This is a genomic window from Pseudomonas sp. FG98 (assembly GCF_057808595.1).
The window spans coordinates 1-49,458 of sequence record NZ_JBMDIJ010000049.1 but is presented as its reverse complement, the minus strand read 5'-3'; the positions used below and the strand labels follow the sequence as shown (position 1 = coordinate 49,458).

Annotated in this window: 45 protein-coding genes; 17 read left to right on the top strand and 28 right to left on the bottom strand. The window is 64.4% G+C overall.

Annotated features, from left to right (window positions below):
- Positions 1-129 precede the first annotated feature (129 nt).
- Entirely contained in the window at positions 130-2,355 is a 2,226-nt protein-coding gene (locus ACODSK_RS22965) for an NADP-dependent isocitrate dehydrogenase (RefSeq protein ID WP_489019382.1), read from the bottom strand.
- 415 nt (positions 2,356-2,770) lie between these two features.
- On the opposite strand from ACODSK_RS22965, the gene icd reads away from it, so the two are divergent.
- Complete coding sequence (icd, locus tag ACODSK_RS22960) at positions 2,771-4,027, top strand: NADP-dependent isocitrate dehydrogenase (protein WP_489019381.1); 1,257 nt, start codon at positions 2,771-2,773, stop codon at positions 4,025-4,027.
- Positions 4,028-4,087: 60 nt separating this feature from the next.
- Here the strand turns inward: icd and cspD are convergent, their stop codons facing one another.
- On the bottom strand, positions 4,088-4,345 hold the full coding sequence (gene cspD, locus ACODSK_RS22955) for a cold shock domain-containing protein CspD (protein ID WP_489019380.1): 258 nt from the start codon (positions 4,343-4,345) through the stop codon (positions 4,088-4,090).
- A 224-nt stretch (positions 4,346-4,569) separates the two neighbouring features.
- Here cspD and clpS point away from each other — a divergent pair, with 224 nt between their 5' ends.
- Positions 4,570-4,932: an ATP-dependent Clp protease adapter ClpS gene (gene clpS / locus ACODSK_RS22950; RefSeq protein ID WP_009400967.1), complete on the top strand. Its 363-nt coding sequence runs from the start codon at positions 4,570-4,572 to the stop codon at positions 4,930-4,932.
- A gap of 30 nt (positions 4,933-4,962) precedes the next feature.
- Positions 4,963-7,233: an ATP-dependent Clp protease ATP-binding subunit ClpA gene (gene clpA, locus ACODSK_RS22945; protein WP_489019379.1), complete on the top strand. Its 2,271-nt coding sequence runs from the start codon at positions 4,963-4,965 to the stop codon at positions 7,231-7,233.
- Positions 7,234-7,383: 150 nt separating this feature from the next.
- Here clpA and infA read toward each other — a convergent pair whose 3' ends face one another.
- The 3 genes from infA to aat form a co-directional block, all read right to left on the bottom strand.
- Positions 7,384-7,602 carry a translation initiation factor IF-1 gene (gene infA, locus ACODSK_RS22940; RefSeq protein ID WP_002553999.1) on the bottom strand — a complete coding sequence of 73 codons (219 nt, stop codon included), beginning with the start codon at positions 7,600-7,602 and terminating at the stop codon, positions 7,384-7,386.
- Positions 7,603-7,704: 102 nt separating this feature from the next.
- A complete protein-coding gene (locus tag ACODSK_RS22935; protein ID WP_489019378.1) occupies positions 7,705-8,412 on the bottom strand; it encodes an arginyltransferase in 708 nt (235 codons plus the stop codon).
- A gap of 54 nt (positions 8,413-8,466) precedes the next feature.
- The gene (aat, locus tag ACODSK_RS22930) at positions 8,467-9,162 is read right to left on the bottom strand and encodes a leucyl/phenylalanyl-tRNA--protein transferase (protein ID WP_489019377.1); all 696 of its coding nucleotides are present in this window, start codon (positions 9,160-9,162) and stop codon (positions 8,467-8,469) included.
- Between the two features lie 352 nt (positions 9,163-9,514).
- Here aat and ftsK point away from each other — a divergent pair, with 352 nt between their 5' ends.
- From ftsK to cysG, 6 genes are read left to right on the top strand one after another with little or no spacing between them, the layout of a single operon-like run.
- Positions 9,515-11,920 (top strand): DNA translocase FtsK, encoded by a 2,406-nt coding sequence (gene ftsK / locus ACODSK_RS22925; protein ID WP_489019376.1) that lies wholly within the window; start codon positions 9,515-9,517, stop codon positions 11,918-11,920.
- A gap of 54 nt (positions 11,921-11,974) precedes the next feature.
- Positions 11,975-12,598 carry an outer membrane lipoprotein periplasmic chaperone LolA gene (gene lolA / locus ACODSK_RS22920; RefSeq protein WP_489019375.1) on the top strand — a complete coding sequence of 208 codons (624 nt, stop codon included), beginning with the start codon at positions 11,975-11,977 and terminating at the stop codon, positions 12,596-12,598.
- Between the two features lie 18 nt (positions 12,599-12,616).
- Positions 12,617-13,942, top strand: a complete 1,326-nt coding sequence (locus ACODSK_RS22915; RefSeq protein WP_489019374.1) for a replication-associated recombination protein A — start codon at positions 12,617-12,619, stop codon at positions 13,940-13,942.
- Positions 13,939-14,313 (top strand): fluoride efflux transporter CrcB, encoded by a 375-nt coding sequence (gene crcB, locus ACODSK_RS22910; RefSeq protein ID WP_489019373.1) that lies wholly within the window; start codon positions 13,939-13,941, stop codon positions 14,311-14,313. The genes ACODSK_RS22915 and crcB overlap by 4 nt, the downstream gene beginning before the upstream one ends.
- Positions 14,314-14,342: 29 nt before the next feature.
- Positions 14,343-15,623, top strand: a complete 1,281-nt coding sequence (serS, locus tag ACODSK_RS22905; RefSeq protein ID WP_489019372.1) for a serine--tRNA ligase — start codon at positions 14,343-14,345, stop codon at positions 15,621-15,623.
- The gene (gene cysG, locus ACODSK_RS22900) at positions 15,624-17,009 is read left to right on the top strand and encodes a siroheme synthase CysG (RefSeq protein ID WP_489019371.1); all 1,386 of its coding nucleotides are present in this window, start codon (positions 15,624-15,626) and stop codon (positions 17,007-17,009) included.
- A 95-nt stretch (positions 17,010-17,104) separates the two neighbouring features.
- Here cysG and ACODSK_RS22895 read toward each other — a convergent pair whose 3' ends face one another.
- From ACODSK_RS22895 to soxR, 8 genes are all read right to left on the bottom strand, one after another.
- Positions 17,105-18,067, bottom strand: coding sequence for a glutathione S-transferase family protein (locus tag ACODSK_RS22895; RefSeq protein WP_489019370.1), 963 nt, complete (start codon positions 18,065-18,067; stop codon positions 17,105-17,107).
- A 114-nt stretch (positions 18,068-18,181) separates the two neighbouring features.
- Positions 18,182-19,177, bottom strand: a complete 996-nt coding sequence (locus ACODSK_RS22890) for a glycosyl transferase family protein (RefSeq protein ID WP_489019369.1) — start codon at positions 19,175-19,177, stop codon at positions 18,182-18,184.
- Positions 19,174-19,509 (bottom strand): TusE/DsrC/DsvC family sulfur relay protein, encoded by a 336-nt coding sequence (locus ACODSK_RS22885; RefSeq protein WP_489019368.1) that lies wholly within the window; start codon positions 19,507-19,509, stop codon positions 19,174-19,176. Before ACODSK_RS22885 ends, ACODSK_RS22890 begins: the two co-directional genes overlap by 4 nt.
- The gene (gene tusB / locus ACODSK_RS22880; RefSeq protein WP_489019367.1) at positions 19,506-19,796 is read right to left on the bottom strand and encodes a sulfurtransferase complex subunit TusB; all 291 of its coding nucleotides are present in this window, start codon (positions 19,794-19,796) and stop codon (positions 19,506-19,508) included. The genes ACODSK_RS22885 and tusB overlap by 4 nt, the downstream gene beginning before the upstream one ends.
- Positions 19,796-20,155, bottom strand: coding sequence for a sulfurtransferase complex subunit TusC (gene tusC / locus ACODSK_RS22875; RefSeq protein ID WP_489019366.1), 360 nt, complete (start codon positions 20,153-20,155; stop codon positions 19,796-19,798). The genes tusB and tusC overlap by 1 nt, the downstream gene beginning before the upstream one ends.
- A gap of 1 nt (position 20,156) precedes the next feature.
- Positions 20,157-20,549, bottom strand: a complete 393-nt coding sequence (gene tusD / locus ACODSK_RS22870; RefSeq protein ID WP_489019365.1) for a sulfurtransferase complex subunit TusD — start codon at positions 20,547-20,549, stop codon at positions 20,157-20,159.
- 85 nt (positions 20,550-20,634) lie between these two features.
- Complete coding sequence (locus tag ACODSK_RS22865) at positions 20,635-22,005, bottom strand: nucleobase:cation symporter-2 family protein (RefSeq protein ID WP_489019364.1); 1,371 nt, start codon at positions 22,003-22,005, stop codon at positions 20,635-20,637.
- Between the two features lie 190 nt (positions 22,006-22,195).
- Positions 22,196-22,666 (bottom strand): redox-sensitive transcriptional activator SoxR, encoded by a 471-nt coding sequence (gene soxR / locus ACODSK_RS22860; protein ID WP_489019363.1) that lies wholly within the window; start codon positions 22,664-22,666, stop codon positions 22,196-22,198.
- A 94-nt stretch (positions 22,667-22,760) separates the two neighbouring features.
- Here soxR and ACODSK_RS22855 point away from each other — a divergent pair, with 94 nt between their 5' ends.
- The 6 genes from ACODSK_RS22855 (at position 22,761) to ACODSK_RS22830 (ending at position 31,110) form a co-directional block, all read left to right on the top strand.
- On the top strand, positions 22,761-23,843 hold the full coding sequence (locus ACODSK_RS22855; protein WP_489019362.1) for an efflux RND transporter periplasmic adaptor subunit: 1,083 nt from the start codon (positions 22,761-22,763) through the stop codon (positions 23,841-23,843).
- Complete coding sequence (locus ACODSK_RS22850) at positions 23,840-26,920, top strand: MexW/MexI family multidrug efflux RND transporter permease subunit (protein ID WP_489019361.1); 3,081 nt, start codon at positions 23,840-23,842, stop codon at positions 26,918-26,920. The genes ACODSK_RS22855 and ACODSK_RS22850 overlap by 4 nt, the downstream gene beginning before the upstream one ends.
- Positions 26,921-26,929: 9 nt before the next feature.
- Positions 26,930-28,315 carry an efflux transporter outer membrane subunit gene (locus ACODSK_RS22845; RefSeq protein ID WP_489019360.1) on the top strand — a complete coding sequence of 462 codons (1,386 nt, stop codon included), beginning with the start codon at positions 26,930-26,932 and terminating at the stop codon, positions 28,313-28,315.
- A gap of 299 nt (positions 28,316-28,614) precedes the next feature.
- Positions 28,615-29,388: an ABC transporter ATP-binding protein gene (locus ACODSK_RS22840; RefSeq protein ID WP_489019359.1), complete on the top strand. Its 774-nt coding sequence runs from the start codon at positions 28,615-28,617 to the stop codon at positions 29,386-29,388.
- Positions 29,389-29,432: 44 nt separating this feature from the next.
- Complete coding sequence (locus ACODSK_RS22835) at positions 29,433-30,392, top strand: quinone oxidoreductase family protein (RefSeq protein WP_489019358.1); 960 nt, start codon at positions 29,433-29,435, stop codon at positions 30,390-30,392.
- A gap of 115 nt (positions 30,393-30,507) precedes the next feature.
- Positions 30,508-31,110, top strand: a complete 603-nt coding sequence (locus ACODSK_RS22830; protein WP_489019357.1) for a hypothetical protein — start codon at positions 30,508-30,510, stop codon at positions 31,108-31,110.
- On the opposite strand, the gene mrdA is transcribed toward ACODSK_RS22830, so the two are convergent.
- The 5 genes from mrdA to ACODSK_RS22805 form a co-directional block, all read right to left on the bottom strand.
- On the bottom strand, positions 31,107-32,981 hold the full coding sequence (gene mrdA / locus ACODSK_RS22825; RefSeq protein ID WP_489019356.1) for a penicillin-binding protein 2: 1,875 nt from the start codon (positions 32,979-32,981) through the stop codon (positions 31,107-31,109). The two genes, ACODSK_RS22830 and mrdA, sit on opposite strands and share 4 nt — an antisense overlap.
- A 167-nt stretch (positions 32,982-33,148) precedes the next feature.
- On the bottom strand, positions 33,149-34,429 hold the full coding sequence (locus tag ACODSK_RS22820; RefSeq protein ID WP_489019355.1) for a TRAP transporter large permease: 1,281 nt from the start codon (positions 34,427-34,429) through the stop codon (positions 33,149-33,151).
- A complete protein-coding gene (locus tag ACODSK_RS22815; protein ID WP_489019354.1) occupies positions 34,423-35,019 on the bottom strand; it encodes a TRAP transporter small permease subunit in 597 nt (198 codons plus the stop codon). Before ACODSK_RS22815 ends, ACODSK_RS22820 begins: the two co-directional genes overlap by 7 nt.
- Positions 35,020-35,044: 25 nt before the next feature.
- The gene (locus ACODSK_RS22810) at positions 35,045-36,085 is read right to left on the bottom strand and encodes a TRAP transporter substrate-binding protein (protein WP_489019353.1); all 1,041 of its coding nucleotides are present in this window, start codon (positions 36,083-36,085) and stop codon (positions 35,045-35,047) included.
- Positions 36,086-36,133: 48 nt separating this feature from the next.
- Positions 36,134-36,805, bottom strand: a complete 672-nt coding sequence (locus ACODSK_RS22805; RefSeq protein ID WP_489019352.1) for an RraA family protein — start codon at positions 36,803-36,805, stop codon at positions 36,134-36,136.
- 100 nt (positions 36,806-36,905) lie between these two features.
- On the opposite strand from ACODSK_RS22805, the gene ACODSK_RS22800 reads away from it, so the two are divergent.
- Together ACODSK_RS22800 and ACODSK_RS22795 are read left to right on the top strand one after the other, a co-directional pair.
- The gene (locus ACODSK_RS22800) at positions 36,906-37,805 is read left to right on the top strand and encodes a LysR family transcriptional regulator (RefSeq protein ID WP_489019351.1); all 900 of its coding nucleotides are present in this window, start codon (positions 36,906-36,908) and stop codon (positions 37,803-37,805) included.
- Between the two features lie 342 nt (positions 37,806-38,147).
- The gene (locus ACODSK_RS22795) at positions 38,148-38,705 is read left to right on the top strand and encodes a DUF4262 domain-containing protein (RefSeq protein ID WP_489019350.1); all 558 of its coding nucleotides are present in this window, start codon (positions 38,148-38,150) and stop codon (positions 38,703-38,705) included.
- Between the two features lie 350 nt (positions 38,706-39,055).
- Here ACODSK_RS22795 and ACODSK_RS22790 read toward each other — a convergent pair whose 3' ends face one another.
- From ACODSK_RS22790 to ACODSK_RS22745, 10 genes are all read right to left on the bottom strand, one after another.
- Positions 39,056-39,871 carry an HpcH/HpaI aldolase family protein gene (locus ACODSK_RS22790; RefSeq protein ID WP_489019349.1) on the bottom strand — a complete coding sequence of 272 codons (816 nt, stop codon included), beginning with the start codon at positions 39,869-39,871 and terminating at the stop codon, positions 39,056-39,058.
- Between the two features lie 18 nt (positions 39,872-39,889).
- A complete protein-coding gene (locus ACODSK_RS22785; RefSeq protein ID WP_489019348.1) occupies positions 39,890-40,693 on the bottom strand; it encodes a carbon-nitrogen hydrolase family protein in 804 nt (267 codons plus the stop codon).
- A gap of 51 nt (positions 40,694-40,744) precedes the next feature.
- Positions 40,745-41,740, bottom strand: a complete 996-nt coding sequence (locus ACODSK_RS22780; protein ID WP_489019347.1) for a TRAP transporter substrate-binding protein — start codon at positions 41,738-41,740, stop codon at positions 40,745-40,747.
- Positions 41,741-41,770: 30 nt separating this feature from the next.
- Positions 41,771-43,054, bottom strand: coding sequence for a TRAP transporter large permease subunit (locus ACODSK_RS22775; RefSeq protein ID WP_489019346.1), 1,284 nt, complete (start codon positions 43,052-43,054; stop codon positions 41,771-41,773).
- Positions 43,054-43,572 (bottom strand): TRAP transporter small permease, encoded by a 519-nt coding sequence (locus ACODSK_RS22770; RefSeq protein WP_489019345.1) that lies wholly within the window; start codon positions 43,570-43,572, stop codon positions 43,054-43,056. The genes ACODSK_RS22775 and ACODSK_RS22770 overlap by 1 nt, the downstream gene beginning before the upstream one ends.
- A 404-nt stretch (positions 43,573-43,976) precedes the next feature.
- Positions 43,977-45,278, bottom strand: coding sequence for a cytochrome c (locus tag ACODSK_RS22765; RefSeq protein ID WP_489019383.1), 1,302 nt, complete (start codon positions 45,276-45,278; stop codon positions 43,977-43,979).
- A 20-nt stretch (positions 45,279-45,298) separates the two neighbouring features.
- Positions 45,299-47,071 (bottom strand): GMC family oxidoreductase, encoded by a 1,773-nt coding sequence (locus ACODSK_RS22760; RefSeq protein WP_489019344.1) that lies wholly within the window; start codon positions 47,069-47,071, stop codon positions 45,299-45,301.
- 2 nt (positions 47,072-47,073) lie between these two features.
- Entirely contained in the window at positions 47,074-47,817 is a 744-nt protein-coding gene (locus ACODSK_RS22755; protein WP_489019343.1) for a gluconate 2-dehydrogenase subunit 3 family protein, read from the bottom strand.
- Positions 47,818-48,028: 211 nt separating this feature from the next.
- A complete protein-coding gene (locus ACODSK_RS22750; protein ID WP_489019342.1) occupies positions 48,029-48,697 on the bottom strand; it encodes a GntR family transcriptional regulator in 669 nt (222 codons plus the stop codon).
- A gap of 101 nt (positions 48,698-48,798) precedes the next feature.
- Positions 48,799-49,458 (bottom strand): NAD-binding protein (locus tag ACODSK_RS22745; RefSeq protein WP_489019341.1); only part of this gene is annotated, 660 nt, incomplete at its 5' end.

Below are 49,458 nucleotides of genomic sequence, written 5' to 3'. Positions count from 1 at the left end.
CTACCGCAATCGCGGCGGTCCGGCGTCCCGGTGAACCCGCTCCCACAGGGGGAGAATCTGTCGAGTCGCTTATATAGAAAAACCCCGGTGCGTGGCCGGGGTTTTCCTTATTGCTTCAAGCTGGCTTTCTTACAGTGCGGCGATCGCGCTGTTGAAGGTCTGGCTTGGGCGCATCACCTTGCTGGTCAGCTCGGCGTCGGTGAAGTAGTAGCCACCGATTTCGGCTGGTTTGCCCTGGACTGCGTTGAGCTCGGCGACGATGGTCGCTTCGTTCTCGGTCAGTGCCTTGGCCAGCGGGGCGAAGCGCGCTTGCAGGGCGGCGTCTTCGGTTTGTGCAGCCAGTGCCTGGGCCCAGTACAGGGTCAGGTAGAAGTGGCTGCCACGGTTGTCGATACCGCCGACCTTGCGCGCTGGGGACTTGTTGGTGTCCAGGAACTGGCCGGTGGCCTGGTCCAGGGTCGCAGCCAGTACCTTGGCTTTCGGGTTGGCGTAGGCGTTGCCCAGGTGCTCCAGGGAGGCGGCCAGGGCGAGGAACTCACCCAGGGAGTCCCAGCGCAGGAAGTTTTCCTCGACCAGTTGCTGCACGTGCTTCGGAGCCGAACCGCCGGCGCCGGTTTCGAACAGGCCGCCGTTGTTCATCAGCGGGACGATCGACAGCATCTTGGCGCTGGTGCCCAGTTCCATGATCGGGAACAGGTCGGTCAGGTAGTCGCGCAGCACGTTGCCGGTGACCGAGATGGTGTCCTGGCCGGCGCGGATGCGCTCCAGGGAAACCTTCATCGCCTCGACCGGGGCCAGGACGCGGATGTCCAGGCCGGCGGTGTCGTGGTCCTTCAGGTACTTCTGCACTTTCTCGATCAGCACGCCGTCGTGGGCGCGTTGCGGGTCGAGCCAGAAGATCGCCGGGGTGGCGCTTGCACGGGCGCGGTTGACGGCCAGCTTGACCCAGTCCTGGATCGGCGCGTCCTTGGTCTGGCACATGCGGAAGATGTCGCCCGCTTCCACTTCCTGTTGCAGCAGCAGGTTGCCCTTGCTGTCGAGGACGCGGATGGTGCCATCGGCCTTGGCCTGGAAGGTCTTGTCGTGAGAGCCGTACTCTTCGGCTTTCTGTGCCATCAGGCCGACGTTCGGTACGCTGCCCATGGTGGTCGGATCGAAGGCGCCGTGTTTCTTGCAGTCTTCGATGACGGCCTGGTAGATGGTCGCGTAGCAACGATCCGGGATCAGCGCCTTGGTGTCCTGCAGCTGGCCTTCGGCGTTCCACATCTTGCCCGAGTCACGGATCATCGCCGGCATCGAGGCGTCGACGATCACGTCGCTCGGCACGTGCAGGTTGGTGATGCCCTTGTCGGAGTTGACCATGGCCAGGGCCGGACGAACGGCGTAGACCGCCTTGACGTCGGCTTCGATCTGCGCCTGCTGCTCGGCTGGCAGGGTCTTGATGCGGGCGTACAGGTCACCAATGCCGTTGTTCAGGTTGAAGCCGATTTCTTCCAGGACCGCAGCGTGCTTGTTCAGCGCGTCGGCGTAGTACTCGGCAACGATCTGGCCGAACATGATCGGGTCGGAGACCTTCATCATGGTGGCTTTCAGGTGCGCCGACAGCAGCACGCCCTGGGCCTTGGCATCTTCGATCTCGGCAGCGACGAAGGCGCGCAGGGCCTTGGTGCTCATGACTGCGCAGTCGATGATTTCGCCGGCTTTTACCGAAGTCTTTTCTTTCAGGACGGTGGTAGCACCGTCCTTGCCCAGCAGTTCGATGCGCAGGCTGTCATCGGCTTCGATCAGGGCGGCTTTTTCGCTGCCGTAGAAGTCGCCGCTGCTCATGTGGGCAACGTGGGACTTGGAGTCGGCGGCCCAGGCGCCCATCTTGTGCGGGTGCTTGCGTGCGTAGTTCTTGACCGACAGCGGGGCGCGGCGGTCGGAGTTGCCTTCGCGCAGGACCGGGTTCACGGCACTGCCCTTGATGCGGTCGTAACGCGCCTTGGCTTCCTTCTCGGCGTCGTTGGTCGCGGTATCCGGGTAGTCCGGAACGTTGAAGCCCTTGCCTTGCAGCTCCTTGATCGCCGCCTTCAGCTGGGGAACCGAGGCACTGATGTTCGGCAGCTTGATGATGTTGGCTTCGGGAGTGGTCGCCAGTTGACCCAGTTCCGCCAGGTGGTCGGCCACTTGCTTGTCGGCGCCGAGCTGTTCTGGGAAGGCGGAGAGGATGCGGCCGGCGAGAGAGATGTCCCGGGTTTCTACCGAGATCTCGGCGGTAGCGGTGAAGGCTTCGACGATAGGCAGCAGGGAGAAGGTGGCGAGGGCAGGAGCTTCGTCGGTGAAGGTGTAGATGATCTTCGAACGGGTGGACATATTCGGGTTAACTCTCTGTTTTGCTGAGCGTGCTCGGAATCTCGGTGTGGCGCGCAGGGTAAGCGCTTCGCTCAGACACATCCATAAGCGGAAAGTCGAGGATTCCAGGCTGTGATGGTGGGTTGCATCAGTCGAGTGTCAAACGGCTGGGCTGCGGTAACAGCTCAGTCTTGTCGGGGCCGTGGGGCCTGTAGCGGACGTCTCGCCCCGAGTGACCCTTGAGTCACCGGCGCAGTATATCAATTCCTTGGTCCTAATCAGCAAGACGTACATGTCGGATGGCCATTTATAGACGAAAGATGTAGAGCATTTTTCGCCTTTGTGACGGTTTTTCCTCCAAGGTTTCCGTTCCCCGTCAACTGGGTTAGTCTCAGGGGATTGCATGACTTCAAACCAAGAAAAAGCGGAGTGCAGCATGGGATACCAGAAAATCGAGGTTCCGGCAGTCGGCGACAAAATCACCGTCAACGCAGACCATTCTCTCAATGTTCCAGACAATCCGATCATCCCGTTCATCGAAGGCGACGGCATCGGCATCGACGTCACCCCGGTGATGATCAAGGTGGTCGACGCTGCGGTCGAGAAGGCTTACGGCGGCAAGCGCAAGATTTCCTGGATGGAGGTCTATGCCGGCGAAAAAGCCACCCAGGTCTATGACCAGGACACCTGGCTGCCCCAGGAAACCCTCGATGCAGTGAAGGATTACGTGGTTTCCATCAAGGGCCCGCTGACCACCCCGGTCGGTGGTGGCATCCGTTCCCTCAACGTGGCCCTGCGCCAGCAACTCGACCTGTACGTCTGCCTGCGTCCGGTGGTGTGGTTCGATGGCGTGCCGAGCCCGGTGAAGAAGCCAGGCGATGTCGACATGGTGATCTTCCGCGAGAACTCCGAGGACATCTACGCCGGTATCGAGTGGAAGGCCGGTTCGCCCGAGGCCAACAAGGTCATCAAGTTCCTCAAGGAGGAAATGGGCGTCACCAAGATCCGCTTCGACCAGGATTGCGGCATTGGCGTCAAGCCGGTCTCGAAGGAGGGCACCCAGCGCCTGGTGCGCAAGGCGTTGCAGTATGTCGTGGACAACGATCGCAAGTCGCTGACCATCGTGCACAAGGGCAACATCATGAAATTCACCGAAGGTGCCTTCAAGGACTGGGGCTACGAGGTGGCGAAGAACGAATTCGGCGCCGAGCTGCTCGACGGCGGCCCGTGGATGAAGTTCAAGAACCCGCGGACCGGCCGCGAAGTCATCGTCAAGGATGCCATCGCCGACGCCATGCTCCAGCAGATCCTCCTGCGTCCGGCGGAATACGACGTGATCGCCACCCTCAACCTCAATGGTGACTACCTGTCCGACGCCCTGGCGGCCGAGGTCGGCGGTATCGGCATCGCACCGGGTGCCAACCTGTCCGACACCGTGGCCATGTTCGAGGCAACCCACGGTACCGCGCCGAAATACGCCGGCAAGGACCAGGTCAACCCGGGCTCGGTGATCCTTTCCGCCGAAATGATGCTGCGCCATCTGGGCTGGACCGAGGCGGCCGACCTGATCATCAAGGGCACCAATGGCGCCATTCGCGCCAAGACCGTGACCTATGACTTCGAGCGCCTCATGGACGGTGCGACCCTGGTCTCGTCTTCCGGCTTCGGCGAAGCGCTGATCAAGCACATGTAACAACCAAAGGCCCGCTTCATGTAAATGAGGCGGGCCTTTATTCGTAGTACATCAAACGGATCAGGCGTTCACGGTCAAGTTGGGCGTGGTCTTGGCCTCCGAAGTGACGGGCGCGGTCAGGATGTTGATCGCATGATTGCCCTTGGGGCCCTGGATGATGTCGAAGGTGACGGCCTGACCCGCTTTCAGGGTCCTGTAGCCATCCATCTGGATCGACGAGTAGTGTGCGAACAGGTCATCGGTCTTGCCGTCTTCATTGATGAAGCCGTAACCCTTCGCATTGTTGAACCACTTGACTTTACCGCTTGCCATCCTCATATCCCTCTGCAAAGGACTCCATCACTGGAGTATCATCCACTCCATCCGCATACGAACCTGCGAAATTTCTGGTTGACTGCGCGGATCTTTATTGACCACGGTGGGTTCTTATTGGTTGTAACACCGTTTTACCGATAGTCAAGGTCAGGCGACGGGCCGTATTCCGCGCCGGTTCCAGCGGCCAACCCACAACCTTAACCTGTCGAAATGATGAAATTCTTTCCATGCATGCACATAGCCAGATTCGACTAACATTCAATCAGGATCGCCCGCAATCGCATGAGGACGATGGCTCCGGATTGGCGGTACAAGAGGCCAAGCCGGCGCTGCAGGCGCCACCGATGTACAAGGTGGTTTTGTTCAACGATGACTACACGCCGATGGATTTCGTCGTCGAAGTGCTCGAAGTGTTCTTTAACCTGAACCGCGAGCTGGCGACCAAGGTCATGCTGGCCGTTCATACAGAAGGACGGGCAGTGTGCGGATTGTTTACCCGCGACATCGCCGAAACCAAGGCCATGCAGGTCAACCAATACGCCAGGGAAAGCCAGCATCCGCTACTCTGTGAAATCGAGAAGGACGGTTAATCGCCGACCACTTGGGTATGAGGTGAAGCTATGTTAAACCGCGAGCTCGAAGTCACCCTCAATCTGGCCTTCAAGGAGGCGCGCTCGAAGCGTCATGAGTTCATGACCGTCGAGCACCTCCTTCTGGCATTGCTGGACAACGAGGCCGCCGCCACGGTTCTGCGTGCGTGCGGGGCAAATCTCGACAAGCTCAAACACGATCTGCAGGAGTTCATCGACTCCACCACGCCACTGATCCCCGTTCATGACGAGGACCGCGAAACCCAGCCGACCCTGGGCTTCCAGCGGGTGCTGCAGCGTGCCGTCTTCCACGTACAGAGCTCCGGCAAGCGCGAAGTGACCGGCGCCAACGTACTGGTGGCCATTTTCAGCGAGCAGGAAAGCCAGGCCGTATTCCTGCTCAAGCAACAAAGCGTGGCTCGCATCGATGTGGTCAACTACATCGCCCACGGTATATCCAAGGTTCCAGGTCACGGTGAGCACCAGGATGGCGAGCAGGAGATGCAGGACGAAGAGGGTGGAGAAACCTCGTCGTCGGGCAATCCGCTGGACGCCTATGCCAGCAACCTCAATGAACTGGCTCGTCAGGGTCGGATCGATCCGCTCGTCGGTCGCGAAAGCGAAGTAGAGCGGGTCGCGCAGATCCTCGCCCGTCGTCGCAAGAACAACCCGCTGCTGGTGGGTGAGGCCGGTGTCGGCAAGACCGCGATCGCTGAAGGCCTGGCCAAGCGCATTGTCGATGGTCAGGTGCCTGACCTGCTGTCCCACAGCGTGGTCTACTCCCTGGACCTCGGTGCGCTGCTGGCGGGTACCAAGTACCGCGGCGATTTCGAGAAGCGCTTCAAGGCGCTGCTCGGCGAGTTGCGCAAACGCCCGCAGGCAATCCTGTTCATCGACGAAATCCACACCATCATCGGTGCCGGTGCAGCATCCGGCGGGGTGATGGACGCGTCCAACCTGCTCAAGCCGCTGCTGTCTTCGGGCGATATTCGCTGCATCGGCTCGACCACCTTCCAGGAATTCCGCGGCATCTTCGAGAAGGACCGGGCGCTGGCCCGTCGCTTCCAGAAGGTCGACGTCAGCGAGCCTTCGGTGGAAGACACCGTTGGCATCCTGCGCGGGCTCAAGGGGCGCTTCGAGTCGCACCACAGCATCGAATACAGCGACGAGGCCCTGCGTGCCGCAGCCGAACTGGCTGCCCGCTACATCAATGACCGGCACATGCCGGACAAGGCTATCGACGTGATCGACGAAGCAGGCGCCTACCAGCGTCTGCAGCCGGTGGAAGCCCGGGTCAAGCGCATCGAAGTGCCGCAGGTCGAGGACATTGTCGCCAAGATCGCGCGTATTCCGCCAAAACACGTCACCAGTTCCGACAAGGAGCTGTTGCGTAATCTGGAGCGCGACCTGAAGCTGACGGTATTCGGTCAGGACGCCGCCATCGACTCGCTGGCGACCGCGATCAAGCTGTCTCGCGCTGGCCTCAAGGCGCCCGACAAGCCGGTCGGTTCATTCCTGTTCTCCGGTCCGACCGGCGTGGGCAAGACCGAAGTGGCACGGCAGCTGGCCAAGGCCCTTGGCGTTGAGCTGGTTCGTTTCGACATGTCCGAGTACATGGAGCGGCACACTGTCTCCCGTCTGATCGGCGCGCCTCCTGGCTATGTCGGTTTCGATCAGGGTGGCCTGCTGACCGAGGCGATCACCAAGCAGCCGCACTGCGTGCTGTTGCTCGACGAGATCGAAAAAGCGCATCCGGAAGTCTTCAACCTGCTGCTGCAGGTGATGGACCACGGCACCCTGACCGATAACAACGGGCGCAAGGCGGACTTCCGCAACGTGATCCTGATCATGACCACCAACGCCGGTGCAGAGACCGCTGCGCGGGCATCGATCGGCTTCACCCATCAGGACCACTCGTCCGATGCGATGGAAGTGATCAAGAAGAGCTTCACGCCGGAGTTCCGCAACCGTCTGGACACCATCATCCAGTTCGGTCGCCTCAGTCACGAAACCATCAAGAGCGTGGTGGACAAGTTCCTCACCGAACTGCAGGCGCAGCTGGAGGACAAGCGTGTCCTGCTGGAAGTCTCCGACGCGGCCCGTGGTTGGCTGGCGACCGGTGGCTACGATGTGCAGATGGGTGCGCGTCCGATGGCTCGGCTTATCCAGGACAAGATCAAGCGGCCGCTGGCCGAGGAGATCCTGTTCGGCGAACTGGCCGAGCACGGTGGTGTCGTGCATATCGACATCCGCGATGGCGAACTGGTCTTCGACTTCGAGACTACGGCGGAAATGGCCTGAGTTACACGGACCTGTGGGAGCGGTTTCACCCGCGATAGCGACAGTGGGTTCACTACAGCCATCGCGGGTGAACCCGCTCCCACAGGGGATGACAAAACAGAAACCACAAAAAAGCCCGGCATCTGCCGGGCTTTTTCGTCGTACTGACTGTTAGCGAGCGCGGTAGGTGATGCGCCCTTTGCTCAGGTCGTACGGCGTCAGTTCGACGCGGACCTTGTCGCCAGTCAGGATACGGATGTAGTTCTTGCGCATCTTTCCGGAGATGTGCGCGGTTACGACGTGCCCGTTTTCCAACTCCACGCGGAACATGGTGTTGGGCAGGGTGTCGACGACAGTGCCTTCCATTTCGAAGCTGTCTTCTTTCGACATGCAGTAAAGCCCTCGGTGTTCAGTTATGGCCGGCCACAGAAGCACCCGGCTACAAAAAGTGGCGTGCATTGTGCCCGAAAAAGGAAGGTCAAGCCAAGGATTTCAATTAAGGGTGACCCAGCGCTGGTTGATCAGCAGTTCGATAGGCCGGTATTGGGTCTTGTAGTTCATTTTCTTGCAGTTCTTGATCCAGTACCCCAGGTAAACCGCATCCAGGCCCAGGCGCAGCGTTTCGCCGATCTGCCAGAGGATGGCATAGCGCCCGAGGCTGCGGCGCTCCTCGGTCGGTTCATAGAAGGTGTAGACCGCCGACAGCCCGTTAGGCAGCAGGTCGGTCACCGCCACGGCCACCAGCCGTCCGTCGAGACGGAATTCGTAGAAGCGTGAAAACGGCAGGTCGCGCACCAGGAAGGTGGAAAACTGGTCGCGGCTGGGTGGATACATATCGCCGTCGGCGTGGCGTTGCTCGATATAGCGCCGATAGAGGTCGAAGTATTCCTCGTTGAACGAGGGGCGGGCAGGGCTGACGACCAGGTCGGCGTTACGCTTGATGATGCGCTTCTGCTGCCGGTTCGGCGTGAAGCGCGCAGCCGGAATGCGCGCCGGCACGCACGCATTGCAGTTCTGGCAATGAGGCCGATACAGATGGTCGCCACTGCGACGAAAGCCCATTTCCGACAGGTCCGCATAGACGGTGGCGTCCATCGGCTGGCTCGGATCGAGAAACAGCGTGGTGGCCTGCTCGTCAGGCAGGTAGCTGCAGGCATGGGGTTGAGTGGCATAGAACTTCAACCGCGCCAACTCAGTCATGATCAACCCCTCGGCAGGTTTTTTACTAATTGTAAGCCAGCTCTGAAAACTCGCCTAGCAAACGGCTTGCTGGCAGATCCAGCTCGCTCGATTGGGCTGGTCCAGATATTGACGCAGATAATCGGCGAAGGTTGCCCTGGCGATGGCGCGGGCGCCCAGGCTGTGCAGGTGCTGGGTAGGCATCTGGCAGTCGATCAGGACGAAACCGGCATCGCGCAGGTGCTCGACCAGTGCGACGAAGCCGACCTTGGAGGCATTGTCGGCCCGGCTGAACATCGACTCGCCGAAGAATAGTCGCCCCATGGCCAGGCCATAGAGCCCGCCGACCATCTCACCGTCGCGGCGAACCTCCACCGAGTGGGCGAGGCCTTGGCGATGCAGCTCTACATAGGCGCTCTGCATGCTGTCGGTGATCCAGGTACCGTCGGCGTATACCCTGGGTGCGGCGCAGGCAGCGATCACGGCGGCGAAGTCCTGGTCGAAACTGACCTGGTACTGCCCCTGGCGGATCACCTTGCGCAGCGAGCGCGAGACATGCAGTTCATCGGGAAACAGCACCGTGCGCGGATCCGGCGACCACCAAAGGATCGGCTGGCCATCCTGGTACCAGGGAAAGCAGCCATGGCGATAAGCCTGTACCAGCCGTTCCGGACGCAGGTCGCCACCAGCGGCGAGCAGGCCTTCAGGTTCGCGCAGGGCCTTTTCCAATGGCGGGAAATACAGGGTAGAGCGGTTCAGCCAGGTCAGCATCGTCGTCCGTCACGGTTTGGCGGGGGAGGGGAGGGCGCCCAGCATGACCCGAAAAAGCCCCACGGGACAACCCCGGCGCAGACCTGCCGGTGCACCTCCGATGATGGCCGCTTGCCTTGTGCGCAACTTAATGCCGGGGCAGTTGTCCCAACTACGCAAAAACCCCGCATAAGCCTTTGTCACAAAAGAAAATGCGTGCTCAAATTGTTGTATTGGAATTTGATCCTGTCGTGGCACGCTCCGCCGAGCGTAATGGCGATGGATCGGCAGTAATGTTAAAAGTAGTGATTTGTTGACCGGCCCCCTTGGTCAATCACGGTTGGACGCGCATCCGCGCAGGAATAGACCTGTTTTGAAGAAAACCACAGCAACACCCAACCCCGAGCCGCTCTGGCGCCAGCAGTTGCACTACAGGCTCAAGGAAGGTGCCCTGATTGCCATGGGCGCCCTGTGCCTCTATCTGTGGATGGCATTGCTGAGCTACGACCAGGCCGACCCCGGTTTCAGCCACACCAGCAACGTCGACCAGGTGCAGAACGCTGCGGGCCGTGCCGGTGCCTTCTTCGCCGATATCCTGTTCATGGTGCTGGGCTACTTCGCCTATATCTTCCCCTTGCTGCTGGCGATCAAGACCTGGCAGATCTTCCGCGAACGCCACCAGCCCTGGCAGTGGAGCGGCTGGCTGTTCTCCTGGCGGCTGATCGGCCTGGTATTCCTGGTCCTTTCCGGCGCCGCCCTGGCGCATATCCATTTCCATTCCGCCCCGAGCCTGCCGGCCTCGGCCGGTGGTGCGCTGGGCGAAAGCCTCGGCGACCTGGCGAAAAACGCCCTGAACGTGCAGGGCAGCACCCTGATGTTCATCGCCCTGTTCCTTTTCGGCCTTACGGTGTTCACCGATCTGTCGTGGTTCAAGGTCATGGATATCACCGGCAAGATCACCCTCGATCTCTTCGAACTGATCCAGGGCGCCGCCAGCCGCTGGTGGAGTGCGCGCAACGAGCGCAAGCAACTGGTCGCGCAATTGCGCGAGGTCGACCAGCAGGTCAACGAAGTGGTGGCCCCGGTGGTGCCGGACCGCCGCGAGCAGGCCAAGGCCCGCGAACGCATCATCGAGCGCGACCAGGCCCTGGCAAAACACGTGGCCGAGCGCGAGGAAAAGACCCCGCCGGTCATCATGCCCGCACCCGCCAAGGCCCCCGAGCCCAGCAAGCGCGTGCAGAAGGAGAAACAGGTTCCGCTGTTCGTCGACAGCGCCGTCGAAGGCACGCTGCCGCCGATTTCCATTCTCGATCCGGCCGAGGCCAAGAAGGTCAACTACTCGCCGGAATCCCTCGCGGGCGTCGGCCAGTTGCTGGAAATCAAGCTGAAGGAATTCGGCGTCGAGGTCTCGGTGGACTCGATCCACCCGGGTCCGGTGATCACCCGCTACGAAATCCAGCCGGCCGCCGGGGTCAAGGTCAGCCGTATCGCCAACCTGGCCAAGGACCTGGCGCGCTCCCTGGCAGTGACCAGCGTGCGCGTGGTCGAAGTGATCCCCGGCAAGACCACCGTGGGTATCGAGATCCCCAACGAAGACCGGCAGATCGTGCGCTTCTCCGAGGTACTGTCGTCGCCGCAGTACGACGAGGCCAAGTCGCCGGTGACCATGGCCCTGGGCCACGACATCGGCGGCAAGCCGGTGATCACCGACCTGGCCAAGATGCCCCACCTGCTGGTCGCCGGTACTACCGGTTCCGGTAAGTCGGTGGGGGTCAACGCCATGATCCTGTCGATCCTGTTCAAGTCCAGCCCGCAAGACGCCAAACTGATCATGATCGACCCGAAGATGCTCGAACTGTCGATCTACGAAGGCATTCCGCACCTGCTCTGCCCGGTGGTCACCGACATGAAGGACGCCGCCAATGCCCTGCGCTGGAGCGTTGCCGAGATGGAGCGGCGCTACAAGCTGATGGCGGCCATGGGCGTGCGCAACCTGGCCGGCTTCAACCGCAAGATCAAGGACGCCGAGGAAGCCGGCGAGCCGATCTACGACCCGATGTTCCGCCGCGAAAGCATGGACGATGTGCCGCCGACGCTGCACACCCTGCCGACCATCGTGGTGGTGGTGGACGAATTCGCCGACATGATGATGATCGTTGGCAAGAAGGTCGAAGAGCTCATTGCCCGTATCGCGCAGAAGGCGCGGGCCGCCGGTATCCACCTGATCCTCGCCACCCAGCGGCCGTCGGTGGACGTGATCACTGGCCTGATCAAGGCCAACATCCCGACGCGCATGGCCTTCCAGGTGTCGAGCAAGATCGACTCGCGGACCATCATCGACCAGGGCGGTGCCGAGCAACTGCTCGGCCACGGCGACATGCTCTACATGCCGCCGGGTACCAGCCTGCCGATCCGCGTGCATGGCGCCTTCGTCTCCGACGACGAGGTGCATCGCGTGGTCGAAGCGTGGAAGCTGCGCGGTGCGCCGGACTACAACGACGACATCCTCAACGGCGTCGAAGAGGCCGGTAGCGGCTTCGATGGCGGTGGTGGCGGTGAAGGCGGCGACGACGCCGAAACCGACGCGCTCTACGACGAAGCGGTGCAGTTCGTCCTGGAAAGCCGCCGTGCCTCGATTTCCGCTGTGCAGCGCAAGCTGAAGATCGGCTACAACCGCGCCGCGCGGATGATCGAGGCGATGGAAATGGCCGGTGTGGTCACCCCCATGAACACCAACGGATCACGCGAAGTCATCGCGCCTGGACAGGCGCGGGACTGAGACCTGGGCGGGCACCTGGCCCGCCGCTTCATTCATTCTGCAACGAGGATTGCCATGCGCCTGATTCGCATGATGTTGGTTTCCGCTTTGAGCCTGTCCAGTGCCTCGGTGTTCGCCGCCGACGCCGACGTGGCGCGCCTGACCCAGCTGTTGAACAACTCGAAGACCATCCAGGCCAGCTTCTCCCAGCTGACCCTCGACGCCAGCGGCACCCAGTTGCAGGAAACCACCGGGCAGATGGCGGTCAAGCGTCCTGGCCTGTTCTACTGGCACACCGATGCACCGCAGGAGCAGGTGGTGGTCTCCGATGGCGTCAATGTCACCCTGTGGGACCCGGACCTGGAACAGGCCACCATCAAGAAGCTCGACCCGCGCCAGACCCAGACCCCGGCGCTGCTGCTGTCCGGCGACGTGTCGAAGATCAGCGAAAGCTTCGACATCACCTCCAAGGAGCAGGGCGAGGTCATGGACTTCGTGCTCAAGCCGAAGACCAAGGACACCCTGTTCGACTCCCTGAGCCTGTCGTTCCGCAAGGGCCTGGTGAACAACATGCGCCTGATCGACAGCGTCGGCCAGCGCACCGACATCCTGTTCAATGGCGTGCGCGCCAACGAAGCGGTGGCGGACAGCAAGTTCAAGTTCGACGTCCCCAAGGGCGCGGACGTGATCAAAGAGTAAGAGGTCGCATAGTCGTCCATGGACCTGTTTCGCAGTGAACCGGTTGCCCAGCCCCTGGCCGCGCGTATGCGCCCGGCCAACCTGGACGAATACGTCGGCCAGCAGCACCTGCTCGCCCGCGGCAAGCCGCTGCGCGAGGCGCTGGAGCAGGGCGCGCTGCATTCGATGATCTTCTGGGGCCCGCCCGGGGTCGGCAAGACCACCCTGGCGCGGCTGCTGGCGCAGTTCTGCGATGCCCATTTCGAAACGGTGTCGGCGGTGCTCGCGGGGGTCAAGGAGATCCGCCAGGCGGTGGAAGTCGCCAAGCAGCAGGCCGCCCAGTACGGCCGGCGGACCATCCTCTTCGTCGACGAAGTGCACCGCTTCAACAAGTCGCAGCAGGACGCCTTCCTGCCCTACGTGGAAGACGGCACCCTGATCTTCATCGGTGCGACCACCGAAAACCCCTCGTTCGAACTGAACAACGCGCTGCTGTCGCGGGCCCGGGTCTACGTGCTCAAGAGCCTCGACGAAGAGGCCCTGCGCCGTCTGGTGCAGCGCGCACTGACGGAAGAGCGCGGCCTGGGCAAACGCAACCTGCGCCTCGGCGACGAAGCCTTCGCCATGCTCCTGGCCGCCGCCGACGGTGATGGCCGGCGCATGCTCAACTTCCTCGAAAATGCCTCGGACCTGGCGGAAGACGGCAGCGAGATCGGTATCGACCTGCTGCAAAGCCTGCTCGGCGACAGCCGTCGGCGCTTCGACAAGGGCGGTGAAGCCTTCTACGACCAGATTTCCGCATTGCACAAATCCATCCGCGGCTCGAATCCGGACGCCGCCCTGTACTGGTTCGCGCGCATGCTCGATGGCGGCTGCGATCCGCTGTACCTGGCCCGCCGCGTGGTGCGCATGGCCAGCGAGGATATCGGCAACGCCGACCCGCGGGCCCTGAGCCTGTGCCTGTCGGCCTGGGACGTGCAGGAGCGCCTGGGCAGCCCCGAAGGCGAACTGGCGGTGGCCCAGGCCATCACCTACCTGGCCTGCGCGCCGAAAAGCAACGCGGTGTACATGGGCTTCAAGACCGCCCTGCGCGAGGCGGCCGAGCACGGCTCGCTGGAAGTGCCGCTGCACCTGCGCAATGCCCCGACCAAGCTGATGAAGCAACTGGGCTACGGCGAGGAATACCGCTACGCCCACGACGAGCCGGATGCCTACGCCGCTGGTGAAGACTACTTCCCTGAAGCACTGGAACCGCGCCACTATTACCAGCCGGTGCCCCGGGGTCTCGAACTGAAGATCGGCGAGAAGCTCAGGCACCTGGCCGAACTCGACCGCACCAGCCCCCGGCAACGGAGAAAACCTTGATCGCACTCGTCGCCGCCGTCAGCGCCGGAGGCATTGCCGGCACCCTGCTGCGTTTCGCCACATCCAATTGGGTCAACGCGAACTGGCCTCGCCACTTCTATCTCGGTACGCTGGCGGTCAACCTGGTTGGCTGCCTGCTGATCGGCCTGCTCTACGGGCTGTTTTTGCATCGCCCGATCGTGCCGGTCGAGCTGCGTGCCGGCCTGATCGTCGGCTTCCTCGGCGGCCTGACGACGTTTTCATCCTTTTCACTGGATACCGTGCGCTTGCTCGAAAGCGGGCAGGCGCCGCTGGCGTTCGGCTATGCCGGCATCAGCGTGCTGGGCGGCCTGCTCGCGACCTGGGCCGGCCTGGCACTTACCCGAATCTGAACCAACACCACACATAACGAGAGAACGACATGCTCGATTCCAAACTGTTACGCGGCCAACTTCAGGAAGTGGCGGACCGCCTGGCCTCCCGTGGCTTCAGCCTGGATGTCGCGCGCATCGAATCCCTGGAAGAGCGCCGCAAGACGGTGCAGACCCGTACCGAACAACTGCAGGCCGAGCGTAACGCCCGTTCCAAGTCCATCGGCCAGGCCAAGGCCAAGGGCGAGGACATCGCGCCGCTGATGGCCGACGTCGAGCGCATGGCCGGCGAGCTGGCTGCCGGCAAGGTCGAGCTGGACCAGATCCAGTCCGAGCTGGACCAGATCCTGCTGACCATCCCCAACCTGCCGGACGCCAGCGTACCGGTCGGCGACGACGAAGACGGCAACGTCGAAGTGCGTCGCTGGGGCACCCCGCGCCAGTTCGACTTCCAGATCCAGGACCACGTCGCCCTCGGCGAGCGCGACGGCTACCTCGATTTCGAGACCGCCGCCAAGCTGTCCGGCGCACGTTTCGCCCTGCTGCGCGGCCCGATCGCGCGCCTGCACCGCGCCCTGGCGCAGTTCATGATCAACCTGCACATCAACGAGCACGGTTACGAAGAGGCCTACACCCCGTACCTGGTCCAGGCCCCGGCGCTGCAAGGCACCGGCCAGCTGCCGAAGTTCGAGGAAGACCTGTTCAAGATCAGCCGCGAAGGCGAGGCCGACTTCTACCTGATCCCGACCGCCGAAGTGTCGCTGACCAACATCGTTGCCGGCGAGATCGTCGACGCCAAGGACCTGCCGATCAAGTTCGTCGCCCACACCCCGTGCTTCCGCAGCGAAGCCGGCGCATCGGGTCGTGACACCCGCGGCATGATCCGCCAGCACCAGTTCGACAAGGTCGAGATGGTCCAGGTGGTCGAGCCGTCGAAATCCATGGAAGCCCTGGAAGGCCTGACTGCCAACGCCGAGCGCGTGCTGCAGGCTCTGGAACTGCCGTACCGCGTCCTCGCCCTGTGCACCGGCGACATGGGCTTCAGCGCCGTGAAGACCTACGACCTGGAAGTCTGGGTACCGAGCCAGGACAAGTACCGCGAGATCTCCTCGTGCTCCAACTGCGGCGACTTCCAGGCCCGCCGCATGCAGGCGCGCTGGCGCAACCCGGAAACCGGCAAGCCGGAGCTGGTCCACACCCTCAACGGCTCGGGCCTGGCGGTAGGCCGGACCCTGGTCGCGGTGCTGGAAAACTACCAGCAGGCCGACGGCACCATTCGCGTACCGGAAGTCCTCAAGCCGTACATGGGCGGCCTTGAGGTCATCGGCTAAATGGAATTCCTGCCGCTGTTCCACAATTTGCGCGGCAGCCAGGTCCTGGTGGTCGGCGGCGGCGAGATTGCCTTGCGCAAATCCCGCCTGCTGGCCGATGCCGGGGCGCAACTGCGCGTGGTCGCGCCCGAGATCGAGGGGCAACTGGCCGAGCTGGCTCGGCACAGTGGCGGCGAGATCCTGGAGCGTGGCTATCAGGAACAGGATCTCGACGGCTGCCAGTTGATCATCGCCGCCACCGACGACCCGGCGCTCAACGCCCAGGTCTCGGCGGATGCGCGCCAGCGCTGCGTGCCGGTCAATGTGGTGGATGCGCCGGCGCTGTGCTCGGTGATCTTCCCCGCCATCGTCGATCGCTCGCCGCTGGTGGTCGCGGTCTCCAGCGGCGGTGACGCCCCGGTGCTGGCGCGGTTGATCCGCGCCCGCCTGGAAACCTGGATTCCCGCTGCCTATGGCGAACTGGCCGGGCTCGCCGCGCGCTTCCGCGACCGGGTCAAGCAGCTCTATCCGGACGTCAATCAGCGTCGTGGTTTCTGGGAAGAGGTTTTCCAGGGCCCGATCGCCGAGCGCCAGCTGGCCGGGCAGGGCGCCGAGGCCGAACGCCTGTTGCAGGCCAAGGTCGACGGCAAGCCCGAGCAAACCGCCGGTGAGGTGTACCTGGTGGGCGCCGGTCCTGGTGACCCCGACCTCCTGACCTTCCGTGCCTTGCGCCTGATGCAGCAGGCCGACGTGGTGCTTTACGACCGCCTGGTGGCCCCGGCCATCATCGAGATGTGCCGGCGTGACGCCGAGCGCATCTATGTCGGCAAGCGCCGCGCCGACCACGCCGTGCCTCAGGAGCAGATCAACCAGCAACTGGTGGACCTGGCTCGTCAGGGCAAGCGGGTGTTGCGCCTCAAGGGCGGTGATCCGTTCATCTTCGGCCGCGGTGGCGAGGAGATCGAGGAACTGGCCGAACAGGGCATCCCGTTCCAGGTGGTGCCGGGTATCACGGCGGCCAGTGGTTGTTCGGCCTACGCCGGCATCCCGCTGACTCACCGCGATTACGCCCAGTCGGTACGTTTTGTCACCGGGCACCTGAAGGACGGCAGCAGCAACCTGCCCTGGAGCGATCTGGTCGCGCCGGCGCAGACCCTGGTGTTCTACATGGGGCTGGTGGGCTTGCCGACCATTTGTGCCGAACTGATCCGCCATGGCCGCGCCGCCAGTACCCCGGCGGCGCTGGTGCAGCAAGGCACCACCAAGAACCAGCGGGTGTTCACCGGCACCCTGGCCAACCTGCCGCAACTGGTGGCGGAGCATGAAGTGCATGCGCCAACCCTGGTGATTGTCGGCGAGGTCGTGCAGTTGCGCGACAAGCTGGCCTGGTTCGAAGGCGCCCAATAGCCTCCAGGCCCTCATCGCTGGCAAGCCAGCTCCCACAGGTTTAGCGGTGGTCGCGATACCTGTGGGAGCTGGCTTGCCAGCGATGCTTTTCAGCCTCAACCTTTCTCCCGGATCCTCCGCCCAGCCAACCGTTCCCGATCATGCGCCGCCCCAAAGTCCTGCAACGGCCCCTTCGGCACGATGCCATTGGGATTGATGGTCTTGTGGCTCATGTAGTAATGGCGCTGGATATGCTCCATGTTCACCGTCTCCGCCACCCCCGGCCATTGATACAGCTCGCGCAGCCAGTTCGACAGGTTCGGGTAGTCCGCCAGGCGCCGCAGGTTGCACTTGAAGTGACCGTGGTACACCGCATCGAAACGCACCAGGGTGGTGAACAGGCGAATGTCCGCTTCGGTCAGGTATTCGCCGGCCAGGTAGCGTTGCCGATCCAGTAGCTGTTCCAGATGATCCAGTTCGGCGAACAGCACATCGAACGCCTCTTCATACGCCCCCTGCGAGGTGGCGAAGCCAGCGCGGTAAACGCCGTTGTTCACCGCCGGGTAGATACGTTCGTTGAGCGCATCGATGGTGGCCCGCAACGGCTCGGGATAGAGGTCCAGGCGGTTGCCGGTGAGTTCGTCGAAGTCGCTGTTGAAGATGCGGATGATCAGCGACGACTCGTTGTTGACTATGCGCTGCTCCTGCTTGTCCCACAGCACCGGCACGGTGACGCGGCCAGTGTACTCCGGGTCATCGCGGGTGTAGCGCTGGTGCAGGAAGTCGAGGCCGTCGAGCTTGTCGCCGGTGGAGCCCTGGGTGGTATCGAAGGTCCAGCCATGCTCGCCCATCAGCCAACTGACCACCGACACGTCGATCAGGCTTTCCAGGCCTTTGAGCTTGCGCATGATCAGGGTGCGGTGGGCCCAGGGGCAGGCCAGCGACACATAGAGGTGATAACGCCCGGCCTCGGGGGCGGGCAGGGAGTTGCGGCGTTGTGCGCTTTCACGCTCGAAGGCGCCGTCCTTGCTGCTTTTGTACCACTGGTCATGCCAGCGTCCGTCGATCAACAGGCCCATGGTGGGAATCCTTGGCAGTTCGTGTAGGAAATTGGAGCCCAGTTTACGGACTTCAGTTCGAACGAATAGCGCAAAGATCCCGGGTATTTGATCGATGGATTAGATGGGTTGCTCTCAGGCCTGGCGTGCCGCCCAGTATTCCCGGGCCTTGGCAAAGGCACCTTCCTGATCGTGGCCAAGACCACGCAGGGCCAGGGCCATGGTCGCGACCACCGCCATTTCGCCATAGCTATCGCTGGACTCGCCGCGCCAGACCTGCATCAGGTGTTCAGGCTCCAGGCTGGCCGGTTTCACATGGCGCTGCGCCGACATTTGCGGCCATTCCTCGTCCCACTCCACACCCTCGGCAGTGCCGTACAGGTGGCTGGTGGCATCCGGATTGATTTCGATCTCGCCGCCATCGCCCTTGACCACGATGGCGCGGTCACCGAGCAGGCGGCTGGCCTCGCGGTGCACCGCCTGGTAGCCGGGGTGGAAGATGCTCTGCAAGCCGCAGCGTGCGCCCAGCGGGTTGAGGACCCGGGCCAGCGAATGGATCGGTGAACGCAGGCCGAGGGTGTTGCGCAGGTCGATCATCCGTTGCAAGCGTGGCGCCCAGTCCTGCAGGGGGATGAAGGCCAGGTTGTATTGGTCCAGAGCCGCTTCGACCTGGTTCCAGTTGCGGCACAGGGGAATGCCCACAAGGTCCAGCAACTGCTCGGTATACAGGCGCCCGGCGGTATGCGCGCCGCCGCCGTGCATCAGGATGCGCAGGCCATTGGCGGCCAGGCAGCGGACGGCCAGCAGGTACCAGGGCAGGTGGCGCTTCTTGCCGGCATAGCTCGGCCAGTCGAGGTCCACGGCAATCGCTGGAGTGTCCAGGCGCTCGCGCAGGGCCTCGGTGAAGCCGGCCAGCTCTTCCGGGCTTTCCTCCTTGTGTCGCAGCAGCATGAGGAAGGCGCCGAGCTGGGTGTCCTCGACCTTGCCATCGAGCAGCAAGCCCATGGCCTTGCGGGCTTCCTCGCGGGTCAGGCCGCGGGCGCCGCGCTTGCCCTTGCCGAGGATGCGGACGAATTCGGCGAAAGGATGTTCAGCCGGGGTTTCGGTAACCAGGGGTAGGGGCTCGATCATATGCAATTGGTCGGCTTGGGCAGGCCCGCCAGCTTGGCGGCAAGTTTGGCGGGAGTGCCATTGAACAGGCGGTTGAGGTGCAGGCTGTTGCCTTTTTCCGTGCCCAGCTTGAGGGCGACGTACTTGATCAGCGGTCGGGTCGCCGGTGACAGCTCGTACTCGCGGTAGAACTCGCGCAGCAGCTCCAGCACTTCCCAGTGCTCGGTGCTCAGGGCAATGGACTCGCGTTCGGCCAGGGCCTCGGCGACCTCCCTGGACCAGTCGCCCAGTTCCACCAGGTAGCCGTCCTTGTCCAGCGGCAGGTCGCGCCCGTTGACGGTCAGGGTACTCATAGCCAGCTGTTGACCTTGTCGTAGTCCAGGGACAGCGCGACGAAGCCCGGGTAGTCCACGGCGGTGGCCGGGCTGTCGGCGATGGCGCGGGCCTGCAGGTCTTCTGCCAGCGCATACAGGCGCGGGCCGAGGGTGCTCAGGCTGGCGACATTGGCAGTGCCGGGATTCAACGCATACACCGCATCGCCGCAGAGCAGCAGGCCATCCTGCGGGCCGAGCAGACGCAGGCAACTGGCAAGACGGTTATCGCCGAACGGCGAATGGGAAATGACGTGCAGGGTGCTCATCAGAGGGTTACCACCTGGTCGAAACGGTCGATCAATGCGGCGAGGCCGGCGTCATCCAGCACCTCTACCGGAAGGGCCAGGCCATCGGCGCCGAGGCCGCGCTCGGCAAGGCTGCTGGCGGCGGCGAACAGTTCCTCGACGCCGAACATCGGCAGGGCCTGGAGATTGGCCGCCAGGTTCTTCTGTTGCAGCAGCGCAGGCTGCTGGTTGGCGGCAAGCTGGAACACCCCGTCATCGAGGAACAGCATGCCCAGCGGCAGGTCGAAGGCGCCGCCGGCCAGGGCGATATCCAGGGCTTCGCGGGCAGATGGGCCGCTCCACGGCGCCTGGCGGCTGATAATCAGCAGGGATTTGGCCATTTCAATCGCCTCCAAAGCAGAGCAGGCGGTCGGCACCTTGCGCTGCCTCATGCAACTGGCCGAGGCCGGACAACTCCCACGGCGCCGGCAGGTTGGCCGCCGGGCGCTGGTAGCGGTTGGCTTCCTCGTCGTTCAGCACACCGCGGCGCAGGGCGGCGGCGATGCACACCACAGCGTCCAGGCGCTGGGCGCTGATGAACTCGCGCCATTGCGCCGGTACGTCGTTTTCGTCCTGGGGCGTGACGATATTGGCCGAGGCGCTGTGCACGCCGTCCTGGTAGAAGAACAGGCGGACGATCTCATGGCCGCCGGCCAAGGCTGCCTGGGCGAACAGCAAGGCGCGCCGCGAGGAGGGCGCATGGCCCGGGGAAAAAACCGCGATGGCGAATTTCATTGCAGGCTCTGTCGGAAAAAACTGCGGGAATGATAAAGCAAAAAGCCCGCAGCAGGCTGCGGGCTTGTCAGGTGCAAGGCGCGGATCAGGCGTCGCGACGGCTTTCCGGCAGGAACCAGTTCAGCACCAGGGCGCAGATACCGCCGGTGGCCACGCCGGATTCCAGCACATTGCGCAGGGCCGCCGGCATATGGGCAAGGAACTCCGGCACCTGGGCCACACCCAGGCCGAGGGCCAGGGATACGGCGATGATCAGCAGGGCGCGGCGGTCGAGGCTGATGCTGGCGAGGATATTGATCCCCGACGCAGCCACCGCACCGAACATGACCATGGCCGCGCCACCCAGCACCGGCTCCGGCACCGCCTGGATCACCCCGGCCACCGCCGGGAACAGGCCGAGCAGCACCAGCATCAGGGCGATCCACACGCCGATATGGCGGCTGGCGATGCCGGTCAGCTGAATCACCCCGTTGTTCTGCGCGAAAATCGAGCTGGGGAAGGTGTTGAACACCCCAGCCAGCAGCGAATTGGCGCCGTTGACCAGCACCCCGCCCTTGATTCGTTGCATCCACAGCGGGCCTTCCACCGGCTGGCGCGACACCTTGCTGGTGGCGGTGACGTCGCCGATGGCTTCCAGCGAAGTGACCAGGTAGATCACCAGCATCGGAATGAACAGCGACCAGGAGAAGCCGATGCCGAAGTGCAGCGGTACCGGCACCTGGAACAGCGCCGCTTCATGCATGCCGGTGAAGTCCAGGCGGCCCAGGTAGCCGGCCAGGGCATAGCCCACGGCCAGGGCGATGACGATGGCGCAACTGCGCATCCACACCACCGGAATGCGGTTGAGCACCACGATGATCGCCAGCACCACGCCGGACAGCAGCAGGTTCTCGCCGTTGGCGAAGGTGCCGTTGCCCATGGCGGCAAAACCGCCGCCCATGCTGATCAGGCCGACCTTGATCAGGGTCAGGCCGATCATCAGCACGACGATGCCGGTCACCAGCGGGGTGATCAGGCGCTTGACGAAGGGCAGGATGCGCGAAATGCCCATCTCCACGAACGAACCGGCGATGACCACGCCGAAGATCGCCGCCATCACCGCTTCCACCGGCGTGCCCTGCTTGACCATCAGCGCGCCGCCGGCGATCAGCGGGCCGACGAAGTTGAAGCTGGTGCCCTGGACGATCAGCAGCCCGGCGCCGAACGGCCCGAAGCGGCGGCACTGGACGAAGGTGGCGATCCCGGAGATCACCAGCGACATCGACACGATCAGGTTGGTATCGCGGGCCGACACGCCCAGCGCCTGGCAGATCAGCAGGCCCGGGGTCACGATCGGCACGATGATCGCCAGCAGGTGCTGCAGCGCGGCCAGCAGGCCGATCGCCAGGCGCGGCCGGTCTTCCAGACCCAGGACCAGTTCATTGGCCGGTGCCGGGCCTTGTTCGATTGAGCTCATGGAGAGGTTGCCCCGGAAAAAAAGGAGCGCATTCTACGGGGGCAGGCGGGTTTGCGGTAGTCCGGCTTTTTGTGGTGTTCTTGCGGGCCTCATCGCCGGCAACGCCGGCTCCCACAGGTATCTCGTACCCCACAGAACCTTGTGGGAGCCGGCATTGCCGGCGATGAGGCCATTGGCCACAACACAACCATCAACTGCTCCGACAAGCCTTCTCCAGCACCCGTGGCCCCGGCCCCTCCAGCCCCAGCCGGTCCTCCGGGTTGCGCAACGGACAATCCTCCAGCGACAGGCAGCCACAACCAATGCAGTCATCCAGGCTGTCGCGCAGCGCCTCCAGTGTCCTGATCCGCGCATTCAGGTCTTCGCGCCAGGCCGTGGACATCTCGCCCCACTGCGCCGCCGTCAGCTTGCTGTTCGGCGGATAGCGACCGAACGCCCGCTTGATCTCCTCCAGCGGAATCCCGGTGCGCTGTGCCACCTTGATCACGGCGATGGTCCTCAGCACCAACGCCGGAAAACGCCGCTGGTTGCCGCCATTGCGGGTGCTGGCGATCAGCCCCTTGGCCTCGTAGAAATGCAGGGTGGACACCGGTACCCCGGCCCGTTTCGCCACTTCGCCGACGCTGAGCAGGCGCATGCCGTCCGTTGTGTTTTTCGCCATTGCCCGTGTTGACCTCAAGTAAAGTTGAGGTTTTATAGTCCCGCCCCGTCGTTCCTGCAAGCGCAGGAATCATCATCGATCAGCGGGGCGGAGCATGGGCAAGAAGCTGTGGTGGGGAGGCGGGGCGCTGGCCCTGGGTGGGTTGGCCCTGGTGATCGCCATGGACAGGACGGCGCCGGCCCAGGCCAGTGCGGCCTGGCCGGCGACCAAGGTGGCATTGGCCAGCGTCACGGCGGTGCAGGCACCACGGCAGCGCTTTGCCGTCGGCGAACTGGAAGCGGCCAACCAGGTGCAACTGGCGGCGGAAAGCGCGGGGCGGGTGACACGCATTGCCTTCGAATCGGGACAGCGGGTCAAGGCCGGGCAACTGCTGGTCCAGCTCAACGATGCGCCGGAGCAGGCCGAGCGCCTGCGCCTGCGCGCGCAACTGCGCAATGCCGAGGCGCTGCTGGAGCGGACGCGCAAACTGCGCACGGCCAACGTCAGCACCCAGGAGCAACTGGACAACGCCAGCACCGCCATGGACATGGCCAGGGGCGAGTTGCAGCAGGTCGAAGCACGCATCGCACAGAAGGCCATCGTCGCGCCGTTTTCCGGCAAGCTCGGACTGCGCCGGGTGCACCAGGGGCAATACCTCAACCCGGGGGACAGCATTGCCAGCCTGGTCGCGCCTAACCAGTTGCGGGTGAACTTCTCTCTCAACGAGCAGGCGGTTGCCGACCTGCAAGACGGGCAAGCATTGCACTTGAGCGTCGATGCCCTGCCGGAGCAGAGCTTCCCGGCACGAATCAGCGCCATCGACCCGATGATCAGCTCGTCGCGCCTGGTCCAGGTGCAGGCCGTGCTGGAAAACCCCGATGGACGCCTGCAACCCGGCATGTACGCCAGCGTGCGCCTCGACGCGCAGCAGGCGCCGCGGGTGCTGTCCCTGCCGGAAACCGCCGTCACCTACAGCGCCTACGGCCAGACCGTGTTCGTCGCCCGCCAGGGCGAGGACGGCCTGCGCGTCAGCCGGGTCGGGGTGACCACCGGCGAGCGCTGGCAGGGCCGGGTGGAAATCACCTCCGGCCTGGCTGAAGGCGAGCGTGCCGTGGTCTCCGGCCAGCTCAAGCTGAGCGATGGCATGCAGGTCGAGCCGGTGGCCGAAGACACCCTGGAACAAGGGGGGCAACCGTGAAATTCACCGACCTGTTCGTCCGCCGCCCGGTGCTGGCCCTGGTGGTCAGTGCGCTGATCACCCTGATGGGCCTGTTCGCCCTGGGCAAGCTGCCGATCCGCCAGTACCCGCTGCTGGAAAGCTCGACCATCAGCATCACCACCGAATACCCCGGCGCCTCCGCCGAACTGATGCAGGGCTTCGTCACCCAGCCGATCACCCAGGCGGTGTCGTCGGTGGAGGGCATCGATTACCTGTCGTCCTCGTCGATCCAGGGACGCAGCACCATCACCCTGCGCATGACCCTCAACCGCGACTCGACCCAGGCCCTCACCCAGGCCATGGCCAAGGTCAACCAGGTGCGCTATCGCCTGCCGGAAAAGGCTTACGACCCGGTAGTCGAGCTGTCGGCGGGGGACTCGACGGCCGTGGCCTACGTCGGCTTTTCCAGCGACAGCCTGTCGATTCCCGAGCTGAGCGATTACCTGTCACGGGTGGTCGAGCCGCAGTTCTCCGGGATCGACGGGGTGGTCAAGGTGCAGACCTTCGGCGGGCAGAACCTGGCCATGCGCCTGTGGCTCGACAGCGAGCGCATGGCCGGGCGCGGCGTGACCGCCGCCGACGTGGCCGAGGCGGTGCGGCGCAACAATTACCAGGCCACCCCGGGGCAGGTACGCGGGCAATACGTGCTGGCGGATATCCGCGTCGATACCGACCTGACCAGTGTCGAGGCGTTCCGCGACCTGATCGTGCGCAACGACGGCCGCGACCTGGTGCGCCTGCGCGATATCGGCACAGTCGAACTGAGCGCGGCGATGACCCAGACCAGCGCCACCATGGACGGCAAGCCGGCGGTGCACCTGGGCCTGTTCCCCACGCCCTCGGGCAACCCGCTGGTGATCGTCGACGGCATCCGCAAGCTGCTGCCGCAGATCCAGCAGACCCTGCCGCCGGGGGTGAAAGTGGCGCTGGCCTACGAGACCGCGCGCTTTATCGAAGCCTCCATCGACGAAGTGCTGCATACCCTGATGGAAGCGATGCTGATCGTCGTGCTGGTGATCTGGCTGTGCCTGGGGTCGCTGCGCAGCGTGGCGATCCCGGTGCTGGCGATTCCCCTGTCGATGCTCGGTGCCGCCGGGCTGATGCTGGCCTTCGGTTTCAGCCTCAACCTGCTCACCCTGCTGGCCATGGTCCTGGCCATCGGCCTGGTGGTGGACGACGCCATCGTCGTGGTGGAAAACGTCCACCGCCATATAGAAGAAGGCCGGACTCCGGTGGCCGCGGCCCTGGTCGGCGCCCGGGAAATTGCCGGGCCGGTGGTGGCCATGACCCTGACCCTGGCGGCGGTGTACGCGCCCATCGGCCTGATGGGCGGGCTGACGGGAGCGCTGTTCCGCGAATTCGCCCTGACCCTGGCGGGGGCGGTGGTGATTTCCGGCATCGTTGCCCTGACCCTGTCGCCGGTGATGAGCTCGATGCTGCTCAAGCCCGGCCAGCAGGAAGGGCCGATGGCCAAGCTGGCGGAGAAGGTCTTCGGCAGCCTGGGCGAGGGCTACGGCCGGGTACTGGCGCGCTCGCTTTCACGACGCTGGATCAGCGGCGGCATCGCCGTACTGGTGTGCCTGAGCCTGCCCTGGCTGTACCTGCACGCCCAGCGCGAGCTGGCGCCGGCCGAGGACCAGGCGGCGGTGCTCACGGCGATCAAGTCGCCGCAATACGCCAGCCTGGACTATGTCGAACGCTTCGCCAGCAAGCTCGACCGGGTGATGAAGTCGATCCCGGAAACCACCGACACCTGGATCATCAACGGCACCGACGGCCCGGCGGCGAGCTTCGGCGGTATCAACCTCAGCGCCTGGGACGCGCGCACGCGCTCCGCCGCCGAGGTTCAGGCCGAGCTGCAACAGGCGGTGGGGGAGGTCGAGGGCAGCAGCATCTTCGCCTTCCAGGTGGCGCCGCTGCCGGGCTCCAGCGGCGGTCTGCCGGTGCAGATGGTGCTGCGCAGCGCCCAGGACTACCCGCAGCTGTACCAGACCATGGAAGGCCTCAAGCAGCGCGCCCGCGAGAGCGGCCTGTTCGTCGTGGTGGACAGTGATCTGGACTACAACAACCCGGTGCTGCGCCTGAGCATCGACCGGGCCAAGGCTGCCAGCCTCGGCATCGCCACCCAGGATATCGGCGACGCCCTGGCGGTGCTGGTGGGCGAGCAGTACATCAATCGCTTCGCCTTGTATGGCCGTTCCTACGATGTCATCCCGCAGAGCATCCACGACCAGCGCCTGACCCCGCAGGCCCTGGCCCGCCACTATGTGCGGGCGGACGACGGCCGGCTGGTGCCACTGTCCACCGTGGTGCACATGGAAATGAGCGTGGCGCCCAACCGCTTGCTGCAATTCGACCAGCAGAACGCCAGCACCCTGCAAGCGATTCCGGCACCCGGGGTTTCCCAGGGCCAGGCGGTGGCCTTCCTCGAACAACTGGCCAGCGAACTGCCGCCGGGTTTCAGCCATGACTGGCAGTCGGAGTCGCGGCAGTACGTACAGGAAGGGCTGGCGCTGGTGTGGGCGTTCCTCGCCGCGCTGGTGGTGATCTACCTGGTGCTCGCCGCCCAGTACGAAAGCCTGGTCGACCCGCTGATCATCCTGGTCACCGTGCCCCTGTCGATCTGCGGCGCGCTGCTGCCCCTGGCCCTCGGCTGGGCGACCTTGAACATCTACACGCAGATCGGCCTGGTGACCCTGATCGGCCTGATCAGCAAGCACGGCATCCTCATGGTCGAGTTCGCCAACGAAATCCAGGTGCGCGACAACCTCGGCCGGGCCGAAGCGATTGTCCGTGCCGCGCAGATCCGCCTGCGCCCGGTGCTGATGACCACCGCGGCGATGACCTTCGGCGTGGTGCCGCTGCTGTTCGCCAGTGGCGCCGGGGCGGCCAGCCGCTTCGGCCTGGGCGTGGTGATCGTCTGCGGGATGCTGGTGGGCACGCTGTTCACCCTGTTCGTGCTGCCCACCCTTTATTCATGGCTGGCCCGGGACCACCGGGTGCACGGTGCGCGCAAGCAGCAACTGGCGGACGCCGAACACAGCCTGGGGGCTTGAGGAATGCTTATGAAGTCTTTGATCGTGCTGGCTGCGGCCGTCGCCCTGGCGGCATGCAGTGTCGGGCCTGAATACCGGCAGCCGGACGTCGCGCCCATCGCGCTGACCAGCCCGCAGGCTGGCGGATTCTCTAGCGATAGCCGGCAACCCCAGGCGAACTGGTGGAGCTTTTTCGAGGATGCGCAATTGACCCGCCTGATCGACCTGGCCCTGGCGCAGAACAACGACCTGCGCCAGGTCCACGCCAACCTGCTGCTGGCCCGGGCCGGGCTCGACGAGCAGGACCTCCAGCGCTATCCGCGAATCACCAGCGAGGCGGGTTACCAGCGCAGCCTGGAGCAGCAGGCTGTGGCGGGCGCGGCACCGCAGCGTAGTCTGTCCGAATCGTGGCGGGCGGGACTGGACCTGCAATGGGAACTCGACCTGTTCGGCCGCCTCGATCACCTCAGCCGTGCGGCGCAGGCGCGGGTCGAGGCGTCGCAGGCGGATCTCGAACAGGCAAGGCTGAGCCTCGCCGCCGAGGTGGCGCGGACCTGGTTCGACGCCCAGGGGCAGCGCCGGCAACTGGTCCTGGCCGCCGACGAGGTGCGCAGTTGGAGCGAGACGCTGCGCATGGTCGAGGCGCAACTGGCGGCGGGCAGCGGCCTGCCCGAGGACCGGGAAAGCGCCCAGGGCAACCTGCTGCGGGCGGAAGCGTCGATCCCGCCGCTGCAAAGCCGGTTGCAGCGCAGCCTGTATCGGCTGGCGGTGTTGTGCGGACAGCGGCCCGGCCATGTCGAGGTGGAACTCGGGCGCTTGCCGCCGATCCCGCTGGCGCGGCAGTTGCCGTTGGGTGATGTGGACCGGCTGATTCGCAACCGGCCGGATGTGCAGCAGGCCGAGCGCTTGCTGGCGGCGCGGGTCGAGGATGTCGGGGCGGCCACTGCGGATCTGTATCCACGCCTGAACCTGGGTGGCTTCATCGGCTTCTTCGCCTTGCGTGACGGCGACCTGGGCAGTGCCTCGCGGGCCTTCGAACTGGCGCCGGGCCTGACCTGGCCGGCGCTCGACCTCGGCAGCACCCGCGCGCGATTGCGCGCCGCCCAGGCACGCTCGGCGGGCGAGGGCGCACGCTTCGAACAGGTGCTGCTGGTGGCGCTGGAAGAGGTCGAAGGGGCGGTGGTCGAGTTGAGCGAGCAGCAGCGCTATTTGCAGACTCTGGTCCGTTCGGCACGGCACGGGCAAGCGGCATTCGACATCGCCAGCCGACGCTACGAAGCGGGATCCGGCAGCTACCAGGCGGTGCTGGAAAGCCAGCGCGAACTGCTGCGCCTGCGCCAGCAGATTGCCGGGGCGGAGACCGCGTCGTACGGCAATGCCGTGGCGCTGTACAAGGCCCTGGCCTGGCGAGGGTGAGGGGTGTTCTTCAGGGCCTCATCGCTGGCAAGCCAGCTCCCACAGGGATTGCGCCGAGCCCATATGCTATGGCTGACTCAGAACCCTGTGGGAGTCGGCTTGCCGACGATAAGGCCAGCAGTCACAACATCAATCTGCTCGCCTGCCACCATGGAATTTCCCACAGGTTCAGCGGTGCACGCGATCCTTGTGGGAGCCGGCGTTGCCGGCGATGAGGTCCGAAAGAACAAACAAAAAACTGCTGGTCCTCCGATCCCTCTGGCAAACTCTTGTTACACACGGCAGCCAAGAGCCCCCCGATGATCGATATCCACAACGTCACCGCCTTCCAGCAGCAGACCCGCGTCCTGGAAGGTTTCTCCCTGCATATCGGCGAAGGCGAGAAGGTCGCCATCCTCGGCCCGAATGGCGCTGGCAAGAGCACCCTGCTCAAGCTGATCACCCGCGAGCTGTACCCGGTGGAGCGCGAAGGCAGCCACCTGCGCCTGTTCGGCAGCGACACCGTCAACCTGTGGGCCCTGCGCAGCCGCATCGGCTTTGTCTCCCAGGATCTGCAGGACGACTACACCCCCTACACCCAGGCGCTGGACGTGGTGGTCTCCGGATTCTTCGGCTCCATCGGCGCCCACGGCCACCTGCAACCGAGCGCCGAGCAACTGGAAAAGGCCCGCGAGCTGCTGGCCGTGGTGGAAATGTCCGGGCATGAACAGACCATGTTCCAGCGCCTCTCCACTGGCCAGCGCCGCCGCCTGCTGCTGGCCCGCGCCCTGGTCCACCAGCCCAGCGCACTGATCCTCGACGAGCCGGCCAACGGCCTCGACATGGGCGCCAGCCTGGGCATGCTCAAGCTGATGCGGCGTTTCTGCGGCGCCGACCACGCGATGATCATCACCACCCACCACATCGACGAGATCATCCCGGAAATCGAGCGGGTGGTGCTGCTCGACAAGGGCCGCATCGTCGCCGACGGGCCCAAGGCCGAGGTGCTGACCAGCGAACGCCTGTCGGCGCTGTACCAGACCGACCTGCGCCTGACCGAGCAGGACGGCTGGTACCGTTGCTGGCACGGTTGATCGTGGTTTCCTTTCCTCGCTGATTGTTTCCGGAGTACTGCCCAATGAAAGCTGCCATCGTCCACGCCTTCGACCAGCCGCCGCGTTATGGTGAGATCGAGGCACCCGTCGCCGCGCCGGGTGAAGTGCTGGTGCGGGTTCGCGCTGCGGCGCTGAGCCAGTTGGTCCGCGCCCAGGCCAGCGGCAAGCACTACACCAGCGGCAAGCAGTTGCCGCTGGTGCCCGGCGCCGACGGCGTCGGCCTGCTGGAGGACGGCACCCGGGTGTACTTCGCCTTCCCGCGCAAGCCGATTGGCGCCATGGCCGAGGTGGTGGCGGTGGATGCGCGCAATTGCGTGGCGGTGCCCGACGGCGTCGACGACATCACCGCCGCAGCGATCGCCAACCCGGGCATGTCGTCCTGGGCGGCGCTGCAGGAGCGCGCACATTTCCAGGCTGGCGAGCGGGTGCTGGTCAATGGCGCGGCGGGCGCCTCGGGGCGGCTGGCGATCCAGGTCGCCAAATACCTGGGCGCCTCGCGGGTAGTGGCGACTGCGCGCAATCCGGCGGTCGAGGCCGAATTGCGGGCCTTGGGCGCGGACGATTTCATCTCCCTCGACCAGCCGGCCGAGCAACTGACCGCCGCCTTGCGCGACGAGATCAAGGGCCGCGGCATCGACGTGGTGCTCGATTACCTCTGGGGCCAGCCGGCCGCGTGCATCCTCGATGCCCTGGGTGGGCCGGGCGATGGCGAGACGGCGCCACGCCTGCGTTTCGTCAATATTGGCTCGATGGCGGGGGCGAGCATCCCGATGAATCCCGGGGTGTTGCGCGGGTCGGGTCTGGAAATGACCGGCAGCGGGCTGGGCAGCGTGTCCAATGCCGGGCTGGTGCAGGTGGTGGGGCAGTTGCTCAATGCGATCGACGCTGCCGGGCTGACGGTCGAGGCGAAGGCAGTACCGCTGGCGGAAGTCGAAGCGGTCTGGCCGCAAGCCAGCGCCGAGCGCGTGGTATTCGTTCTGTAACGCAAGTGGCTGCGGGCCTTTTGCCTGCGGCAAGCTGAGCGCCGGGCAAAAACACTAAGCAATCTGAAAAAGGGAATGTTACGTGACGACAGGAATGGGAACGGGCTTTAGGTCCGTGGTGGCCGCTGTTTGCCTGCTGGCGCTGCAGCCGGCGTTCGCCGGCGAGGACAAGACCAGAAGCATCTATTCCAAGCGCTGGTACACGGTGGCCGAAGTGAAGGACTACCTCACCCGCTACAAGCCGGATCATTACGGCTGGGGGTTCCACAAGTCGGTGACCTGGGTGTTTGCCGAGGATGGTCTGTTCATCCCGGGCAAGACGCCTTACATCAAGTTCCCGATGCAGAGGCCTGTCGTCGAGTCGGATAACCACTGGTGGCGCGCGGAAGACAAGGGCAAGAACCTGACCGCCGAGATGGATCGGCGCTGCATGATGTCGATCAACGGTGCCCTGGGACGCCTGAAGAATCAGGCGCGGCGGATACTGCTCAAAACCGATGTCAGGGAGGCGGTGATCGACGGGGTGCGCAGCGGCGTGCTGAGCACCGCACCGCTTGACCTGACCATACGCAAGCAGCAGAAGGTCAACATGGTCACCCCGGAGGGCGACTTCCGTTTGCTGTGCACGGTGTACAAGTCGCCAAGGCGCAACGAGGAAGCGTTCTTCCAGTATTACGTGGTGCTCACCGCCACCAGCGTCTACGGCAAGCTCCCCTAGCGGGGGGCGATACCGGCGTACTGCGGCCGCAGATGCCCCTGCTCATCCAGCAGATACGCATCCATCACCTCCCGCACCACCGGCCCGGCCACCCGGCCACCGGCTTCACCGTTCTCGATCATCACCGCGACCACCACGCTGGGGTGGTCGGCCGGGGCGAAGCCGACGAACAGGGCGTTGTCGCGGTGGCGTTCGAGGGTCTTGTTGCGGTTGTAGCGCTCGCCCTGCTTGATCGCCACCACCTGCGCCGTGCCGCTCTTGCCGGCGATACGGTATTGCGCACCGGCCGCAGCGGCGCGGGCGATGCCGCGCGGGTCGTGCATGACCATTTGCATGCCCTGGCTGACCTGGTCCCAGGCGTGGCTGTCATGCAGGACGATATCCGGCATCGGGTTCGGGTCGACCGGCGCTTCGCCGCCCACGCTCATGGCCAGGTGCGGCCGGTGCCATTTGCCCTTGCTCGCCAGCAGGCTGGTGGCCTGGGCCAGTTGCAGCGGGGTGACCTGCATGTAGCCCTGGCCGATGCCGAGGATCAGCGTCTCGCCGGGGAACCACGCCTGGCGCCGGGTGGCGCGCTTCCATTGCTGTGACGGCATCAGCCCCGGCGCTTCCTCGAACATGTCCAGCGAGACTTTCTCGCCCAGGCCGAAGCGCGCCATGTAGTCGTGCAGGCGGTCGATGCCGAGCTTGTGCGCCAGGTCGTAGAAGTAGGTGTCGTTGGAACGCATGATCGCCGTGTACATGTCCACCCAGCCATCGCCGCTGCGGTTCCAGTTGCGGTACTTGTGGTCGTAGTTGGGCAGTTCGTAGTAGCCAGGGTCGAACACCCGGTTGCCGGGGGTGGTGACGCCGCTGTCGAGGCCGGCGATGGCCACTTCCGGCTTGACCGTCGAACCCGGTGCGTACAGCCCGCGCAGGACGCGGTTGAACAGCGGCCGGTCGATGGAGTCGCGCAGGGCCGCGTACTGCTTGAAGCTGATGCCCTTGACGAACAGGTTGGGGTCGAAGCTCGGGTTGCTGACCATGGCCAGCACGTCGCCGTTGGCCGGGTCGAGCACCACCACCGCACCACGCCGGTCGCCGAGGGCGTGCTCGGCGGCCATCTGCAGGTGAGCGTCGAGGCTGAGGACAATGTTCTGCCCCGGGGTCGGGTCCTTGTGGCTGAGCACGCGCATCACCCGGCCCTGGGCGTTGGTCTCGACTTCCTCGTAGCCGACATGGCCATGCAGCTGGTTTTCGTAGAAGCGCTCGATGCCGGTCTTGCCGATCGACTGGGTACCACGGTACTCGGTGCTGTCGAGGACCTTGGCTTCCTTCTCGTTGATCCGCCCGACATAGCCCACCGAATGGGCGAAATGCTCGGACAGCGGGTATTCGCGGATGAACTGCGGTTCCACGTCGAGGCCGGGCAGGCGGAACTGGTTGACCGCGATCAGGGCGATCTGCTCCTCGCTCAGGCCGACCATCAGGGTCACCGGCTCGAACGGCTTGCGCCCGCGGCGCAGGTCCTTGTCGAACTGCTGGCGGTCATCTTCGCCAAGGCCCAGGACCTGGGCCAGGGTGTCGAGGGTCTTCGCCGAGTCGCCGGCGCGCTCGCGGGTCATGGTCAGGTCGAAGCTGGGTTTGTTGTCCGCCAGCACCACGCCGTTGCGGTCGTAGATCAGGCCGCGCTCGGGCGGGATCGGCAGGATATGCACGCGGTTGTTTTCCGAGACGGCGGTCTGCTGGTCGTGCTGCACGACTTGCAGCACGTAGAGCCGCGCCACCAGCACCGCCACCAGCGCAAGTACCAGCGCAGCGCAGGCCACCAGTCGGCGGTTGACCAGGTGCTGCTCTTTTTCATGGTCCTTGAGGGGGATCGGTTGTGGCATGGGGGCGTTACAGGCTGCGGCCTCGGGGGGCGGCGATGCTACGCAAGTGGCGCTGGCCCCTCAAGGCAGGGGCCGTGGCCGGGACCGGCGGGATCGCCTGGACCGCCCGTGACAAGGGCGATGCAAGCCAACATGAAGACTTGTTCATGTAGCTTCATGAAACCCCGCTAGAAGGTTTTCGGCAGCCACAGCGCCAGTTGCGGAAAGGCGATCAGCAGCCCGATCAGCACCAGCAACGCCAGGCAGAACGGCAAGGCGCCGTACACCACCTCAATGAAGTTGCCGCGACCACGGATGCTCTGCACCACGAACAGGTTCATGCCGAACGGCGGGGTGATCTGGCCCATCTCGCACAGCACGATCAGCACCACGCCGAACCACAGCGGATCGAAGCCGAGGGCGACGACGATCGGCACGATCAGCGGCGCGGTGGTGATCAGCATGGCCAGGGTGTCCATGAAGCAGCCGAGGACGATGTAGAACAGGATGATCGCCAGCAGGGTGGCCATGGGCGACAGGTCCAGGTGGCTGACGAAGTCCACCAGGGCGCTGGTCAGTCCGATGGACGCCAGGACGAAATTGAGGAAGAACGCCGACAGGGTGATGAAGATGATCATCCCGGTGGTGCGCAGGGTGGCCTCGAAGGCCTGGCCCAGGCTCTGCCAGCTGAAGGCCCGGCGCCACAGGCCGAGGCCCAGGGCACTGAGCACGCCGAGGGCCGCCGACTCGCTGGCGGTGGCGAAGCCGCTGTAGATCGAGCCGATCACCAGGGCGAAGATCGCCAGCGGTGGCAGCAGGTCGGGGATGCAGGCCAGACGCTCGCTCCAGCGTACCGGTTCGCGGCGCCCGCCGAGTTGCGGACGGACCAGGCAGGCGCCGACGATCAGGGCGATGAACAGCAGGCTGAGAAGGATGCTGGGAATGGTCGCGGCCAAGTACAGCTTGGGCACCGATACGTTGGCGATCAGAGCGAACAGGATCATGTTGATCGACGGCGGGATCAGGATGCCCAAGGTGCCGCCGGCAGCGATCGAGCCGAGGAACAGCGGCGCGTTGTAGCCCTTGCGCTCCTGTTCCGGCAGGGCCAGGGTCGAGATGGTCGCGGCGGTGGCCACGCTGGAGCCGCTGGTGGTGGCGAACAGCGCGCTGGCGCCGATGTTCGAGTTCATCAAACCGCCCGGCAACCACGACAGCCATTTCTCCACCGCCCGGTACATGCGCCCGGCCACTCCGGAACAGACCAGCAGCTCGCCCATCAGGATGTACAGCGGGATGGCCACCAGGAGGAATTCGGCGCTGGTGTTCCAGGCGATTTCGCCCATGGCGTTGCTCAGCGGCAGGGTCGAATACAGCTGTGACAGCGACATGCCGAGCAAGCCGACGCTGACCGCAGCCGCCACGCTCAGCGCCAGCAGGGCCAGGAGCAGGACCAGGGTAATGCTCAGCATGGCTTGTGCTCCTGGGTGGAGGGACGCAGTTCTTCCTCGATTTCTTCCTCGACGGTATGGATGCCGATCAACGGGCTCACCGCGCTCCATCTGCCGCGCAGCAGATGGCCAAGGCTGACCACGGCCAGGCTGAGCAGGGTCAGGGCGAAGAACAGGTAACCGGCGAACCAGATCGACTGCGGCAACCACTGCGGCACCTGCAACGGCGTATTGGACACCGAGCGGTACTCGATGGAGTCCCACAGCACCTGCCAGGCATGCACGGCCAGGGCGCTGACCAGCACCGCCATGCAGGCCAGGGCGAACAGGTCGAGCAGCACCCGTGGCTTGAGGCCGAGGCGGGCGTAGAGAATGTCGACGCGGATATGCGAGCGCTTCAGCAGGGTCACCGGGAAAGCCCAGGCACTGGTGATCGCCAGGGTGTAGCCGGCGATCTCGTCGGCGCCGCCGAGGGAGATGTCGAAGGTCTTGCGCAGGATCAGGTCGAGGGCGATCAGCAAAGCGCAGCCGAGCAGGGCGAAGCCGCCCACCCAGGTACTGGCCTTGGCGATGGCGTGGATGGCCACCAGGCCGGAGCGGTGCGTGTTCATGACGGTGGTCTCCGCAGCAAAGGGCTCAGGGGGCCAGGCGCATGCCGATGGCATGCCCCGCAGTGGCATTCCATTGCTCGACACAGGGCGCGCCGCAGCGCTTGCCCCAGTCATTGGCGATCTTCAGCGCCGCCTCGCGCACGAGCTGCTGTTCCTTGGCATCGGGAGCCGTGGCGAGCATATGGGCGGGCTGATGGATCTGGCAGTCGGCCGCGCCGGTGTTGCAGGCCAGGGCATAGCGGTTTTCCTTGCCGGTCTCTCGCCAGAGGGCGTCTTCCAGCACTTGCGCCTGCGTCTGCAGCAACTGCTGGACCTCGGGCGGCAGGCGCTGCCAGCGCTTCAGGCCGATGCCGTAGAAACCGATCGACCAGTCCACCGGCAGGTCGTACAGATAGCCGGCCACGTCGTACCACTTGGCGGCGTTGCCGGAGCCGATGCCGGTCACGGCGCAGTCGATGACGCCGGTCTGCATGGCCGTGACCACCTCGGCGAAGGGCAGGGTGACCGGCGCCGCCCCCAGAGCCTTGACCAGTTCGGCCATGTTGCGTCCGCGGGTGCGGATCTTGCGGCCCTTGAGGTCGGCCAGCGCCTGTACCGGGGCGCGGCAGAAAAACACCTGGGCGGTGTAGGGCACGGTGGCCAGCAGCTTGATCCCGTGACGCTCGGCCATGCGCTGTTCCAGCACCGGCTTGTAGGCGTCGGCGACGCGGCGGGCGGTGTCGATATCGGCGGCCATGCCCGGCAGGTCGATGCCCTCGAAGCTGGCATCGTCACCGGCGACGAAGGCGAACACGCCCATGCTGATATCCACCGCGCCGAAGCGCATCAGGCGGATGATCTCCGGGCCTTTCAAACCGCTCTCGGACAGGCCGAGCAGTTGCGCGGTGACCTTGCCGTTCGACTGCGCCGGCAGGGTCTCGGTCCAGAACGGCTTCTCCACCGCGCGGAAGCTGTAGTTGTGACTGCCGCCACCGATCACGTTGAAGCGGATCTCGGGGTAGTCCTGTGCCTGTGCATTGCCGAGCAGTGCAGCCAGGGCCAGGGGGATGAGGGCGCTGAAGTTCACGGTAGTCCTCTTGTTATCGTTGGGGAGCTACGTCGAAGGGGGCGGGTGCTATTCGCGGGGCTGGATCGCTGCGTCGATGATCGGGCGCGAGCCGACGATATCAGGAAACTTCTCGCCCCTCGCCAGGCGCGCCAGGGTGTGTTTCTCGTTGCGCTGGAATTCGATGGCGCGCCGGGCCAGGGCCAGGGCCTGGTCGGGGCGCAGGAAGACCATGCCGTTCTCGTCCGCTATCACCGCATCGCCCGGGCGTACCACCACGCCGCCGCAGTGGATCGGCGTGCAGAACTCGCCGTCGAGGCCGATCACCCGGGTGGTGATCGCACTGGCGCCGCGCGACCACACCGGTACGCCATGCTCGCGCAATTCGCCGAGGTCGGTGACATAGCCATCGACGATGATCCCGGCCACGCCAGCCTGGCGCGCGGCATAGGCCATGGCCCCGCCCATGGCGGCGGTGATGCGCTCGCCGCAGCGGTCCACTACCAAAAAGTCGCCGGGGCGCACGCAGCCCATGGCATGGTGCAGGATGCCGCCGTCATTGCCGGGCATGCGCACGGTCACGGCGGTGCCCACGGCGCGCACATCGGCGAAGTGCGCCTTGATCTCGGGATGGGGAATGCCGTGGGTAATGAAATGACCGATGGTTGCCGGTTCGGCCTGGCGCAGGATTTCAAGGTCGCTGGCGGGAATCGGGGCAGGCAGTGCTTCGATGATGTACATGGTGGGCGGATGCTTTTTCCAAGGGTTTCGGTCATCCTAACCAGCGCCTTGAACGGCCGATAATAAAAATCCGTAAGCAGCAGCCGGAGCAGTTTTTATCATGCGTATCACGCTGATGCAGATCGAGGCCTTCTACTGGACTGCCCGCCTGGGTGGGGTCCACGCCGCCTCCCGCCATCTCCATCTCACCCAGCCGGCGGTGTCGGCGCGGATCAAGGAAATGGAGTCGCTGCTCAGCGTCAAGCTGTTCGACCGCAGCAAGCAGCGCATGAGCCTCACCGCCGACGGCCACACCGCCCTGCGCCATGCCGAGCTGGTGCTGAACAACAGCACGCAGCTGGAGCAGTTCGCCCTGCAGCGCAAGCAGCACCGGCGCCTGCGCCTGGGGGCGGACGAGTGTTCGGCGATGGTCGGGCTGACCGCGGTGATCAGCGAGATCAAGGCGCACTTTCCGGAAATCACCCTGGAAATCACCATCGACGTCGGCGCCTCGCTCAACCGCAAGCTGAATGATCACGAACTGGATATTGCCCTGCTGACCAACCCGGCCACCCGCGAGGAAGTGACCGACGTGTTTCTTGGCTGGATGACCTTCCAGTGGGTCGCGGCGCGGCACCTGGAGATCGCCGAGGGGCCGTTCCTGCCGCAGCATGCGCGGGACTACTCGATCGTCACCCACGGCGCGCCCTCCACCCTGTACTCGGTGGTGGACCGCTGGTTGAAGGAAAGTGGTGCGGTGAATCACTCGTTTCACTCGAGCAATTCGCTGGCGTTCATTGCCAAGATGGTCTCGGCGGGGCACGCCATCGGCATTTTGCCGGTGCCCTTGATTCGCGACATGCTGGCGGTGGACATGCTCAAGACACTGCCTTGCGACCCGCCGATTCCGCCGGCGAAGTTCTGCCTGTCTTACCTGACCGAACGCCCGGACATGCAACTGGGCGAGCTGGTGTCGATCATCAGGGCGACCCTGGTCAAGCAGAATTTTTTGGTGGATTAGGTGTTGTGGTGTTGGTACCGGCCTCATCGCTGGCAAGCCAGCTCCCACAGGGATAGCGTGCACCGCAAACCTGTGGGAGCTGGCTTGCCAGCGATGAGGCCGGTAAGAACAACCCGACCAGCAAGATCGAGGTCGAGGCTGATGGCCTCATCGCCGGCAACGCCGGCTCCCACTGCCGGAATCAAGATGTGTTGATGTGTTTTCCCCGCTTGGAAGGAGCTGTTCGGGTCACGCGGAGCTAATCGACTGAAAGATGGCTATTTGATAGCATTGCCCGCCCCGAAGTCGCCTTGATAACCCGCGTTCACCCGGAAACCCTCATCGCTGTCAAAGGATTGCCTAATGCTCCGGCGCTCATTGATCGCTGCACTGTTCTCCCTGTTTACCATCACCGCCAGCGCCGAGCCAATCCGTCCGGTGGTTGCGGGTTTCCACCCACCTGCCGCCGATTCGGCGCTCGACGAGCAGATTCTGGACAGGATCAAGACCATAGGGTGGTACCACGTTCAGGTCGAGGCGGAAGGCCAGAAACCGGCCTTTGCCTATTCGCTGGGGTTCTACGCGAACTTCGGGCAACCCGAAGTCGTGGTGTTCGGGTTGCCGATGGAGATCTCCCAGCGTTTTCTCGATATCGCCGCTATCCGCATCGCCGGCGCAAAACAGCCGTACGAGATGTACAAGCCCTACGAAGATATCGCCGAAGGCACCAAGGTTGCCTTCGTGCCTGTAGCGCGCCGGCATTTCCCGGCGTATTTCGGCTACGGTGGCTGGTTCTACCAGTCGGTCGAAACCGATTTCCCGGTGATCCAGATGGTCTGGCCGGACAAGGCTGGCAAGTTCCCCTGGGAACAGGGCTACGACAAACGCTACCTGGCATTGCAGCCGTTACTGGACAAGTAGCGGCGGGATGATCGACAGCAATGCGGCGGTACTGGCCAGGTTCGGCAGGGAGCGATGGAGCCAAGCCGCATCATGGATTCAAAGTGTCCAGTCTGCCGCGTTTCTCCAGGCTCATTGGATAGACAGGATTTGGGTTTGTGCTGACCCTGTGGGAGCTGGCATTGCCAGCGATGAGGCCCGTAAGAACAACCCAACCACCAAGACCGAGGTCGAAGCTGATGGCCTCATCGCCGGCAACGCCGGCTCCCACAGGGTTTCGGGCTGGCCGCATGATCCAGGCCCGACACAGTAGCCTGTGGGAGCTGGCTTGTCGGAGCGCCGAACCGCAGCGATGGGGCCATTATTGACGATCAGATTGCCTGATCTGCCCCCATCATTCGCTTCACCGCGGCAATATGCTGCCCCGCCTGATTCAGCCAGGACAGATCACTGCCCATCAGCAACATATCGCTGCCCATCTCCACCAGCCGCCGAGCCGTAGCCCGGTCGGCCGGGAAGCACGGCACCATCACCTGGATCGAGCGGGCATGGCACTTGTCGATCAGCAGTTGCAGACGCTGCAGCACCTCCGGATTACCCAGCCGGTAGTCCACCGGCAACTGCCGCGACAACGAATAATCCGCCGGCCCGAAGTGCACCGCATCGATGCCCTCGACATCGAGGATCTCATCGATGTTGTCGAAGAACTCGTAGCTCTCGGCCATCGGCACGATCACGCTGCGGGCGTTTTCCGCCTCGGTATAGCGCGCCCAGTCGAAGCCCGGCCCGGCGAAGCCCGCCGAGCGCACCGAGCTGTCGCCGCCACGCCGGCCCAGCGGCGGGAACTTGCTGTAGTGGATGATCTGGCGCATCTGTGCGGCATTGTGCACCTGCGGCACGATCACCCCGGCCGCACCCATTTCCAGGGCCTTGCGGATATCCCATTCCAGCGTGCCGCGTACCCGCACCAGGGCCGGGATGGCCGCGCAGGTGGCCGCCAGCAGGAGCTTTTCCATATCGCGGTCGACGCCCAGCGCGGTGTGCTCGGCGTCGATGAAGACGAAGTCCAGTCCCCAGTTGCCGGCCACCTCGATGGGCATGCTGGCGGTGCTGTAGATGTTCATGCCGAAGGTAGTGCCCTGCGCCATGCGGGCTTTCAGCAGGGTGTGGTTGATGCTCTGGTTCATGCTCGAAACCACCTTGGGTCAGATGCGATAGGTTTCCGGCAAGCGGTCGCGGAACGGGTGTACCTCGAACACGCCGGGGTCGCGGATCAGCGACTTGTTGCGCGCCTTGGCCAGGTCGATGTCGACGCTGTACACGCCGTCCTCCAGCCCGGCGCGGACCAGGGTCTTGCCCGACGGCTCGATGATGTGGCTGGTGCCGATGAACTGCATGCCTTCATCCATGTCGTTGCGGTTGGGAGCGACGAAATACACCATGTTTTCCGCAGCGCGCACGGTGCTGAAAATGTCCGGCAGCATGCGCGCCTGCTCCGGCCAGGCGGCCGGCAGCACGACGATATCGGCGCCTTCCAGGGCCAGGGTGCGGACCACTTCGGGGAAGCGGATTTCGTAGCAGATGGCCAGGCCGATGCGGCCGATCTCGGTGTCGAACACCGGCGCGGTCCATTCTTCGGGGCGGTCGGTAAAGCGATCGCCGATCATGAACGGCAGGTGACGCTTGCGGTGCAGGCCGATGATGCCCTGCGGGCCGATCAGCGCAGCGGTGTTGTAGACCAGCGCCGCGTGGCGCTCGTAGAAACCGACCACGATGAGGATGCCGGTCTGCGCCGACACCTCCAGCAGCGGCGTCAGGGCGTCGAGGCCGATGGCGCCGCGTTCGAGGTCTTCACGGCTGTCGAAGGCGCCGCCGGTGATCAGGCATTCGGCGAAGGCGATCAGGCGCGAGCCTTCGGCGGCGGTCTGGCGCGCCAGCTCGGCGACCTTGGCGATGGTCTGGACCGGATTGCCGGCCACGGGATGAATCTGGGCAACGGAGATTTTCATGGGCTTCCTTGGGGCAGTTGAAAGGCGCCGCGAGGGCGGCGCGAAAAGGGCTTATTGCGCCTGGTAATCCATGGCCTGGTAGACCTTGTTCACCAGCTCGGGATTGATCTGCGCGGCGTACTTGTCCACCACCGGGCGGATCCGCGCCTGGATCCGTGCGACTTCCTCAGGCGGCAGTTCGTTGACCTGCATGCCGGCCGCTTTCAGTTCGGCGATCGCCTTGCTGTCGGCCTCGCGGGAGATCCGCCGCTGCTCCAGGCGCACTTCCTGGGCGACGTCGCTGAGCAGCTTCTGCTCGTCCGGGTTGAGGCCGTCCCAGAAGGTCTTGCTGATCAGTACGATCTGCGGGTTGTAGTTGTGCCGGGTCAGGCTCAGGTACTTCTGTACCTCGTTGAAGCGCGAGGCGAGGATCAGCGCCGCCGGGTTTTCCTGGCCATCCACGGTGCCGGTTTCCAGCGCCGTATGTACCTCGGTGAACGGCAGCGGCGTCGGGTTGGCGCCGAGGGCCGCCCACACGTCGAGGAACAGCGGCGACTGCTGGGCGCGGATCTTCAGGCCGGCGATGTCTTCAAGCTTGTTCACCGGGCGCACGTTGTTGGTCAGGTTGCGCACGCCCAGCTCCCAGAACGCCAGGCCGACCAGGTTCTTCTCCGGCAACTGGTCGGTGAGCATCCTGCCCACCTCGCCATCGAGCATGGCGTCGACCTTGGCGGTGTCGTTGTAGAGGAACGGGAAATCGAGAATGCCGAAGTCGGTGACATGGTTGAGCATCAGTCCGGCGTTCCAGGTCATCATCTCCACCACGCCGCCCTGCAGCGACGACAGCACCTGCACGTCACCGCCGAGCACGCCGTTGGGGAAGGTGCGGACCTTGATCTTGCCGCCACTGCGCTCCTGCACCTTCTTGGCGAACAGTTCCATGCCGATGGCCGGCGGCGTGCCTTTGGGGCTGGTGGCGGCGAACTTGAGGGTGCGGGCGTTGTAGTCGGCGGCCAGGCTCAGGCTGCTGGACAGCAGCAGGGCGGCGACGAAGGCGAGCTTCTTCATGGTTTTTTCCTTTTCTTGTTGTTGGACGGATCAGTGACCGAACCACTGGGCCGGGACGATGACCAGGTCGGGGAAGATGACCAGCAGGGCCAGCACGATGATTTCCGCGATAAGAAACGGGAAGGTGCCCTTGAGCAGCGCCTCGTAGCGCATTCGGCCGATGCCGCAGACCACGTTGAGCACGGTGCCTACCGGCGGGGTGATCAGGCCGATCGAGCAATTGATCATGAACAGCACGCCGAAGTAGATCGGGTCGATGTTCGCCGCGGTCACTACCGGGACCAGGATCGGCGCCAGCAGCAGGATGGTGGGGGTGAGGTCCATGACCATGGAAATCACCAGGATCAGCAGCATCAGCACCACGATCAGCAGGCGCGGGTTGTCCATTACCGGCTGGATCAGGTCGATGATCTGCCCGGGGATGTCGGCGATGGTGATCATCCACGCCGGGATCGACGCGGCGGCCACCAGGAACATCACAGCGGCGGTGGTCTTGCCGGCGCGCAGCAGCAACTCGCCGAGCGACTTCAGGCTCAGTTCGCGGTAGATCAGCGATGACACCAGCAGCGCATACACGCTGGCCACCGCCCCGGCTTCGGTCGGAGTGACCACGCCGAAGCGCAGGCCGACCACGATGATCACCGGCAGCATCAGCGCCCAGAAGCTGTCGACCAGGGCTTTCAAACGTTCCTTGCCGCTGGCCTTGGGGCTCAGCTCGACATCGTTGTTGCGCCGGGTCATCAGCCACCAGGCCACCACCAGCGCGGCGGCGATCATCAGCCCGGGGGCGATGCCGGCGAGGAACAACTTGGTGATCGACAGTCCCGAGGCCACGCCCAGGACCACGAAGCCGATGCTCGGCGGAATGATCGAGCCCAGTACCGAGACCGAGGCGATCAGCCCGCCGGAGCGGTCGCGGTTGTAGCCGGCGATGACCATCATCGGCAGCAGCAACGCGGTCAGCGACGCCGCGTCGGCCAGGGCCGAGCCGGACAGGCTCGACAGCAGCACGCCGGCAAAGATGGTGACGTAGCCCAGCCCGCCGCGCAGGTGGCCGACCAGGGTAATGGCCAGCTTGATGATGCGCTTGGACAGGCCGCCACTGTTCATCACCTCGCCAGCGATGATGAACAGCGGGATGGCCAGCAGCGGGAAGCTGCCTGCCGAGTTGATGATGTTCTGCGCGATGATCTGGCCATCGAACAGGCCCAGCAGCCACATCAGGGCCACGCCGCAGAGGATCAGGGCATAGGCGATGGGCAGGCCGATAAGGATGGCCGCCATCAGCACGCCGACAAAGACAGACAGGGCCATTATTCGGCTGCTCCATGTTGGTGGGCGGTGGCCTCGACGGAGGCGGGCGCGGGGAGGGTGCCCATGAGGTTGCGCACCAGCTGGCTGGCGATCAGCACGCCGCTGAGCACCGAGAACACCAGCCCGGCGCCGTAGAACAGGGCCATGGAGATGCCGGTGGAGGGCGCACCGACATGCAGGTTGATCAGGGTCTGCTTCCAGCTGCCGTCCATGAACAGCCAGGTCACGTAGAGCATCAGCACCTGGGTCAGTGCCAGCAGGACACGGGCCACGCCAGGGGACGCGCGGCGGGTGAGAATATCGACGCCGATATGCCCGTGTTCATGGAGCATCAGTTGCGCCCCGGCGAACACCAGCCAGACGAAGGCCAGGCGCGAGATCTCTTCGCTGAAGAACAGCCCGGAGTTGAAGCCGTAGCGCAGCACCACGTTGGTGAAGATCAGACCGGTGATGGCGACCAGACAAGCCACCACCAGGACCTTGAGGACCCGCAGGTAGCCATTGACCAGGGTATTCATGGCGCCTCCTGGGGCAGCACTGCCCGAGGAGCGCCGAACGACTCTGGCGCGAGAGGGTGGACGTACAGGGAGGATCGGGGCATGGGGTCACCTTTTTATTATCGACATACGTCGTCGTATGACTGCCCGGATTCTTCCGCGAAATGCCTGTCTGGCGCTGCCTCAAGTTTTTTATCAGGGGGATAAGGAATGGCGATCAGTGGGGGATTTCAGGGTGTGGCTGATGGCCTTATCGTCGGCAAGCCGACTCCCACAGGGTTCTGGGTCAGCCACAGTATCTGAGCTCGACTCGGTCACTGTGGGAGCTGGCTTGCCAGCGATGACGTCCGACCAGACAACTTTCTTGTCCTTGGCGGACGCCATCGCCGGCAAGACCGGCTCCCACAGGCATCAGTGCCTGCCGATCACTGCGCGGTCAGCGCCCCGTGGTGTTCCTCGGCAATCGCCTGGCGCACCTTGGCGATATCCTTGGCCGTGACCTCCGGCGCCTTGTTGCCCCAGCTGTTGCGAATGAACGACACCAGTTGCGCGGCTTCCTGGTCGCTCAGGCGCCAGGCGAAGTCGGGCATGACCAGGTCCGACGGTGCTTGCTGCGTGGACGGCAAGCGACTGCCGGCGAGGATCACGCGGATCATCGAGGCCGGGTCTTCGGCAAGCACCGACGGGTTGTTGGCCAGGCGCGGGAACACCTCCTTGTAACCCTGGCCGTCGGTGCGGTGGCAGGCGGCGCAGTTGTCGACGTAGAGCTCGGCTCCGCGACTCGGTGATTCGCCGGCGTGGAGCGCCTTGGCGGTGCTGTCGCTGGCGTTGAAGGCAACCTTGGTCGAGCCCGGCGTGGCGGGCAGCGCTTTCAGGTAGCGGGCGATGGCCGTCAGGTCCTGGTCGGTGAGGTGCTGCCCGCTGTGCTGGATCACATCGTTCATCGCGCCGATCGACGAGAAGTGCGCGTTGCGGCCATTGCGCAGGGTCTGCACGATGTCGTCCTCGCTCCAGGCACCGAGGCCGTCCGGGCTGTGCCCGCGCAGGCTGATCGCGAGCCAGCCGTCGATCACCTGGCCGCCGGCCAGGTAGCTCGGATCGCGTTCATCCAGGGATTTTTCCTGGAGGGTGACAGCCCTTGGAGTGTGGCAACTGCCGCAATGGCCCAGGCCCTGGACCAGGTAGGCACCGCGGGCGATTTCGGCGTCCGCGTATTTCAGCGGGCCACTTGGCGACAGCGGCTCGACGGCTGGGGCGAACAGGTTGCGCCAGACGCCCAGCGGCCAGCGCATCGACAGCGGCCAGGGAATGTCGCTGTCCCGGTTGGCCTGTTCGACCGGTTCGACGCCGTGCATGAAGTAGGCGTACAGCGCCTTGAGGTCGTCGTCGGTGACCCGGGCGTACGAGGGGTAGGGCATGGCCGGATACAGGGTATGGCCCTGTTTGGCGATGCCGTGGCGTACCGCTTTGTCGAAGTCTTCCAGCGAGTAGCCGCCGATACCGGTTTTGGCGTCGGGGGTGATGTTGGTGGCGTAGATCGTGCCGATCGGCGTGGCCATCGGCAGGCCGCCGGCGTAGGGCTTGCCGCCTTTTGCCGTGTGGCAGGCCACGCAGTCTCCGGCGCGGGCCAGGTACTCGCCTTGCTTGATCAACTGCGGCGAGGTGAAGTCGTCCGCCCACAGCGTCGGGGCCGCCATCAGGAGGACGGCGGCCAATGACGTTTTCATTTTCATCATGGCAATGCTCCTTATGCGTGCACCAGCGGGCCGGGGGCTTTCAGGTACTGTTCGCGGATGGCCTTGGCCGACCAGTAGGCCAGCGCGCCGACCATGCCGGTCGGGTTGTAGCCGTTGTTCTGCGGGAAGGCGCAGGCGCCCATGACGAACACGTTGGACACGTCCCAGGATTGCAGGTAGCGGTTGACCGCACTGGTCTTCGGGTTGTCGCCCATGATCGCGCCGCCGCAGGTGTGGGTGCTCTGGTAGCGGGTGGTGTTGTAGTGCTCGCCGGGCTTCTTGGCGTCGGCGGAGATCGCCAGCGGGTTGAGGCTGCGGGCCATTTCTTCGAGCTTGCCGACCATGTACTGGTTGGCCTTGATCTCGTTCTCCTTCCAGTCGAAGGTCATGCGCAGCATCGGCCGGCCGTAGGCGTCCTTGTAGGTCGGGTCGAGGTCGAGGTAGCAGTCCTGGTAGGCCATGTTGGCGCCCTGGACTTCCCAGTAGAACTGGTGGCGGAAGTGGTCGTGTGCAGCCTTTTTCCAGGCGCTGCCCCACTTCGGCGTACCCGGCGGCAGGCTGATGCCGCGTACCGGTCCGCCACCTGGCTGACGCGCCCACAGCACGCTGCCGCCGAGGTAGCCGAGCTTGGCATTGTCGATCTGGTTGCCGTTGAAGTCGTCGATGACCTGGCCGGCACCGCCGATGCCGATGAACGGGTTGCCCTGCACGCTCTTGTCGAAGAACAGGGTCATGCGGGTCAGGTTCTGGTAGGTGTAGTTCTTGCCGACCACACCTTCGCCGGTGTGCGGGTCGTAGGGCTTGCCGATGCCGGAAAGCAGCATCAGGTGCACGTTGAGGTAGGAGAAGGCGGCGAGGATCACCAGGTCGGCGGGCTGGGTCTGTTCGTGGCCCGAGGCATCCAGGTAGGTGACGCCGGTGGCTTTCTTTTTGTCGCTGTCGAGGATGACCTGGAGCACCTGGGAGTTGGGCCGCAGCTCGAAGTTCTTGCGCTGGCGCAGCACCGGCAGGATGCACGCGTTGGGGCTGGCCTTGGAGTAGTTGAGACAGCCGTAGTCGCTGCAGAAACCACAGAAGTTGCACGGGCCCAACTGGCAGCCGTAGGGGTTCTTGTACGGGCCCGAGGCATTCGAGGCGGGGATCGGGTAGGGGTGGTAGCCGAAGGCGTTGGCGGCCTTGGCGAACATCTTGCCGCCGAGGTAGTCGGGGTTGGCGGCCAGCGGGAAGTGGCGGCTGCGTGAGCCTTCGAACGGGTTGCCGCCGGCCACCGTGACGCCATTGACTATCCCGGCCTGCCCGGCAGTGCCGCAGACCTGCTCGAAGTGGTCGAAATGCGGTTCCAGGTCGGCATAGGTCACCGGAAAGTCCTGGATGGTCATGTCCTTGGGGATAAAGGATTTGCCGTAGCGGCTCTCGTAGTTGGAGCGCAGGTTGAAGTCTTCCGGCAGGGCGCGGAAATGGCAGCCCGACCAGTGGGTGCCGGCACCACCGACACCGTCGCCGGGCTTGAACGAGCCCATCTGGCGGTAGGGGACCGCACGCTGCGACATGTCGTGGCGGATGGTCAGGGTTTCCTTGCTCAGGCTTTGCAGGTACTTGCGGTGTACCGAGCCGGCCAGTTCGTCGTTGACCTTGGGATAGACGAAATCCGGGTAGGTATCGCGGTCGGCGCCGCGCTCCAGGGCGACCACCTTGAGGCCGGCGTCGGTGAGTTCCTTGGCCAGGATCGCCCCGGTCCAGCCCATGCCGACGATCACCGCGTCGACTTTTTCTTGGATTGCCATGATTAACCTCGACGACCGGACATGCTGACGGGGGCAAGCGGATAGGGTTTGGAGGTCTGCTCCACCCAGTCCATGAAATCGGCGCGCACGCCGGGGTAACCCACCAGTTTCCAGCCGACCATGTCCTTGTTGCCGCCGTACTGCGGATCGGAGAAGAAGCCGTACAGGGTTTCGTTGAGCAGGTGGCTGAAGAACACCTTGCCGGGCACGCCTTCGGTCTTGATCTCACCGGCTTCGAGTTTCTTCAGCACGGCGTCCTGTTGTTCGGCCGCCAGCTCGCTGAAGCGCTTGCCGGAGAATTCTTTCTGGCTCCAGGCATCCAGCCCGGCCATGCCGACCCGCAGGATCTCCCGCGGCGCCAGCTTGCCCTGGTAGCCGAATTCTGGAGCGGCTTCGTAGTAGGGGCCCTGGAGGAACCAGATATCTCCGGCGGCGTAGCCACTTTGCATATGGCGGTCAATGAATTCTGGCACGCCGGCTTCGACGGCGCCGGCACCCAGGTCGTCGCTGGGGATCAGGCGGGCGCAGGCGGCAGTGATGAAGGCCCACTCGATGGCATTGAAGAACACCGGGGAATAGGGCGTTGCCGGAGCGCTGGTAGCTGACGCCTGGGCCGGCTCGCTGGGGGCAGCGTCGACCAGCCCGGGAACCTGGGTGGCGACGACGGTGAGGGGAATCAGGGTGAGGGTTTTCTTGAAAAACGATCGCCGCGATTCGTAGGTTTTTTCTTGGTCTTCTGGGTTCACGGTGTGACCTCTCAGGCTGGGTCGGAAAGTGCCAGGGAGCAGCAGCAAGGCGGTGCTCGATTGGTATTCTGCATTCAAAATATAAAATTCGTCTAGCGCTCTATCTGGAGAGGCCCGGAATCAGAGGCGCGCAAAGACGCAAGCCGGTCGTGTGTGACCGGCTTGAATGCAAAATTGGCAGGTGGGGTGACGCGAGAGAGGGGGCGGGGTATCAGGCCGGCTTGAGGCCGCCTGCATCGAGGATATGGCCACGCAGGATGTTGCGCAGTTTCTCGGAATCGCGTTTTTCCAGGGCTTCGATCATCTCTTCGTGATCATGGATGGCGCGGTCCCACTTCACCTCGGTGCGGTTGGACAGGTAGCGGATGGCCTGGATGCGCCGGTTGAGGGTCAGGTAGGTCTTGCGCAGGGTGTCATTGCGCGCGGCCAGGCTGATGGCGTCGTGAATGGCGGCGTTTTTCTGGAAATACAGCGAGAGGTCGTGGTTTTCCTTGGCTTGCAGCATCTGGTAGTGCAAGGACTTGATGGTCATGACCTCGGCATCGGTGATGCGCTCGCAGGCCAGCTGGCCGTTGAAGGCTTCGATGCCACTCATCAGCTCGAAGGTCTCGCGGATCTCGACGTCGCTCATCTGCGCCACCCGTGCCCCGCGGTTTGGCTGGAGCTCGATCAGGCCTTCCACGGCCAGCACTTTAAGCGCTTCGCGCAGCGGCGTGCGGGAAATGCCGAGGGCTTCGCAGAGCTCCCGTTCATTGATCTTGATGCCTGGCTTGAGCGTGCCTTCGATGATGAAACGGCGCAAATGATCGAGCACGGTGTCGTGCAGTTGCAGCCGTTCGATTTTTGCCAGCTCGCCCGTGGATGAAACGCCAGACGACATACCTTACCTCTGCCAGGATTGATCGTTGAAACCCGCGCTGCCCCTTCGTGGAGCAGGCGGGTCGCAATCTTAGCAGGAGTCGGGCTGGAGGACTTTATTCGTTATTCGTTGTCGCGGATCGAGAAGTTGGCCATGTGTTCCAGGCCCTTGATCAACGCCGAGTGGTCCCAGTTCGAACCGCCGATGGCCGCGCAGGTGCTGAACACTTGCTGGGCGTTGGAGGTGTTGGGCAGGTTGATGTTCAGTTCCTTGGCGCCTTGCAGGGCCAGGTTCAGGTCCTTCTGGTGCAGGCTGATGCGGAAGCCCGGATCGAAGGTGCCCTTGATCATGCGCTCGCCGTGGACTTCGAGGATCTTCGACGAAGCGAAGCCGCCCATCAGTGCTTCGCGGACCTTGGCCGGGTCGGCGCCGTTCTTGGCGGCGAACAGCAGGGCTTCGGCGACGGCCTGGATGTTCAGGGCGACGATGATCTGGTTGGCGACCTTGGCGGTCTGGCCGTCACCGTTGCCGCCGACGCGGGTGATGTTCTTGCCCATGGCCTGGAACAGCGGCAGGGTGCGCTCGAAGGCTTTCGGGCAGCCGCCGACCATGATGCTCAGGGTCGCGGCCTTGGCGCCGACTTCGCCGCCGGACACCGGGGCGTCGAGGTAGGCAGCGCCGGTGGCCTTGATCTTCTCGGCGAAGGCCTTGGTGGCGGTCGGGGAGATCGAGCTCATGTCGATCACCACCTTGTTCGGGCCGACGCCCTGGGCGACGCCGTT

What these genes read in the sequence shown, in the direction of transcription:
- icd (WP_489019381.1), top strand. Translation starts at nt 2,771, where the DNA reads ATGGGATACCAGAAAATCGAGGTTCCGGCAGTCGGCGACAAAATCACC.
- ACODSK_RS22845 (WP_489019360.1), top strand. Translation starts at nt 26,930, where the DNA reads ATGAAGTCTTTGATCGTGCTGGCTGCGGCCGTCGCCCTGGCGGCATGC.
- ACODSK_RS22785 (WP_489019348.1), bottom strand. Translation starts at nt 40,693, where the DNA reads ATGAAAATCTCCGTTGCCCAGATTCATCCCGTGGCCGGCAATCCGGTC.
- ACODSK_RS22820 (WP_489019355.1), bottom strand. Translation starts at nt 34,429, where the DNA reads ATGCTGAGCATTACCCTGGTCCTGCTCCTGGCCCTGCTGGCGCTGAGC.
- ACODSK_RS22935 (WP_489019378.1), bottom strand. Translation starts at nt 8,412, where the DNA reads ATGACTGAGTTGGCGCGGTTGAAGTTCTATGCCACTCAACCCCATGCC.
- ACODSK_RS22915 (WP_489019374.1), top strand. Translation starts at nt 12,617, where the DNA reads ATGGACCTGTTTCGCAGTGAACCGGTTGCCCAGCCCCTGGCCGCGCGT.
- ACODSK_RS22840 (WP_489019359.1), top strand. Translation starts at nt 28,615, where the DNA reads ATGATCGATATCCACAACGTCACCGCCTTCCAGCAGCAGACCCGCGTC.
- tusC (WP_489019366.1), bottom strand. Translation starts at nt 20,155, where the DNA reads ATGGCCAAATCCCTGCTGATTATCAGCCGCCAGGCGCCGTGGAGCGGC.
- cysG (WP_489019371.1), top strand. Translation starts at nt 15,624, where the DNA reads ATGGAATTCCTGCCGCTGTTCCACAATTTGCGCGGCAGCCAGGTCCTG.
- ACODSK_RS22885 (WP_489019368.1), bottom strand. Translation starts at nt 19,509, where the DNA reads ATGAGTACCCTGACCGTCAACGGGCGCGACCTGCCGCTGGACAAGGAC.
- infA (WP_002553999.1), bottom strand. Translation starts at nt 7,602, where the DNA reads ATGTCGAAAGAAGACAGCTTCGAAATGGAAGGCACTGTCGTCGACACC.
- ACODSK_RS22965 (WP_489019382.1), bottom strand. Translation starts at nt 2,355, where the DNA reads ATGTCCACCCGTTCGAAGATCATCTACACCTTCACCGACGAAGCTCCT.
- serS (WP_489019372.1), top strand. Translation starts at nt 14,343, where the DNA reads ATGCTCGATTCCAAACTGTTACGCGGCCAACTTCAGGAAGTGGCGGAC.
- ACODSK_RS22895 (WP_489019370.1), bottom strand. Translation starts at nt 18,067, where the DNA reads ATGGGCCTGTTGATCGACGGACGCTGGCATGACCAGTGGTACAAAAGC.
- ACODSK_RS22800 (WP_489019351.1), top strand. Translation starts at nt 36,906, where the DNA reads ATGCGTATCACGCTGATGCAGATCGAGGCCTTCTACTGGACTGCCCGC.
- soxR (WP_489019363.1), bottom strand. Translation starts at nt 22,666, where the DNA reads ATGGCGAAAAACACAACGGACGGCATGCGCCTGCTCAGCGTCGGCGAA.
- tusD (WP_489019365.1), bottom strand. Translation starts at nt 20,549, where the DNA reads ATGAAATTCGCCATCGCGGTTTTTTCCCCGGGCCATGCGCCCTCCTCG.
- ACODSK_RS22835 (WP_489019358.1), top strand. Translation starts at nt 29,433, where the DNA reads ATGAAAGCTGCCATCGTCCACGCCTTCGACCAGCCGCCGCGTTATGGT.
- ACODSK_RS22890 (WP_489019369.1), bottom strand. Translation starts at nt 19,177, where the DNA reads ATGATCGAGCCCCTACCCCTGGTTACCGAAACCCCGGCTGAACATCCT.
- ACODSK_RS22765 (WP_489019383.1), bottom strand. Translation starts at nt 45,278, where the DNA reads ATGAAAACGTCATTGGCCGCCGTCCTCCTGATGGCGGCCCCGACGCTG.
- ACODSK_RS22855 (WP_489019362.1), top strand. Translation starts at nt 22,761, where the DNA reads ATGGGCAAGAAGCTGTGGTGGGGAGGCGGGGCGCTGGCCCTGGGTGGG.
- lolA (WP_489019375.1), top strand. Translation starts at nt 11,975, where the DNA reads ATGCGCCTGATTCGCATGATGTTGGTTTCCGCTTTGAGCCTGTCCAGT.
- ACODSK_RS22795 (WP_489019350.1), top strand. Translation starts at nt 38,148, where the DNA reads ATGCTCCGGCGCTCATTGATCGCTGCACTGTTCTCCCTGTTTACCATC.
- mrdA (WP_489019356.1), bottom strand. Translation starts at nt 32,981, where the DNA reads ATGCCACAACCGATCCCCCTCAAGGACCATGAAAAAGAGCAGCACCTG.
- ACODSK_RS22750 (WP_489019342.1), bottom strand. Translation starts at nt 48,697, where the DNA reads ATGTCGTCTGGCGTTTCATCCACGGGCGAGCTGGCAAAAATCGAACGG.
- ACODSK_RS22865 (WP_489019364.1), bottom strand. Translation starts at nt 22,005, where the DNA reads ATGAGCTCAATCGAACAAGGCCCGGCACCGGCCAATGAACTGGTCCTG.
- clpA (WP_489019379.1), top strand. Translation starts at nt 4,963, where the DNA reads ATGTTAAACCGCGAGCTCGAAGTCACCCTCAATCTGGCCTTCAAGGAG.
- clpS (WP_009400967.1), top strand. Translation starts at nt 4,570, where the DNA reads ATGCATGCACATAGCCAGATTCGACTAACATTCAATCAGGATCGCCCG.
- tusB (WP_489019367.1), bottom strand. Translation starts at nt 19,796, where the DNA reads ATGAGCACCCTGCACGTCATTTCCCATTCGCCGTTCGGCGATAACCGT.
- ACODSK_RS22805 (WP_489019352.1), bottom strand. Translation starts at nt 36,805, where the DNA reads ATGTACATCATCGAAGCACTGCCTGCCCCGATTCCCGCCAGCGACCTT.
- ACODSK_RS22780 (WP_489019347.1), bottom strand. Translation starts at nt 41,740, where the DNA reads ATGAAGAAGCTCGCCTTCGTCGCCGCCCTGCTGCTGTCCAGCAGCCTG.
- ACODSK_RS22775 (WP_489019346.1), bottom strand. Translation starts at nt 43,054, where the DNA reads ATGGCCCTGTCTGTCTTTGTCGGCGTGCTGATGGCGGCCATCCTTATC.
- ACODSK_RS22815 (WP_489019354.1), bottom strand. Translation starts at nt 35,019, where the DNA reads ATGAACACGCACCGCTCCGGCCTGGTGGCCATCCACGCCATCGCCAAG.
- ACODSK_RS22760 (WP_489019344.1), bottom strand. Translation starts at nt 47,071, where the DNA reads ATGGCAATCCAAGAAAAAGTCGACGCGGTGATCGTCGGCATGGGCTGG.
- ACODSK_RS22790 (WP_489019349.1), bottom strand. Translation starts at nt 39,871, where the DNA reads ATGAACCAGAGCATCAACCACACCCTGCTGAAAGCCCGCATGGCGCAG.
- cspD (WP_489019380.1), bottom strand. Translation starts at nt 4,345, where the DNA reads ATGAGGATGGCAAGCGGTAAAGTCAAGTGGTTCAACAATGCGAAGGGT.
- ACODSK_RS22770 (WP_489019345.1), bottom strand. Translation starts at nt 43,572, where the DNA reads ATGAATACCCTGGTCAATGGCTACCTGCGGGTCCTCAAGGTCCTGGTG.
- aat (WP_489019377.1), bottom strand. Translation starts at nt 9,162, where the DNA reads ATGCTGACCTGGCTGAACCGCTCTACCCTGTATTTCCCGCCATTGGAA.